The sequence below is a fragment of the Streptomyces sp. NPDC058697 genome (assembly GCF_042715345.1).
Lineage (GTDB): Bacteria > Actinomycetota > Actinomycetes > Streptomycetales > Streptomycetaceae > Streptomyces > Streptomyces liliifuscus.
Genome location: NZ_JBHXSU010000006.1, coordinates 86,200 through 143,468, shown reverse-complemented (window position 1 = coordinate 143,468; position 57,269 = coordinate 86,200). Strand labels below are relative to the sequence as shown.

The window sequence follows — 57,269 nt, the reverse complement described above, 5'->3', positions numbered from 1 at the left end:
GGGCTGGTTCGTGGACAGCCCCGGTGTGCTCGTCCTGCCGGACGGCAGCCCCGCCGACGAACGCGACCCCTCCGGCTACACCTCCCAGGCGACCTGGATGTACGCGATGCGGCACGGGACGGTCTCGGCCGTTGTCGAGGCCCCCTTCTGGAGCGTGGCCGGCGTGAGCGATCCGAGCCCCGTCACCCGCCCGGAGCGGGAGATCTCCCGGGCCGCCGAGATCCTGCTCAGCCGCGCCAAACAGCTGGAGAAGGTGCTCGGCGCGCTCGCCGACAAGCCGCCCGCTGACGAGCGCCGGCTGCCGTTCCACACCGCCGCGCGCGAACTCATGGACATCGGCCCCGGCGTGGTGGACACCTGGAACACCCACGACGCCCAGGGCCTGGGCGACGCCGAACTCGCCACCACCGTCGGCAACTCCGTCTCCCTCGGCATAGCCGCCCGCCGCATACCCCTGCGCGCGGCCGCGATGATGCGCAGCGCCCTCGACGAACCGCCCGAGGCCCTCGACACCCTCGTACGCGACTGGAGCCAGGAGCTGGAGACCACCTTCGTCGCCCGCTGGGTGCCGGTGCACCGGCAGACCGCCCTGCACATCCGCACGATGCTGCACCTGACCCGGCAACTGGTGAGCGCATGAACCCGGCAGCTGGAGAGCGCATGAAAAGGGCGCCCGGCACAGCACACGCCGGGCGCCCCCAATCACGTATCCACGTACCGCCTACCGCGTGGTCGCCGCCGCGTCCGCCGCCTGGGCCCTGAGCGCGCGCTCGATGCCCGCGCGGGACTCCGAGATCAGCCTGCGCAGTGCCGGGCCGGGCTCGGCGGAGGCCAGCCACTCGTCCGTCTTGCGGAGCGTCTCCTCCGAGACCTGGACGGACGGGTAGAGCCCGACCACGATCTGCTGGGCCATCTCGTGCGAGCGCGAGTCCCAGACGTCCTTGACCGCCGCGAAGTACTTGTCCGTGTACGGGGCGAGCAGCTCGCGCTGGCCGGTCTGGACGAAGCCGCCGATCACGGCCTCCTGCACGGCGTTCGGCAGCTTGTCGGACTCGACGACCGACGCCCAGGCCTCCGACTTCGCCTCCTCCGTCGGACGGGCGGCACGGGCGGACGTCGCGTGGCGCTCACCGGCGGCCGTCCTGTCACGCTCGTACTCGCCCGCGATCTCCGCCTCGTCGAACCGGCCCACCGCAGCGAGCTGCTGTACGAACGCCCAGCGCAGCTCGGTGTCGACGGCCAGCCCCTCGATGGTCTCGCGGCCGTCGAGCAGACCCTCCAAGAGGTCCAGCTGCTCCGGCGTACGGGCCGTCGCCGCGAAGGCGCGCGCCCAGGCCAGCTGGTGGTCGCCGCCGGCGGGGGCGGACTTCAGGTGGGCCAGCGTGGCGTCCGTCCAGCGGGTCAGCAGTGCCTCGCGCGCGGTCGGGTCGGCGTACAGCTCGACCGCCAGCTTCACCTGCCGGTGCAGCGACTGCACGACGCCGATGTCCGACTCCTTGCCGATGCCGGACAGCACGAGGGACAGGTAGTCGCGGGTCGCCAGCTCGGCGTCGCGCGTCATGTCCCAGGCCGAGGCCCAGCACAGGGCGCGCGGAAGGGACGACTCGAAGTCACCGAGGTGCTCGGTGACGAAGGCCAGGGACTGCTCGTCGAGACGGACCTTCGCGTACGAGAGGTCGTCGTCGTTGAGGAGGATCACCGCCGGGCGGCGCCTGCCCACCAGCTCGGGCACGGCGGTCAGTTCGCCGTCGACGTCCAGCTCGATACGGCCGTTCTCGTCGTCCCGCAGCAGCTTGCCGCTGTCGTCGTCGAGGTCGTAGAGGCCGACGGCGATCCGGTGCGGACGCAGCGTCGACTCGCCCTTGGCGCCGGCGGGCAGGGCGGGGGCCTCCTGGCGGATGGCGAAGGCGGTGATGACGCCGTTCGCGTCCGTCTCGATCTCCGGGCGCAGGATGTTGATGCCGGCCGTCTCCAGCCACGCCTTCGACCAGGTCTTCAGGTCCCGCCCCGAGGTCTCCTCCAGGGCGCCGAGGAGGTCGGACAGGCGCGTGTTGCCGAACGCGTGCCGCTTGAAGTAGGCCTGCACGCCCTGGAAGAACTCGTCCTCACCGACATAGGCGACGAGCTGCTTGAGTACGCTCGCGCCCTTGGCGTACGTGATGCCGTCGAAGTTGACCAGTACGTCGTCGAGGTCGTTGATCTCGGCCATGATCGGGTGCGTGGACGGCAGTTGGTCCTGCCGGTACGCCCAGGTCTTCATGGAGTTGGCGAACGTGGTCCAGGAGTGCGGCCAGCGCGACTGGGGGGCGTACGCCTGGCACGCGGCCTCGGCGTAGGTGGCGAACGACTCGTTCAGCCACAGGTCGTTCCACCACTCCATGGTGACCAGGTCGCCGAACCACATGTGCGCCAGCTCGTGCAGGATCGTGGCGGCCCGCACCTCGTACGCGGCGTCCGTGACCTTCGAGCGGAACACGTACTGGTCGCGGATCGTGACGGCGCCCGCGTTCTCCATCGCGCCCGCGTTGAACTCCGGCACGAACAGCTGGTCGTACTTCTTGAACGGGTACGCGTAGTCGAACTTCTCCTGGAACCACTCGAAGCCCTGCCGCGTCACCTCGAAGATCGCGTCAGAGTCGAGGAACTCGGCGAGCGAGGGCCGGCAGTAGATCCCGAGCGGAACCGACTGCCCGTCCTTCTCGTACACACTGTGCACCGAGTGGTACGGGCCCAGGATGAGCGCCGTGATGTACGTGGAGATACGGGGCGTCGGCTCGAAGACCCAGATGTCGTCCTTGGGCTCCGGCGTCGGCGAGTTGGAGATGACGGTCCAGCCGGTGGGCGCCTTCACGGTGAACTGGAAGGTGGCCTTCAGGTCCGGCTGCTCGAAGCTCGCGAAGACCCGGCGGGCGTCCGGCACCTCGAACTGCGTGTAGAGATAGGCCTGCTGGTCGACCGGGTCGACGAACCGGTGCAGGCCCTCACCGGTGTTGGTGTACGCGCAGTCGGCGACGACCCGCAGGATGTTGCGGCCCGCCAGGATCCCGGACAGCGCGATCCGCGAGTCCTTGAAGACCTCGGCCGGGTCGAGGGAGTCGCCGTTGAGGGTGACTTCGTGGACGGCCGGGGCCACCAGGTCGATGAACGACTCGGCGCCGGTCTCGGCCGAGTCGAAGCGCACGGTGGTCACGGACCGGTAGGTGCCTCCCTCGCCCTGCGCGCCGGAGAGGTCGAGATCGATCTCGTACGAGTCAACGGTGAGCAGCTTCGCCCGCTGCTGCGCCTCTTCGCGGGTCAGGTTTGTGCCAGGCACGCGGTCATCTCCTCGTTATGTGTGGGTTGCGCCATCCTTCCACGGCTGATGCGGGGAACGCGATGTCCGTTTCCCGCCGGTGGAAGGCGTGTGGGGGCGGGAGTCTGGAACGCATGACGACATATACCGCGCGGCCGATCACACCGGGTGTGCTGAAGGAACTCCGTGACGTCGACGACGCCGGGAGGGCCTGTGTTCCGTTCGTGGAGGGGGAGGGCGGGAGTCCGCTGCGGTGCTGTCTGCGGCGGAGCGGGAGTGGGGAGCGGATTGCTCTTGTCTCTTACGCTCCGTTGCGGCGGTGGGCTGCGGGTGCGGGCGTCGAGCCGGGGGCGTACGACGAGCAGGGGCCCGTGTTCGTCCACGCCGAGGAGTGTGCGGGGCCGGAGGAGGGTGGGGGTGGGCGGTACCCGTTCGCCAGCCCCGGGGCGCTGCGTGTCGTGCGCCGGTACTCCGCCGAGGGGCGCATCCTCGGTGGGCGTCTCCTCGACCTTCCGTCGACGCCCACCGAATCGCTGGACGCGGCCTTCTCGGAGGCCTTCACCGATCCCGGGGTGGCCCTGGTGCACGTCCGTGCGGTGGAGTACGGCTGCTTCCTCTACGAGGTCCGGCGGCCGTAGGGCTTTTACTCGCCCCCGCCGCCCCTACCCATTCCCGTCCCTGACTCAGGGGCTCCGCCCCCGAACCCCCAAAAGACTGCGCAGTTCCCCGCGCCCCTTAAAGGGGCGCGGGGAACTGCGCGATCAGCCACGACGAATCCGCAGACGAAGCCCTTCAGCCCGTCCGGCGCTTGAGGACGAGGTCGTTCAGGACTTGAGGTCCGCTGCCACGAGCTCTGCGATCTGGACCGCGTTCAACGCGGCCCCCTTGCGGAGGTTGTCGTTGGAGACGAAGAGGGCCAGGCCGTGGTCGACGGTCTCGTCCGTGCGGATGCGGCCGACGAAGGAGGGGTCCTGCCCGGCGGCCTGGAGGGGGGTCGGGATGTCGGAGAGGGCGACACCCGGGGCGCCCGCGAGGAGCTCCGTCGCGCGCTCAGGCGACAGCGGACGCGCGAAGCGGGCGTTGACCTGGAGCGAGTGGCCCGAGAACACCGGGACGCGGACACACGTGCCGGAGACCTTGAGCGCCGGGATCTCCAGGATCTTGCGGGACTCGTTGCGGAGCTTCTGCTCCTCGTCCGTCTCGTTCAGACCGTCGTCGACGATCGAGCCGGCGAGCGGAAGGACGTTGAAGGCGATGGGGCGCTTGTAGACACCGGGCTCCGGGAAGTCGACCGCCGAACCGTCGTGGGTCAGCTTGTCCGCGTCCGCCCCGACCTTCTGCACCTGACCGTGCAGCTCCGCCACGCCCGCGAGCCCCGACCCGGACACGGCCTGGTACGTCGCGACGACCAGCGCTTCGAGGCCCGCCTCCTCGTGGAGCGGCTTGAGCACCGGCATCGCGGCCATCGTCGTGCAGTTCGGGTTGGCGATGATGCCCTTGGGGCGGTCGGTGATCGCGTGCGGGTTCACCTCGGAGACCACGAGGGGGACCTCCGGGTCCCTGCGCCACGCCGACGAGTTGTCGATCACGACGGCGCCCTGGGAGGCGACCTTCTCGGCGAGGGCCCTGGAGGTGGCACCGCCCGCGGAGAACAGGACGATGTCCAGGCCGCTGTAGTCGGCGGTGGAGGCGTCCTCCACGGTCACGGCCGAGCCCTTGTAGTCGATCGTCGAACCGGCCGACCGCGCCGAGGCGAACAGCCGCAGCGTCTCCATCGGGAAGTCCCGCTCAGCGAGGATCTTGAGCATGACCGTGCCGACCTGACCGGTGGCTCCGACGATTCCTACCTTCACGGCGACTCCTTTTGCCTGTGCATTACTGGCCAGTGTTTCCATCATGCGTCTCACCCCGGCCCGCCTGTCCAATCCTTTGACCTCGAAGACCGAGTACTGGGACGGACCCGGCCGGGGCCCGAGCCCAGTACCCGGCCCGGTTTCCGTACCGATGTGACATTCCACTCCCGGTTCTGAAGATCCCGGTTCTGAAGATCCCGGTTCTGAGGATTCCCGGTTCTGAAGATTCCCCGAATCCGGCCGAACGTTTCCCGCCCCACCGGCGTCATAGAGAAAACGCGGCGAGGGGAGGGTGGCTGTGCTGCGCAGAAAAGCCCGCCGCGTCCAGGGGGGCGGGGAGAGCGCCGGGGGGACGCTCGACGACCCCCTGGACGCGGCCCAGGAGCGTCGGGTGCGTGCTGTGCTCGCGCTCGGCGGGGTGCCGCAGGCGGACCTGCCGGACGGGGTACAGCAGGTCCGGCTGCGGCTCCTGGAACGGGCGGCGAGCGGGGCCGAGGCACCCCGTGACGTGTCGGCGTGGGCGGCGGTCGTCGCCTCGAACCTGGCGATGGACTGGCATCGCGCCAGGCGCCGCCAGGAGCGGATCGGCGAGCGCCTGGCCTCGCTGAGGACGCCGGACCATGCCGCGGGGGAGTCGGGCGAGGACACGAAGGTGATGTCGCTCGCCGTCGCCCAGGGACTGGACGAACTGCCGGACGCCCAACGGCAGATCCTCGTGCTGCGCTTCTACGCCGACCTGCCCGTCCGTGGCATCGCCGAGGAGCTCGGCATCCCGGAGGGCACGGTCAAGAGCAGGCTGCACACGGCGGTCCGCGCGCTGCGCGCCCGCCTGCACGAGGACGAGGTGGTGTGACGTGGCCGAGTACGAGGGAATGGACGCGCTGCTGGCCGCGCTCACGGACGAACCCCTCCCCGAGGGCGCCCGGGACGATGCCCAGTTCCTGGCCGAGCACCGGTCCGCGCTCGCGGACATCGCCCTGCTCAGAGAACAGCTGCGGATGATGGGCGACACGCTGGCCGCGGAGACACCGGCGCATACGGAGGCAGCGAGTACGCGGACACCGGTGGCGGAAGCCGGGCGGCCCGAGGCCGACCCCTCCCCGGCGCCCGTACCGCTCACGAAAGCCAAGCCGCTCAGGGAACCGAAGCCGCTCACGAACCCGAAGCCGCTGAGGGAACCGAAGCCGTTCAGGCCGCCGAAAACGGCCGGGCCGTCCCGGTCGCCCTGGTACCGGCGGTACGCGGGCGTGGCCCTCGGCACCCTCGTGGTGGGCGCGGGCACGGCGATGCTCGGCGGGATGGTGTGGCTCGGTGTGCAGGGGGGCAGCGACGACACCGGTTCGGCCGACTCGTCGGCCGCGAAGCAGGAGGACAGCGGGGGTGACTCGTCGCTGTACTCGCCCGAGATGCACCTCGCGTGCTCCAAGGTCCTCGTCGAGGGGACCGTACAGAGCATCACGCCGACCGACGACGGGAACGTACGCGTCGTGCTGAAGGCGAAGCGTTACTACCGGCCCGAGCAGTCCGTGGCGGACCATCCGACGATCACCGTCACGCTGCTCGACAGTGCCAGGGCGGACCTGAAGGTCGGCACGTACACCCTGATCCGGGTGCCGGTGTTCGCGCAGGACCGGCAGGACTGGGAGACCGGCTCGGGCGTCGCCGACGCCCGCAAGGACATCCTGGAGGCGCTGCCGAAGGCGCGGGGGATGGAGTGCGCGGGCCCCGGGGGGTAGGGCCGGCGGACGACGAGAAGGGCGGGCGCCCGGTGTGACCGGACGCCCGCCCTTCTCGTACGGAGAACAAGCCGTTCAGAGAGCAAGGCCCTCAGAGCGCTGCGAACGCTACGGCGTGACCTTCTCGATCAGCACGCTGCCGGTACCGGCGACCGTGCCCCGGGCGTTCACGAGCTGCGCGCGCCCGAAGAACGTCCGGCCCTCCGGCGGCGCCGCGTTCGCGACGACCTTCGCCTCGACCGAGGCGGTGGCCCCGGTGCCGAGCTTCACGGGCGTCGAGTCGACCTGGACCTCGCCGAGCGAAGGCGCGAAGTACACGTCGAGGTAGTCGTACGCCGTGGAGCCCGCCGGGATCGCGTAGCCGACGACCTCGATGGTGTACGTGCCGGCGGCCGGCGACGGGACGGAGACGGACTCCTCGGAGTCGCCGTCCGCGGACTGGCCCACCTGGTTGCCCTGCGCGTCGTAGACGGTCAGGTCGAGGTCCGCCGCGGCGTCCGAGACGTTGCCGATGGTGACGTCGAGCGAACCGGCGCCCGCGGGCACGTCCACCGTGGTGGTGTCCGTGGCGCCGTCGGCGATGGTTGGCCGCGCGTTCTTGGAGGAGCCGAGCGGGCCGCCCTTCAGCGAACCGTCGACCGGGACGAGCTTGTTCGTCACCTTCCAGGAGACCGGGGCCGGCGTGCCGACCTTGGCCTCGGGGACGGTCACGACCGCCGGGTCGAAGTCGGCGCCGAGCACCTCGACGTTCAGCTTGTACGGGTTGTCGAGCACCGGCGACGTACGGCGCGACTCGACCTCGATCTCCCAGACGCCGGGCTGCGGGTCGGCGTACGAACGCACGTCGGGCTTGCAGCCGTTGCCGTCGAGGTAGTTGTTGTAGCAGAACGGCGTCGAGGTGTTGTCGACCGGAACGCCGTACGGGTGGATGGCGATGAACCGGGTCTGGCTCTTGTCCTTCAGCCCGCCGATCGCGACCTCAAGGGCCTTGGCACCCTCGGGGACGGTCACGAAGTACGACTTGCTGGAGTTGCGCTGGACCGTGCCGGACGCCGAGTAGGTGTACTTCAGCGGGGCGGAGGCCACGACCGTGGTGAGGACCTGCTTGTCGATGCCCTCGGTCCTCGGGTCGTCGACCTCCAGGATCGCGCTGCTGAGACCGGAGTTCTCCGGCTTGGCCGAGACCTTCACGGTCACCGGCTGGTTCAGCGGCAGGGACACCTCGTCGCTGCCGACGATCTTGAACGTGTCGTCCCGGTTGTTCTCCAGGTGCAGCTCGTGCCGGACGGCACGGTCGGCGCCCGTCGTACGGGTGATGGTGACGTCGTACGTCTTCTTCTGGCCGACCTTGAGGCCGCCCTCGCGGTCGTAGAGGCCCGTGCCGAAGCCCGGGGTCTTGAGCGCGAAGTCGATCGCGGTGTCGACCGGGGCCTTCACCGTGTACTCGTGGGCGGTGGCGCCGTCACGGATCGAGTCCCAGGCGTCGGGGATGTTGACGAGGCCCGCGCCCTCCGCGTACGCCTGCGTGCCGCTGATGTGGTCCGCGGTCGAGGTGAGCGCGGTGCGCAGCTTGGCGGGCGTCAGGTCGATGTTCTTCTGCTTCGCGGCGCTCAGCAGCAGCGCGGACGCGCCCGCGGCCTGCGGGGACGCCATCGAGGTGCCCTGGAGCATCGAGTAGCCGGCCGGCAGGGAGTAGCCCGCCTCGGCGACCGGGCCGCCGGGCAGCCAGGTCTGCGTGGTGTTGATGGAGGCGCCGGGCGCGGTCAGCGTCGGCGTGAAGCCGCCGTCCTCACGCGGGCCGCGCGAGGAGAAGGGCAGCATCGCGTACTTCTTCTCGACGGCCGAGCCGTAGTTGGACGCCCAGGTCTCCTTGGAGATGGATGCGCCGACCGAGATGACCTTGTCGGCCAGGCCGGGGTCGCCGATCGTGTTGGCGCCGGGGCCCGAGTTGCCGGCCGAGATGACCAGCTCGACGCCGTAGGTGTCGATCAGGCGGGTGTAGAGCTCGGCGCGCGCGTTGTTGCCGTCGTTCAGCGCCGGAAGGCCGCCGATGGACATGTTGACGATGTCGACGCCACGGTTGGCGACGAGGTCGATCATGCCCTCGGTGAGCGCGACGTTGGTGCAGCTGGGGCCGAAGAGGCAGGCGCGGGAGGAGACGACCTTCGCACCGGGCGCGGCACCGTTCATCTTGCCGCCGAACAGCCCGTTCGCGGCGGTGATACCGGCGACGTGCGTGCCGTGCTCGCTCGATATCAGGCCGATGTTGACGAAGTCGCGCTTCTGGCCGACCCAGTCGCCGCCCAGCGGGTCCATCGGGACGTCCTTGCGGATCTCCACGACGAACGGCTGGCGCTCGACCACGTCGGTGGCCGGGTTGTCGGTACCGAAGTAGCCGATCTGGTACCCGTCCTTGTACGGCTTCATCGGCGCGTCGTCGGTGAAGTCGCTGTTGCCGTTGGAGTCGACACGGACCGTGCCGGCCGCCGCGTCGTACAGCACGCCCCAGGTGTCGGTGGTGTCGCCGTCGCGGTTCACGTCACCGGCCGCGTCGCCGCCGGCGGTCGCGGACTCGCGGAAGAGATTCACCTGGTAGCTGCCCGCGGGCGCGGTCCAGGTCTTGCCGCTGAAGGTGAACGTCGGCCCGGACACCGAGGTCAGCATCGCGCGCCAGGACGCGTCGCCGTCGATGATCGGGTCGGTGGACGTCACCCAGTCGACGATCTTGCGCTCGCCGGTGGTGGTCTTCTGCAGCGCGGGGTGCGCCAGGTCCACACCGGAGTCGAGGACACCGATGGTGATGCCCCGGCCGTCCGCCTTCGGGTTCTTCTTCACGAAGTCGACGGCACCCGTCTCGAAGGACGGGTTGTACGGGTTCTCGGCGGGGGTGTTCTTGCCGGGTGCCGGGTAGGCGCCGGCCGTCGGGGCCTTCTCGGCGCCCTTGGCGGTGTCGGCGGACGGCGTCGGGTCGTCCAGCGCGATCTCCTGGCGCAGGTCGATGCCGTGCACGGAGGAGAGCTTGGCGGCCGCCTTGATGGCCGCGTCGGCCCTGGCGGTCGGGACGGTGGCGCGGACGTAGCCGAGCTTGTCGTAGGTACGGCCCACGGAGCCGCCCTTCACCGCGTCCAGCTGGCCCGCTACCTGCTCGGTCTGCCCCGGCGCGGTGGCGACCATCATCGTGACGTTCTTGTCGCCGCCGGCCTCGGCCTCGGCGAGGAGGTCGGCGTCGTCCGAACCGAGCTTGCCGCTCGCGGACTTGACCGACGTGTCGACGGGAGTGCCCGGGTCGTCCGCGGAGAAGGCCATGGGTATCGGCCCCGCCGCGGAGAGTGCGGCCACGAGCCCGGCGGCCACGGCTATGCGCGCCGCACGTCTCGCGCCGGTGATCGGAGCTCGCTGAGGGTTGGGGGTCATCAGCATCCTTGTAGGTAAAGGAAAGTCCGTTGACGATCGGAACGATCGCCCCAGTCCGGTATGTGAACCCGGATGACCGCTCAGCTTTACCCAAGTGATGGATGTTTGGGGAGGGTTGACCGTGGCGTGAAGTGTGCATGGCGTACTTCCGCCATACGCCACCGCGGGCATAGCGGCGTATGGCCGGACATTCCCGGAGGGCTCAGCCCTCTCGCGTGCGCGCGTAGTGGCGGGACGCCTTCGCGCGGTTGCCACAGGCGGCCATCGAGCACCAGCGGCGGGTGCCGTTCCGTGAGGTGTCGAAGAAGTGCAGGACGCACGCCTCGTGGGCGCAGTGCCGGATGCGGTCGGGGGCGGTGTCCAGCAGTTCCAGGTAGTCGCGGGCCGCGAGCCAGGCCGGCCCCCAGGACGGGTCGCGGAACTCGGCCGCCTCGCCCGGCCCCTGTGCGGTCAGGGTCGCCCGGATCCGCCCGTGCGCGAGCACGGCGTCGACGCGGCCCGCGCCCTCCGCCAGGGATCCGTCCACCGCGGCCCGCAGGGCGTCCCGTGCCGTCAGCGCATGGCGCAGGGTCGCCTCGTCGGCCGTGAAGTCCAGCGCGTTGGCGGCCAGCCACACCGCGAGACCCTCGGTGTCCGTCAGCAGGTCCTGGACCGCGCCCTCGTGCATCCACCGCGTGTTGAGCAGGTCGAGCGAGAGCGGCTCCCCGATGAGCGGACGTGGATCCCGGGCGGTGACGGACATCTTGCGGCTCCCTGCTTCCCCGGCCGGCGCGCACGGACCGGCCCCTGCTAACCGGTCAAGGGTATGGGACCGGTTGACGTCCCCCGACTCTAACTCTTAAAGTCACAGACAACGGTTAGCCCGTCCAGGGCTCGACGCAAGGGGAGCGCCATGCCGACGACGACCGCACCGCGCATCGGCCACACCGGCCTGAATGTCACGGATCTCGACCGCTCGCTCGCCTTCTACCGGGACGTCCTCGGCTTCACGGTGATCGTCGAGGGCAAGGAGGAGGACCGGCGGTACGCGTTCCTCGGCGAGGACGGCCGCCCCGTGCTCACGCTGTGGCAGCAGGCCCGCCACGGCTATACGGCGACCGGCGCGGGGCTGCACCATCTGGCCCTGGAGGTCGACACGGTCGAGCAGGTCAGGGCGTACGAGACGGCGCTGCGCGCCCATGGCGTGGAGTTCGCCCACGAGGGCGTCGTCGCCCATCGCGAGGGCGCCGCGTCCGGGGGCATCTTCTTCCACGACCCGGACGGCACCCGCCTGGAGATCTCCACGGCCCACGGCGTCGAGGGGGCGCCGGCCCCGTCGGGCGAGGCTCCGACCTGCGGATTCTTCTAGCCCGAACCGGTGGAGCCCGAACCGATGGAGTCCGAACCGATGGAGGAGGACACCGTGACCTACCACTCCGGCTCGCGTGCCGTGCAGGACCGGGTCGGCGTGCGTGACCTCGCCGACCATGTAGGACGGTCGATCGGGCAGGGGCTGCGACCGGTGGCCGCCGCTTTCCTGGAGCTCCAGCCGATGCTCGTGCTGGGCGCCGCCGACCCGGACACCGGCCGGGTGTGGGCCTCCCCGGTCACCGGCGGGCCCGGATTTGTACGGGCCACCGGACCGCGGCAGATCTCCGTCGCGCACGGCCCGCGCGCGGGCGACCCGCTCACCTCGGCGCTCGCCGTCGCCGGGACGCCGGTCGGCACCATCGCGCTCGACCCCCGCACCCGCCGCCGCATGCGGCTCAACGGCCGCTCCCGGCCCACGCCCCGCGGCCTGGCGGTCGAGGCCGACCAGGTCTTCTCCAACTGCCCCAAGTACCTCCAGAAACGCGAGTCGTACGAGACGGTCGAGCGCACCCCCGGCGAGCCGCTGCGCGGCGGCGAACTCGGCGCGGCCCAGCGGGAGTTCGTCCACTCCGCCGACACCTTCTTCCTCGCCACCGTCCACGGTGGTGGCGCGGACGCCGGCCATCGCGGCGGCAACCCCGGTTTCGTGCACGTCACTTCACCGACCGAGCTGAGCTGGCGCGACTACCCCGGCAACGCCATGTTCCTCACCCTCGGCAACCTCGTCGTCGACCCGCGCGCCGGACTCCTCTTCCTCGACTGGGAGACGGGCGCCGCCCTCCAGCTCTCCGGCACGGCTCGCACGGAGTTCGCCCCCGACGGCACCCGCACCGTCCGCTTCACCGTCGAGGCCGTCGTGGACACGCCCGCGGCGAGCCCGCTGTGCTGGTCGCCGCCCGAATACTCACCGGCGAACCCGTCCCAGCCGTATTAACGTCTGCGCATGCACAAGGAGTTGAGGGTGGCGGCCTACGCCGTATGCGTGCGCGACGATCGGATACTCCTCGCGCGCCTGGTGGAGAAGAACGGCACCAGGCCCTGGACGCTGCCCGGCGGCGGCATGGACCACGGCGAGGACCCGTACGACACCGTGATCCGGGAGGCCCAGGAGGAGACCGGTTACACGGTCGAGCCCCTCGCGCTGCTGGGCGTCGACTCCATCCGGCGCACCTATGCGCGCCGCCTCGGCCCCGCCGCCGACTTCCAGGGCCTGCGGATCGTCTACGAGGCCGGCATCACCGGCGGCGAACTGCGCCACGAGACCGACGGCTCCACCGACCTGGCGGCCTGGCATCCTCTGGACGAGGTGTCCGCCCTGGACCGGGTGGGGCTAGTCGACGTGGGCCTCAAGCTGTGGCGGGACCGCCCGGCGGTAGGGCGCGCCTCGTAAGGGGCGCGCCTTAGGGGCGCGGGGAACTGCGCGCCCAGCCCAAGCGGACCCGCAGCTTCATGACGCCCCCCCGCGGGTGTGCCGAGTGCGCACCTACCCAGCCAGGTGAACTTGGAGTGACCGCCTCCCCTCGGTTCGGACAGGGCTCGGTGGACGCGGAGGGTAACCAAGATCCACGTACGGTGATCGGCGCTGCCCGTTGCTGTCGAGTTAACGCGCAGGTCACCCCCGGTGCCAACGATCCAGTATGAGCGGGCTGTTCGCGTCAGCGAACCGCCCGCGACCACTGCTGACGCGTTCGGACCCGGGGAGATCGCGCCATGTCGCGCATACGCTCTGTCGCCACCGCCACTGTTCGTGACCGCCGCGCCTTCCTGGCCGCAACCGGGGCGGTGTCCCTCTCCGCGGGCATCGGCCTGGCTCTGCGGCCCGGTTCCGGCGAGGCCGCCGCGCACACCGCCTCGACCGAGGGGAAGCCCCTCGCGGTCTCCCGCCCCGCGCCGGCCGCGCCGCTGGCCCCGTACACCCGTGGCACCACCCTCTCGACGGTCGCGGTTCCGCGCGGCGGCTCCGGATACCGGCGGCTCGGCGACGGGCCCGCCTGGTCGCGTGTCGTCCGCGGCGATCTGGCCGCACCCAAGGCCGGCCGGGGCGAACGGCGCACCGCGCTCGCCGCGTTCGTGCAGTTCACCGACCTGCACCTGGTCGACGTACAGCACCCGCTGCGGTACGAGTACCTGCGCTCCCAGACCGCCAGCGCCTGGCGGCCCCAGGAGGCCCTGTCCGTGCCCGGCGCGGTCTCGCTCGTCGAGCGGGTCAACGCGCTGCGCGGCGCCCCCGTCACCGGCTCCCCGCTGCACTTCGTGATGACGACCGGCGACAACACCGACAACAACGCCAAGACGGAGCTGGACTGGTACCTGAAGGTGATGAGCGGCGGCCGGATCACCCCCAACTCCGGTGACCCGAACCGCTACGAGGGCGTCCAGAACAGCGACCTCAAGCTGTACTGGCAGCCCGACGCGGCCCTGCGCGACGCCGACAAGCAGCTCGGCTTCCCGCGCATCGACGGTTTCCTCGCCGCCGCGATCCGCGAACTGCGCAGCCCCGGCCTCAACCTGCCCTGGTACTCCACGGTCGGCAACCACGACTCCCTGCCCGGCGGCTGCTACGCGCCCGGCGACTCCTTCTTCGCCGACTTCGCGGTCGGCGGCAAGAAGCTGATGACCCTCGACGAGTCGCAGGGCGTCACCATCTGGAACAACGTCAGGAAGGGCGGCGACCCCAAGGGCGCGGCCTTCAAGGCGATGCTCAAGTCCCAGGCGCGGAAGATGCGTTCGGTCACCCCGGACGAGGGCCGCGCCCCCTTCACCCCCGCCGAGTACCTCCAGGCGCACCTTGACCCCGCGCACACCGGAGCGGGCCCCATCGGGCACGGCTACTCGCAGGCGAACCTCGCCGCGAAGACGCAGTACTACACCTTCCGCATCGCCGACGGCCTGATCGGTGTCAGCCTCGACAGCACCGACCCGGGCGGCCACTACGAGGGCTCGCTCGGCACCGCCCAGCTGCGGTGGCTGGAGCGCACGCTGAAGGCGGCCGAGAAGAACAAGGAGCACGCCATCGTCTTCAGCCACCACACCAGCAAGTCGATGCGCAACCTCCGTGAGGACCCGGCCCACCCGGGCGAGAAGCGGCACGGCGGCGACGAGGTGCTCGCCCTCCTCGGCAAGTACCGCTCGGTGCTGGCCTGGGTGAACGGCCACAGCCACAAGAACAAGATCACCCCGCACTCCGCCCCGGACGGCCGCTCCTTCTGGGAGGTCTCCACCGCCTCCCACATCGACTTCCCGCAGCTCGCCCGGGTGATCGAGATCGTCGACAACCACGACGGCACGGTCTCCCTGTTCACCACCCTCATCGAGTCCGGCGCCCCGCACGCCACGGACTTCGCCGACCTCACCCAGACGGGCCTCGCCGCCCTCTACCGAGAGCTCTCCTTCAACGCCCCGGGCTCCCGCACGGACCTGAGCGGCGAGGCAGGAGACCGCAACACAGAGCTGGTACTGAGGAAGGGCTGAGCACCTTCACTTTTTTTTGGGGGGCGCCCCTTTTCTTTAGGGGCGCGGGGAACTGCGCGACAAGCCACGACGCACCCGCAGCTTCAAGACGACACAACTCCCCCCGCGCCACTCACGAGTTGTTCAGGTAAGCCAACACCGCAAGCACCCGCCGATGCCCACTGTCACTCGGCGGCAACCCCAACTTCAAAAACACATTCCCAATGTGCTTACTGACAGACCGCTCGGTCACCACAAGCACCTTGGCAATAGTCGTGTTGTCATGCCCTTCAGCCATCAGCTGAAGAACCTCCCGCTCACGAGGAGTGAGCGAATCGAGCGGCGAGTCCCGCCGCCGCACCAGCAGCTCCGACACCACCTCGGGGTCCAACGCGGTCCCCCCGGACGCGACCCGCTCCAGCGCGTCCAGGAACTCGTCGACCCGCCCCACCCGGTCCTTGAGCAGATAGCCGACCCCGCTCGCCCCACCCCCGAGCAACTCCGCGGCGTACGACTCCTCGACGTACTGCGAGAGCACGAGCACCGGCAGCCCGGGGATCTCCTTGCGGGCCGCGAGCGCCGCGCGCAGCCCCTCGTCGCGGAAGCCGGGCGGCATCCGGACGTCGAGCACGGCGACATCGGGGCGGTGTTCGAGCAGCGCGGGCAGCACCTCGGGCCCGCTGCCCGCGACGGCCACCACCTCGTGCCCGGAGGAGGTGAGCAGCAGGACGAGTCCCTCCCGCAACAGGGCGTTGTCCTCGGCGATCACCACACGCACGGCAGCTCCACTTCGATCACGGTCGGGCCCCCGACGGGGCTGGTCAGCCGAAGGGTCCCGTCGAGCGCGGCGACGCGCCGCTGCATCCCGAGCAGCCCGGACCCGCCGGCCTCGTCGGCACCGCCCCGGCCCTCGTCGCGCACGGTCACCCGCAACCCCCTGCCGGTACGGACGAGGCCGACCTCGGCCCGCTCCGCACCGCTGTGCTTCGCGGCGTTCGTCAGCGACTCGGCGACGACGAAGTACGCGGCGGCCTCGACCGCCGCCGGGGCCCGCGCCCCGTCCCGCTCGCTGTCGGCGTCCTCCAGGCCGTCCACGGTCACGGCCACGTCCAGGCCGCTGCTCGCGGCCAGCGCCCGGACCGCGCCGGCCAGACCGCGGTCGGTGAGGATCGGCGGGTGGATGCCCCGTACGACGTGCCGCAGTTCGGTCAGGGCCTCCTCGGCCTGGTCCTGGGCGTCGTCGAGGAGCCTGCGCGCGGCCTCGGGATCACGGTCGTACGCCCGCTTGGCCAGCCCGATCCGCATCGACAGGGAGACCAGCCGGGCCTGTGTGCCGTCGTGCAGGTCCCGCTCGATGCGCCGCAGCTCGGCGCCGTGCGCGGCGATCGCGCCGGCCCGGGTCTCGGTCAGCTCCTCGACCCGCACGGCGAGCTGTGCCTTGGGGGAGGGCTTGAGCAGGGCGGTCGACCACTTGGCGTCGAGGTCCGCGAGCCGCCCGATCAGCGGCAGCACGAGGGCCTCGCGGCGCAGCAGCCCGCACCACACACCGTCGACGAGCAGGCCCAGCGGCCACAGCGGGATCGCCAGATACGGCAGGCAGCCGTACGCGTAGTAGGCGACCATCCAGCGCAGATCGGTGAACGTACCCGGATCACGGACGACCGTACGCACCCGCTCGCGCACCGTGCCCCCGACGGGCTGGTAGGCCTCGGGGATCTCCTGGCCCGTCCACGCGGTCACCATGCGCCGCTTGGCCCCGGCGATCCGGCGCACCAGCAGCACCGTCTCGGGCAGCAGCCCGATGGCGACCACGCTGACCGCGCCGATGGCCCCGATCAGCAGGACCGTGACGAAGAGGTACGAGCCGAAGGACAGCACGGCGGCGGGCGCGAGCTGGCGTGTGGCCCGCGCGGCCTCCCGGACTGTCTTCCGCATGGCGATCAGAGTAGGCGAACCGGCACACGTGCGGACGCGCGCCCGCCTTCCTTTGATCAGCGGACACCTTCCCTTGACCTGCGGCCGCCTCCTGGCGACGCACCGCCGGCGTGGTGTAGCCCGCTACACCTCCGGTTCGGGAGGGCACTCCCTCGTGGCGGCGGGCGGATCCCGGGATCGTTGATCTCAGTTGATCCCAGCTGATCCCAGTCGATCGTGGGAGCGCCCAGCTCCCCACCGGAAGGAAACTCCCCATGAAGGCGCTGCTCTCCTCGAAGCCGGTCCTGTGGTTCCTGTTCCTGTTCAACCTCGTCGTCGCCGCGGCCGCGCCCTTCGTCGTGGACGGCTCACAGGGCGTGATGACCGCCGTCGGTATGGGCGTGGTCTCCCTCGGGGCGGGCCTGAGCCTCCTCAAGGGCCGCGGGGCGGGGCAGGGGCAGGGGCAGGGGCAGGGCCAGCGGGCCTGAGCCCGGCGAGAAGGGCCGGAACTCGCCCAACCGACCCGGACGAAGGCAACCCGCCGCATCCGTCATCGTGTCCCTCCCGTCGGTTCACCCATGACGGAAGGGACATGACATGTCATCCCGCACCCTGCGCCTCGGGCTGACGGGCGCGGCCGCGCTCGTCGCGGCCTCGCTCACGGCTCCGACCGCCCTGGCCTCCTCCCCGGCCCCGCCCAGAGACCACGCCGCGACCCAGCGGGCGATGGACGCCGCCGTGCAGGACGGCGTCCCCGGTGTGGCCGGGCAGGCCAAGGACAAGTACGGCACCTGGAAGGCCACTTCGGGCGTCGGCAACCTCAGGACGAAGCAGCCGCGCTCCGCCCACGACCGCTACCGCGTCGGCAGCATCACCAAGACGTTCGTGTCGACGGTGCTGCTCCAACTGGAGGCGGAGGGACGGCTCTCGCTCGACGACAAGGTGGAGAAGTGGCTGCCGGGCGTGGTCCACGGCAACGGCCACGACGGCGGCCGGATCACGCTCCGGCAGCTCCTCAACCACACCAGCGGCATCTTCGACTACACCGCGGACGAGGACTTCGGCCGGACCTACTTCCTGAAGGACGGCTTCTTCGAGCACCGCTACGACACGCTGTCGCCCGAGGAACTCGTCGGGATCGCGACGGCCCACAAGCCGGACTTCGAACCGGGCACCTCGTGGAACTACTCCAACACCAACTACGTACTGGCCGGGATGGTGATCGAGAGGGCCACGGGCCACGCGTACGGGGACGAGGTCAGGCAGCGCATCATCGGGCCGCTCGGCCTGCGTGCCACCACGGTCCCCGGCACGAACCCGCACCTGCCCCGGCCCAGCAGCCGGGCATACGGCAAGCTCGCCGAATCCGCCACCGGCCCGACCTACGACGTCACGGAGCTCAACCCCTCCCTCGCCTCCGCGGCGGGAGAGATGATCTCCGACTCCGGCGACCTCAACCGCTTCTACTCGGCGCTGCTGAGGGGCAGGCTGCTGCCGAAGAAGCAGCTCACCGAGATGAAGACCACCGTCAAGCCCGACGGGTTCCCGAACGCCGGCTACGGCCTCGGCCTCATGGAACGCAAGCTGAGCTGCGGTGTCGTCGTCTGGGGCCACGGCGGCGGCATCCACGGCTCGAACTCGGAGGCCGTCACCACGGCGGACGGCCGGCACTCCCTCGCCTTCAACTTCAACGGCGACTGGTCGGGGGACAGCGACGCGGTGATCGAGGCGGAGTTCTGCGCCAAGTAGCCGCCCGGAGGACGGCGGGCCGGGTGAGCGTGCGCAGGCCACACGCTCCCGGCCCGATCCCGTCCACTCCCGGCCCGATCCCGTCCACTCCCGGTCCGATCCCGTCCACTCCTGGTCCAGACCGGCCCGGACGATCCGGTGCGATCCGGCAGGCGGCCAACTATCCTGCTGCGCACGTGGATTGAGAGCTCGGGGGAAGCGTGGCAGCGAAGTCATCCGCGCAATGGGTGCCGCCTGCGCGCCCTGCGCAACCGGCGTCATCCTTGCCGACCGGGCCGGGCCATCGCGACGCGGTCCTCGTCCTGCCCGGCATCATGGGCAGCGAGCTGGTGGAGACCGCGACCGGCCGCGTCCTGTGGGGCGGCTCGGACCTCCGCTGGTACGGCAGCGCCTGGGTGTCCGGCGGCTCGCTCTCGGCCCTCCATGTGACGGACGAGGAACGTGCGGGCGTCACCGGCCGCGTCCACGCGACCCGGCTGCTCCGCTTCCCCGCCTTCGCGCCCGTACTGCGGGGCTTCGAGCCGTACACCAAGCTCCTGGCGGGCACCCGGCACATGGCGGCCCACCGCGACGCGGTAAGGGGGTTCGCGTACGACTGGCGCCTGTCGACCGAGCACGCGGCCGCCCGGCTGGCGGAGACGGCGGACGACCATCTGCGGGCCTGGCGTGCCCATCCGCACGGCAGCCGGGACGCCCGGCTCACCCTCGTGGCCCACTCCATGGGCGGTCTGGTCGCCCGCTTCTTCATGACCGCGCTGGGCGGCGCCCGTGACGTCCGCACCCTGATCACCCTGGGCACCCCCTTCCACGGCTCGGTCCAGGCCGCGGGCCTGCTCGGTTCGGGCAGCGGCACCCCGCTGCCGCTGCCCCGCCGCCGGCTGCGTGCCCTGGCCCGCACCCTGCCCGGCCTGTACGAGCTGCTGCCCGGCTACCGCTGTGTGGAGGAACCCGGCGGCACCTTCCGCCGTTTCACCCCGGCCGACGCCGAATCCCTGGGCGGGGACGGGGAGTTGGCCAAGCAGTCGCTCGACCGCAGGGAGAAGCTGAACGGGTCGGACGCCGGCACCCTCCCTCAACTGCGGGCGGTGGTCGGCGTCGGCCAGCGCACCCCGCAGAGCCTGACCCTCGCGGACGGCACGGCGGAACTGCACGAGTACGTCCCGGACGGCGACACCCGGCTCGACCGCCGCGGCGACGGAACGGTGTGCCGGGAGGCGGCGACACCGGCGGGGCCGCACCCCTTCTACCTCCCCCAGAGCCACGGTGCCCTCGCCCGCAGCGAGGAGGCCGTCGCGTTCACGGGCTCGGTCCTGACCGAACGCCCGCTGGGCCCGCCCCTCGGCGCGACGGAACTGGGCCTGTACGTACCGGACGTGGCCACGGCACGCGAACCGTGCCCGGTCGAGGTCGACCTGGTGGACAACCCGATCGCCGTCGAACTCCAGGTCTTCGACGTCTCCGAGAACCTGGAGATCGACCGCCCGCGCCTGTCCCGCCGCGACGGCCTCCTGCGCGCGGACGTACGGCTTCCATGGCCGGGCCTGTACCGCGTCGAGGCGAAGTGCGGAGGTTACTCGGCGGTGAGCCAACTCGTCCTGGCGGTGGCCGGTGACTGAGCCCGCCCGGTAATTCGATGTCCCGGCAGCCCCCGCAGCGGGATCATGAAGGCCCGGGCGCCACCGCCCGCCCGCGCCCCCGACGACCGAGGAGCCGCTCGACATGCCAGTGCCCGCCGACCCCACGGTGCTCCGTCCGATGCCCGAGCAGCCGCGGGTGGTGCTGCTCAGGCCGTTGGTGAAGTCCCCGCTGATCGAGGTCGGGGAGTACTCCTACTACGACGACCCGGACGACCCGACCGCGTTCGAGACACGCAACGTCCTCTATCACTACGGGCCGGAGAAGCTGGTCATCGGGAAGTTCTGCGCCCTGGGCACGGGGGTGCGGTTCATCATGAACGGCGCCAACCACCGCATGGACGGCCCCTCGACCTTCCCGTTCCCCACCATGGGCGGTTCCTGGGCCGAGCACTTCGACCTGCTCACCGGCCTGCCGAACAGGGGTGACACGGTTGTCGGCAACGATGTCTGGTTCGGCCACAGCACGACCGTGATGCCGGGGGTACGGATCGGACACGGCGCGATCATCGGCACGGGCGCCGTGGTCACCACGGACGTGCCCGACTACGGCATCGTCGGCGGCAACCCGGCCCGGCTCATCCGCACCCGCTTCAGCGACGACGAGATCGACCGGCTCCTCGCGGTGGCCTGGTGGGACTGGCCCGCGGAGCACATCACCGGGCACGTACGGACGATCATGTCGGGCAACATCGCCGAGCTGGAGGCCGCGGCCCCGGAACGTGCGTGAAGGGGCGGGCCCCCCGGTCTCCCGGGCGCCCCGCCCGTTCACTCCCCTCCGGGATGCCCCCGGTCCGTCACTACCGGGGCAGCACCACTACATACGCGGCCGGGTCGCGGTCCGCTGAAGCCATCAGGGCCGTACGTACGACCGTTGCCTGCTGTTCCACCGAATCCCGCAGCTTCTTCGGGGTGATGTGGACGACCGTGATGCCGAGCCGCTCCAGGTGCTCGCGCTTGCGGGCGTACTCGGACCACATGGCGTCCTCGTCCTGACGAGGGGCGCGCGTGTCGAGTTCGAGGGCGACTGCATGGTCGGGCCAGTACGCGTCGAGGCCGCCGAGGTGCGGGCCGCCGGGCAGGCGGAGGTCCACGTTCCAGACCGGGTCCGGCAGACCGTGCTCCTGGACCATGCGGTAGAGGCGGTCCTCCGCGATGGCCCGCCCCTCGGCGAGCAGCGAGTCGACGGCGTCCACGACATGCGGGCGGCTCAGCAGCCGCGCCTGCGTCAACTCCTTGACCACGGCGGCCGGTTCGCAGTGCCCGCCGCGTACGGCCTCGGTGAGCAGCCGGCGTACGACACCCGCGTCCGCGAGGTCGGCGACCGCGTCGGCCAGGGCGCGCGGGACCGGGGCCACCGGGATCCCGGTGATCTGCTCGGGCTCCGGCATGCCCGGCGTACGGACGATACGGACGCAGCCCGTCGAACGCAGCCGGCGCAGACGCGGGACGAGAACGTCGATGCGGTCCAGCGAGAGCAGCGGGGGCGCCGAGGAGAAGCGGTGCAGGGCCAGCGCCGCCAGGCCGGTGATCATCGCGTCGGTGTACCGCTGCGGGGCGTGCGGCTCACCGGCGCCGGGCTGGGCGGGGACCGCCGGTTCGGCGGCGGGGGAGCGGGCCGCGTACAGAAGCACCGCGTGCAGCCGCTCCTCGCTGGTCGCCGGGCCCGGGCGGAGCAGGTACACACCCGGCAGAAGCTGCTGCCAGGTGCCGCCCGGCCTGCACTGCGCGTTGATGTCGGCGGGGCTCACCCCCTGCGAACGCAACTGGGCGGTGGTCAGGACACGGAGCTGAACATCGGACAGATGGCGGAGGGGCCGGGGGGAGAGCGGGGTGTTGTGGTTCATGACCCGAGGATTTCCCGCCCCCGATCCCCCTCCTAACCGCTGTTACACGCCCGTCGACAAAACCGGACAAGCTCGCCCTAAAGTGCAAGCGTTCGACTGCCGAAACCCCCTGGTCCGTACGGGGGTCACGGCACCGATTACCCGCATTCCGTAACTGTTATGGACGGAACGAAAGTCAACAGCGTGAGCCACCAGCCCCTTTAGGGGCGCGGGGAACTGCGCGACCAGCCCCCACCCACCCGCACCCGACAACGAACCCCCGGCCCCCTCATTCGCCGACGGCACCCGCACTGTCACACGCCTGCCCCCGCAACGCCCGCCCCAGATCATCCCGAGCCTCCAGAACCAGCCTCCGAAGCGCCGGCGCAGCCTCCCCCCGCGCGGCAAGCCACGCATCAGCCGCCGACAACGTCTCCCGGGAATCCTGCAGCGAGGGGAACAGCCCCCTCACCACATCCATCCCGATCTGGATCGACCGCTCGTCCCACACCCGCTCGATCACCTCGAAGTACTTCGACGCGTACGGAGCGGTCAGCTCCCGGTGCGACGACTGGGCGAAGCCCGCAATCGTCGCCTCGACCAGCGCGTTGGACAGCGAGTCCGACTCGACGACGGCCGCCCACGCCTGCGCCTTGACCGCCGCGGACGGCCGCGCGGCCAGACACCGCACCTGATGCCGCTTGCCCGAAGCCGTGTCGTCCCGCGCCAGCTCGGCCGCGACGACACCCTCGTCCGCGACCCCGTGCGCGGCGAGCGGCTCCAGGAACGCCCAGCGCAGCTCCTGGTCCACCTCAAGACCGTCGATCTTCGCCGTGCCCTCCAACAGCCCCTGGAGCAGCTGGAGATCGGCCTCGCCGGACGCGACGGCGGCGAAGAACCGCGCCCACGTCAGCTGGTGCTGGCTGCCGGGCTCGGTCAGCCGCAGCTCCCGCAGCGCGCCCTCGGCGAGCAGCCGTCCGCCCTCGCCGCGCCACCCGGGCGCCGCGTAGTGGGTGAGCGCGGAGTTCGCCCACGCGTGCAGCATCTGCAGCACACCGATGTCGCTCTCGCGGCCCGCGAAGCGCAGGACCAGGTCGATGAAGTCCCGGGCGGGCATGAGCGCGTCGCGCGTCAGGTTCCACAGCGCCGACCAGCACAGCGCGCGGGCCAACGGGTCGGTGATGTCGCCCAGACCGTCCCGCAGGGCCGCCAACGAGCCCTCGTCGAACCGGATCTTGCAGTACGTCAGGTCGTCGTCGTTCACGAGCACCAGGTCGGGAGCCTCCGTGCCCACCAGTTCCCCGACGACCGTACGCGGACCTTCGACGTCGACCTCGGCGCGCGCGTACCGCTCCACCGTGCCGTCGGGCGAGCGTCGGTACAGTCCCACCGCCACCCGGTGCGGCCGCAGTTCGGGATGCGACTCGGCGGCCTCCTGGAGGATCGCCAGCTCGGTGACGCGCCCCTCCGCGCTCAGAATCACCTGCGGAGTAAGGGAGTTGACCCCGGCGGTCTGCAGCCAGGACCGCGACCAGGTGGCCATGTCGCGCCCGCTGGTCTCCTCCAGGACCGACAGCAGATCACCGAGCCGCGTGTTCCCGTACGCGTGCCGCTTGAAGTAGCGGCGGGCGCCCTCCAGGAACGCGTCCCGCCCGACGTACGCCACCAACTGCTTCAGAACGGAGGCGCCCTTGGCGTACGTGATCCCGTCGAAGTTGAGCTTGGCGTCCTCCAGGTCACGGATGTCGGCCGTGATCGGGTGCGTGGAGGGCAGCTGGTCGGCGCGGTACGCCCAGGACTTGCGGTTGTTGGCGAAGGTGATCCACCCGTTCGTGAAGCGGGTCGCCTCGACCATCGAGAACGTGCCCATGAAGTCCGCGAAGGACTCCTTCAGCCACAGGTCGTCCCACCACACCATGGTCACCAGGTCGCCGAACCACATGTGGGCCATCTCGTGCAGGATCACGTTCGCCCGGCGCTCGTACGACGCCTGGGTCACCCTGCCGCGGAAGATGAACTCCTCGCGGAAGGTGACGAGTCCCGGGTTCTCCATTGCGCCGAGGTTGTACTCCGGCACGAACGCCTGGTCGTACTTCCCGAAGGGGTACGGGTAGTCGAAGTGGTCGTGGAAGAAGTCCAGCCCCTGCTTGGTGACGAGGAAGACGTCGTCGGAGTCGAAGTGCCGGGCCAGGCCCTTGCGGCACATCGCGCCGAGCGGGATCTCCAGCCGCGTACCGTCGTCGAGGACGCGCTCGTAGGAGTCCGTCACGTAGTGGTACGGGCCCGCGACGAACGCCGTGATGTACGTCGAGATGGGCTTGGTCTCGGCGAACTTCCAGACCCCGTCGGCCGGTTCACCGACGCCGTTGCTCCACACGACCCAGCCCTCGGGGGCCCGCACCTCGAACCGGAAGGGCGCCTTGAGGTCCGGCTGCTCGAAGTTCGCGAAGACACGGCGGGAGTCGGCCGGCTCGTACTGCGTGTAGAGGTAGACCTCGCCGTCCTCCGGGTCGACGAAGCGGTGCATGCCCTCGCCGGTGCGGCTGTAGGCGCACTGGGCGTCGACCACGAGCTCGTTGTCCTCGGCCAGGTCCTCCAGGAGGATGCGCGACCCGTCGAAGACCGCGCCCGGGTCGAGGTCCCTGCCGTTCAGCGAGAGGGCCGTGACGCTCGGGGCGATCAGGTCCGCGAAGGTCGTGGCACCGGGCTCGGCGCTGCGGAAGCGGATCGTCGTCACCGACCGGAAGGTGCGCGGCCCGGCGTCCGTGCCGCCCACCGCGGAGCGCAGGTCCAGGGACACCTCGTACCCCTCGACGGACAGCAGTGCGGCCCGCTCGCGGGCCTCGTCGCGGGACAGATTCTCACCGGGCACGGGCGGCACTCCCTCGTGGCGTCATGGATACGCGTCGGGTACGCGTCTGGGTACGCGTGAACAGCACCGATCCTGCCATGTGCCCCTGACCCCGGACACCCGGGAATGGCACAGGTGACCGGTTGTGTTGGGGCTGAAGGACGCACCGATGACCCCCTGATACCCGCACCGGGATCCGTACCGAGGAGAAGCATGTCCGAGCAGACCGCCGGCAAGACCCCCGTCGACTTCTGGTTCGACCCGCTCTGCCCCTGGGCGTGGATGACCTCGCGGTGGGTCCTGGAGGTGGAGAAGGTCCGGGACATCGAGGTCCGCTGGCACCTGATGAGCCTCGCCGTACTGAACGAGGACAAGCTCGACGACCTGCCCGAGCACTACCGCGAGTTCCTCGGCACGAAGGCGTGGGGCCCGGTCCGCGTCGTCATAGCGGCCCAGGAGGAGCACGGCCCCGAGGTGCTCGCTGATCTCTACACCGCGCTCGGCACCCGTTTCCACAACCAGGACGAGGGTCCCGGCAAGGAGGTCGTCGCCGCCGCGCTGAAGGACGTCGGCCTGCCCGAGTCCCTCCTGGAGCACTGGGACGAGACCCCGTACGAGCCCCAGCTGCGCGCCTCCCACAAGGAGGGCATAGACAAGGTCGGCCAGGAGGTCGGCACCCCCGTGATCGCGGTCCCCGGCTCCGACGGCGAGCAGATCGCCTTCTTCGGCCCCGTCGTCACCCCGGCCCCCAAGGGCGACGACGCCGGCAAGCTGTGGGACGGCACGCTGATGGTCGCCTCGATACCGGGCTTCTATGAGATCAAGCGCACCCGGACCAAGGGCCCGGACTTCAGCAACCTCTGACCCGACCGGTACCGGGGGAGCCGGCAGCGGCGGGCTCGGTCGGCTCAGCTCGGTTCGGGCAGGCGCAGGGGCTCCCTGAACGGCTTCTCGGTGAAGTAGGTCCGCAGGTTGCGGCACTGCTTGCCCTCGTCGTCCAGGGGCGCCAGGCACACCATGAACCCGTCCACGTTCTTCTCGCCCGTGTGCTTCTTGAGCCAGGCCGCTTCCGGGATCTCCAGGAAGCGGTGCTCCTCCTCAAGACTCTTGCAGGTGAAACAGCTTCGCTTGCGCATCCCGCAACCATCACCCGGAGCCTCCCGTACCGGAAGACCCCCGCGAGTCACGTCCTCGCGGGGGTCTTCCGTCTTTCCGCCTGCCGCGCGAAGGTTGAGAAGACGATCACGAGGCAGGACGCTTCGGGCCGCCCTCGGGGGGCGGGTGGGGCTGGTTCAGGGGGCGAGCAGCAACACGTCCGCGCGGGACTTGGCGGCCTCGTACCGACGGGCCACGTCCTGCCAGTTGACGACCTGCCACATGGCGTCGATGAAGTCGACCTTCTGGTTCTTGTACTGGAGGTAGAAGGCGTGCTCCCAGGCGTCGAAGACCAGGATCGGGGTCGAGCCCTGGCCGACGTTGCCCTGGTGGTCGTAGATCTGCTCGACGATCAGGCGGCCGCTGAGGGGCTCGTACGCGAGTACGCCCCAGCCCGAACCCTGGGTCGTCGCGGAGGCCTTCGTCAGCTGGGTCCTGAACGCGCCGAAGGAGCCGAACGACTCGGTGATCGCGTCGGCGAGCTCGCCCACACCGTCCGAGGCGAGGGGCTCACCGCCGCCCTCGCCCGTCATGTTGTGCCAGTAGATGCTGTGCAGGATGTGCCCGGAGAGGTGGAAGGCGAGGTTCTTCTCCAGCCCGTTGACCGACCCCCACGACTCCTTGTCCCGCGCCTCGGCGAGCTGGTCCAGGGTGTCGTTCGCGCCCTTCACGTACGCCGCGTGGTGCTTGTCGTGGTGCAGCTCGATGATCTCGGGGCTGATCACGGGGGCGAGCGCGGAGTAGTCGTACGGCAGTTCGGGAAGTGTGTAGACGGCCATGCCAGGTCCTCTCCGACCTCTTGTTGCAAAGTACTTGCAAGTGCACGCTAGCAGCAAGAGGGGCCTCTCGTGAGGGCCCCTCTTGTTGTTGCGCGGTCTTGCAGGTGCGGGTGCGTTGTGGCTGGTCGCGCAGTTCCCCGCGCCCCTACAGGGCGCGGTCCGCCCGTGCCTTCTGCCACGTGTAGCCCGCCGTCGCCAGCGCCAGCGTCATCGCGCCCGTCGAGTACAGCTGGACCCGGGTGTCCGGTTCGCGGGCCATCAGGACGAGGATCGCCGGCATGGCCGCGAGGGCCACCCAGGTCAGTGCCGGGAAGGCCCACATCCGTACGGCCAGTTTCTCCGGGGCCTCGCGTTCCAGGACGCGGCGCAGGCGGAGCTGGGAGACCGCGATGAAGATCCAGACGACCAGGATCACCGCGCCGATCATGTTCAGGAGCCAGGGGAAGACGTCGTCGGGACGCCAGTAGCTCAGCAGGACGCAGACGAAGCCGAAGACGGAGGAGGCGAGGACCGCGGTCCGCGGGACGCCTCCCGACACGCGGCCGAGGGCCTTCGGTCCCTGGCCCCGTCGCACCAGCGAGTACGCGATGCGCGAGGAGCCGTAGATGTTGGCGTTCATCGCCGAGAGCAGGGCGACCAGGACGACCACGTTCATCAGCTGGCCCGCGCCCGGGATGCCCAGATGGTCGAGGGCGGCGACGTACGGGCCCTTCTCGACGACCGCCTTCGAGTCCCACGGGACGAGCGTGACGATGACCGCCATCGAGCCGATGTAGAAGAGCGCGATGCGCCACATCGCGGTGCGTACGGCGCTCGCGACACCCTTCACCGGGTCCTGCGACTCGGCCGCCGCGATGGTGACGGTCTCCAGGCCGCCGTACGCGAAGACGGAGGCGAGCAGACCGATGACGAGCCCCTCGCTGCCGTTCGGCAGGAAGCCTCCCTCGCCGGTGAGGTTGGTGAGGCCGGGGGAGTCCGTGCCCGGCAGGACCCCGGCGATCGCCAGGACCCCGAGCACCAGGAACAGCGTGATCGCGCCCACCTTCAGCGCGGCGAACCAGAACTCGAACTCGCCGAAGTTCTTCACGGCGGCCAGGTTCGCCACGCAGAAGACGACCATGAAGAGGGCCACCCAGGCCCACTCCGGCGTGCCCGGCAGCCAGCCCGTCACGATCTTCGCGGCGCCGATGCCCTCCAGACCGACGGCCGTGCAGAGCAGCACCCAGAAAGACCAGCCGGCGGTGAACCCGGCCCACGGCCCGATCGCCCGCTCGGCGTGTGCCGAGAAGGAACCCGACGACGGATACGCGGCCGACATCTCGCCGAGCATCCGCATCACCAGCATGACGAGCAGACCGGAGACGGCGTACGCGACGACGATCGACGGTCCGGCGGCGGCGATGCCGGCGCCGGAGCCGACGAACAGGCCCGCGCCGATCACCCCGCCGAGGGCGATCATCGACAGATGGCGCTGCTTGAGGCCGTGCGAGAGCGAGACGTCCGCGCCGGGAGTACCGGGAGTACCGGGAGTACCAGGGGTGCCGGGCGCGGGGTCGTGGGTGGTACGGGACATGGGTGCGGGTGGTCCCTTGCGTGCGAGGGCAAAAACGCCCACAGTCTGGGCAGCCCCTCCGCCCGCGCGGAGAGGCCGCCCACTATGTGGACGGCCTCGACACGGAGTGCGAGATTCCGATTACGCGACCGTCGCGTACGTGGCGACCGACGTGTAGTGCGAGGCGTCCCCCGCGATCGAGTAGCTCTCCTTGCCCTCGATGCCGACCGGCACGTCACCGGCGACCGTCACCCGGTTCAGGCGGCGGGGCAGGCCGTCGTAGTTGTCGATGGCGTAGTGCTGGGTGATGCGGTTGTCGAAGAGGACGAGCTGGTTCGGCGACCAGCGGTGGCGCAGGACGTTCTCGGGTCGGGTTACGTAGGCCTGGAGCAGGTCGAGGACCTTGCGGGACTCGCTCACCGACAGGCCGACGATCCGCTGCGCGAAGCCGCCGATGAACAGCCCGCGCTCACCGGTCAGCGGGTGGACGCGGACGACGGGGTGGGCGGTGCGGTACTTGATGGACGTGAACCGGGCGCGCTGGGCGGCCTGTTCCTCGTCCACCTCCTCCTCGGGCACCGCATAGTCGTAGTCGTTGGTGTGCTCGGCCCACAGGGTGTCGGCGAGCTGCCGCAGGGGTTCGGGCAGGTTGCGGTAGGCGGCGGCAGAGCTGGCGATCAGCGTCTCGCCCCCGTACGGCGGGATCGTGATGCTGCGCAGGGTGCTGGCCTGCGGCGGGTTGAGGACGAACGTGACGTCGGTGTGCCAGTTGTTGGCGGCACGGCCACGCTCGCTGTCGACGGGCAGCACGTTCGGGGCGCCCTCGACGGCGGGCACGGTCGGGTGGGCGGTGGTGAGGTCGCCGAAGTGCCGGGCGAAGGCCTGCTGGCCCTCGTCGTCCAGGTTCACGTCGTCGAAGACCAGGGCCTTGTGGACGTTGAGGGCCTCACGCAGTGCGGTGACGGTCTCCTGGTCGAGCGGCTCGGAGATGTCGACGCCGGATATCCGGGCGCCGATCCTCGCGGTGACCTTGCGGATCTCGATGTCTGACATGGGGTTCCTTTCGCTTTCGGAGCGGGCTCGGAGTCGGGATCGGGCTCAGACCCGGGCGAGCGCGGGGGCGGTGACGTACTGGTTGGCGGGGCGCGGGAGGCCGTATCTCTCGCGCAGGGTCTGCCGGGGGCCGTACTCCTCGCGGAGCAGACCGCGGGCGCGCAGGAGCGGGACGACGTGGTCGACGAAGGCGTCGAGGCCGGACGGCAGGACCGCGGGCATGATGTTGAAGCCGTCGGCGGCGCCCTGCATGAACCACCTCTCGATGGCGTCGGCGACCTGCTCGGGCGTCCCGGCGAAGGTGAGGTGCCCGCGTCCGCCGCCCAGGCGCCCGATCAGCTGCCGCACGGTGAGGTGTTCGCGCCGGGCCAGCTCCACCACGAGCGTGTAGCGGCTCTTGGCGCCCTCGATGTCGCTCTCCGGAGGCAGGCCGGAGGGCAGCTCGGCGTCCAACTCCAGTGTTCCCGGCAGCAGTTGGAGCAGGGCTTCCAGGCGGCCCACGCCGTGCGCGTACACGATGTGGTCTTCCAGGACCTGCTCGGCCGCCAGCGCCTCGGTCTCCGTCGAACCGATGACGGGGACGATGCCGGGCAGCACCTTGATGTGGTCGGGATCCCGACCGGCCCCCGCCGTACGGGACTTGAGGTCGGCGTAGAAGGACTGCGCGTCCTCGATGGTCTGCTGGGCGGTGAACACCGCCTCCGCATACCGGGCCGCGAACCCCTTGCCGTCCTCGGAGGAGCCCGCCTGCACCAGCAGCGGGTAACCCTGCGGGGTGCGCGGCACGTTGAGGGCGCCCTCGACGCTGAAGTAGCGGCCCTTGTGCCGGGCGGGATGGATCCTCGTGTCGTCGCCCCAGACGCCGGCCGCCTTGTCGGCGACGATCGCGTCGTCCTCCCAGCTGTCCCAGAGCTTCAGGGCCACGTCGAGGAACTCGGCGGCACGGGCGTACCGCTCGGCGTGCGCGGGCTCCGCGTCGAGACCGAAGTTGCGGGCGGCCTCCGCGCCCGCCGTGGTGACGATGTTCCAGCCCGCCCGGCCCCCGCTGATGATGTCGAGCGAGGCGAACTTGCGGGCCAGGTTGTAGGGCGAGTTGTAGGAGGTGGAGGCGGTGGCGATCAGACCGATGTGCTCGGTGGCCGTCGCCAGCGCGGTGAGCAGGGTGAGCGGTTCCAGGGCGCCGGCCGGCCGCTGGGCGAGGTTGCCCCACAACTGCGGTCCGTCGGCGAGGAAGAGCGAGTCGAAGGTCCCGCGTTCGGCGATCCGCGCCAGGTGGACGTAGTGGGCCAGCTCCACGTGGGCGTACGGGTCGCTCTCCGGGAGCCGCCACGACGCCTCGTGGTGGCCGGTGTTCATGAGGAAGGCGTTGAGGTGCAGTCTGCGCTCGGTCACTGGGGGTCCTCCGCGTGCTCGTGGTGCTGGGGGCGGTCGTCGGTCCCGTCGGACCCGTGGTTGTCGTGGTGTTCCGTGACGCCGAGGGCGGTGAGGAGCCGTTCGCGGTACTCGCCGAGCAGCGGGTCGCGGTACGAGCGGGGGTGCGGGCGGTCGATGGTCAGGTCGAGGCCGATGCGGCCCTCGTCGAGCACGAGCACCCGGTCGGCCAGCACGATCGCCTCGTCCACGTCGTGGGTGACGAGCAGGACGGAGGGCCGGTGGCGTTCCCACAGTTCGCGCAGCAGGGTGTGCATACGGATCCGGGTGAGCGCGTCCAGGGCGCCGAACGGCTCGTCCGCCAGCAGGAGTTCGGGCTCCCGGACCAGGGAGCGGGCCAGCGCAGCACGCTGGGCCTCACCGCCGGACAGCTCGTTGGGCCAGGCCCGTTCGCGGCCCGCGAGGCCCACCTCGGCGAGGGCGGCGCGGCCTCTCTGCCCGGCCTCCCTGCCGTCGAGACCGAGCAGGACGTTGTCGAGGACGCGCTGCCAGGGCAGCAGCCGGGAGTCCTGGAAGACCACGGACACCCTTGACGGGGCCGTGAGTTGACCGCTCCCCGCCACCTCGTGGTCGAGCCCGGCGACCGCGCGCAGCAGGGTGCTCTTGCCGGAGCCGCTGTGCCCGAGCAGGGCGGTGAACTGGCCGGCCGGGAGATCGAGGTCGATGCCGTCGAGGACCGTACGCCCGTCGAACGACCTTGTCAGACCCCGGAGTTGGACGGCGGGACGGGTCAGCTGCTCAGCGTGCGGCGCCATGACAGCACCCTCCGTTCGATCAGACGGACCGCGCTGTCGGAGATCAGGCCGAAGATCCCGTAGACGACCAGGCCGACGAGGATGACGTCCGTCTGGCCGTAGTTCTGGGCCTGGAACATCATGTAGCCGAGTCCGCTGGTGGCGTTGATCTGCTCCAGCACGACCAGGCCCAGCCAGGAGCCGGTCACCCCGAGCCGCAGCCCGACGAAGAAGCCGGGCAGCGCACCCGGGATGACGATCCGCCGGATGAAGGCGTACCTCGACAGGCCCTGGACCTCGGCGAGTTCGACGAACCGGCTGTCGATGCCGGAGAGCGCGGCGTGCGTGTTCAGGTAGATCGGGATGTAGACGACGATCGCGATGATGGCGATCTTGAAGGTCTCGCCGATGCCCAGCCAGAGGATGAACAGCGGGATCAGACCGAGCGTCGGTATCGCCCGGTTGAGCTGCACCGATCCGTCGATCAGCGCCTCGCCGGTCCGGCTGAGCCCGGAGGCCAGCGCGAGCGCGATGCCCGCGGTCAGGCCGATCGCGAAGCCGGAGCCGGCGCGTTGCAGCGAGGTCAGGATGTCGGTGGGCAGCGTCCCGTCGGTCCACAGCTGGACGCCGGTCTCCAGCACTGTCCAGGGCGCAGGAATGGCACCCGGGTCGAGCTGCCCGGCGGCGGAGGCGGCGGCCCACAGGGCGAGCAGCAGGGCCGGACCGAGGAAGCGGGTGGCGGGCAGCCGCTTGCCGGGGGAGAGCCGACGACGCCTGCGGACCTGTGAGTTCTCCACGGTGGCCGCGAGGGGCACGGCTGTGGTCGTGCTCGCGGTGGTGGTCGTGGTCACGGCGCTCACCTCCGGTACTCCGCCGGTACGGACTTCGCCGCGATGCCCTCGAAGCGCCGGTCGAAGAGCGAGTCGACCTTGAACCCCTTCACGAAGCCGCCCTCGGCCAGCAGGTCGGCGGTCTCCTGCTCCCACTTCACGGCCTCGTCCCAACTCGGCGGGAACAGCGGCTTGTTGGCGAGCTCGGTGATCGACCGCGCCTGCGCGAGCGTGAGGTTCTGCGTCTTCACGTAGAACTCCTCGTTCCAGGCGTCGGGGTGCTCGTACGCCCACACCGCGCCCTTCGCCCAGCGCGGGATGTACGCGGCGACGGCGGCGGCCTTCGCGGGGTCGGCGAGCACGGAGGTGGGCGCCCACAGCAGGTTCAGCAGGTCCACGACGTCCGTGGTGATGACATGGGCGCCCTTGGACCCGTACTGCTTGAGGTACGCGGGTGACTGGGCGTTGGCGAGCGGGGCGATGTCCACCTGGCCCGCCTGGAGCGCGGTGAGGAACTGGTTGCTGGTCAGCGGCACCAGATCGACGTCGTCGTAGGCCAGCCCGGCCTGCTTCAACGCCCGCAGCAGGACGACCCCCTGCGCCTGTCCCTGTGAGAAGGCAAGCTTCTTGCCCTTGAAGCCCTGGACGTCCTGGATGTCGCTGCCGGGCTTCGTGGCGAAGAGGTAGTTGGGCTTACGGGTGACATTGATGGCGACGATCTTCGCGTCGAAGCCCTGGTAGTGCGCCTGGATGGGCGGGATGCCGGCGTTGTTGCCGACGTCCAGGGACTTGGCGCGGAAGGCGTTGATGACATCGGGCCCGGCGCCCAGGTTCGGCCAGTCGGCCACCTCGAAGGGCAGGTCGGACAGGCCCGCGAGCTTGAACTGCAGCTGCTGGACGCCCTGGTAGGAGGCGATCTTCAGGCTCGTACCGGACGGGACCTTGTCCGCCAGCGGGGCGGACGTGGACCCCTTGACCCCGGTGTCGGCGGCGCTGCTGCCCGCGCAGCCGCTGAGCCCGGCCGCGGCGGCGGCCCCGAGCAGGGACGAGAGGAAGAGACGTCGGTCGACACCGGAGGCGGACGGAGGTGGCATGGGAGGACTCCCTGAATTCATCGGGGCAGGCAGATAAGCGGCATTCCTTGCGATTCCGGGCAGGGCGAAGCCGGGAACGGGGAAGGTGCGCGGGGGCAGGCACACGTGACGGCGCACGCGGAGGGCGTGGCGTTGGTGTGATGCGGTGCGGTGCGGTGTGGCGATGGTGGCCAAAGGACGCTGACGGATCGGCGAGGACCGCGGACGGATCGGCGGGTAACGCGGATCGATCGTCGTCAGTGCGTCAACGCGTCAGCAACAGAAGGTGCGACAGCTCATGAACACGATGCTCCTGGCCTGGTGAGGGCCTGTCAACATTCGGATTTTCTGAATTAAATCGTCCCCGGTGAGGCGGCCGAGGACCTGATGGACGGCGTGTTCGGCGGCGCACTCGACGGCGCGCTCAGCGGGTCCCGGTAGAGCACGTCCAGGGCCACCGAACCCCCGGCCACGGCGAGTACGGAGTCCGGGAAGCTGGTCGGCACGACGGCCGCCGCCCGGTCGGGACCGACTTCCTCGCGCAGGGCGGCCAGGCAGTCCTCCCGGTGGACGGCACCCATCTCCGTGACGACGACCGTGTCCGGGTTGAGCACGTCGAGCAGGAGCCCCGCCGCACGGCCGACCATGCGGGCGCGGTGCAGCAGCAGGCGTACGGCGACGGGGTCGCCGGCTGCCGCGGCGGCGAGGATGTGCATGGGGTCGGAGGTCCGGATGACCCCGGCCTCGCGCGCCCTCCCGCACAGGGTCCGTTCGCTCAACTCGGCCTGCAGGCAGCCGGTCCGGCCGCAGTCGCAGAGTTCCGTACCGCCCGCGAGCGGCAGATGGGCGATGGCCCCGGCCTGGGAGCGGGGCCCGTGGTGGACCTCGTCATGGGTGGCGAAGGCGGCGTCCACGACGTTCCCGACGAAGAGGTGCAGCACACTGCGGCCGGCGCCGGCGGTCCGCCCGAAGAGCCGCTCCCCGTTGACCAGGGCCCGTGCGTGCCCGTCCACGTGCACGGGCAGGCCGGTGAGCGCGTGGATCACCTCACGCGCGCGGACGTCCCGCCAGCCGAGGAGTGGGTGCTCGACGATGGTCCCGGAGTCCCGGTCCACCCAGCCGCCGGTGGCCAGACCGACGCCGAGGGGGACGCGGTCGGGGGCGGCCGCGAGCAGGGCGCGCAGCCCGGTGGCGGCGTTGGCGAGGACGTGGGAGGGGGCCGAGGCCGGTTGGTCGCTGTCCTCGTGGTTCAGGCGGCGTTCGGCGACGACACGTCCGCGCAGGTCGAGGAGGGCGACGGTCGTGTACGGCACCGCCACGTGCACGCCGCCGACCACGAACCGGGAGTCGTCCAGGTCGACCGGTACGTGCGGGCGGCCGACCCCGTTCGACCGCCGGAGCGTGGCGGCCTCCTGGATCAGGCCGAGTGCGGTGAGGCGGTTGCAGTGGTCGGTGACCGAAGCCGGGGAGAGTCCGGTCAGCCGGGCGATGGTGCTGCGGGCGACGGGGCCGTGCGCCAGCACCGACCGCAGGATGGCGCTGGCACTGGTACGGCGGCGGTCGCTGTCGACGGCTCGGCGGGCGGGGGAGGGGCGAGGAGCAAGATCGGGAGTGGGAGTGGGAGCGAGGGAGGAGCTGGGCATGGAGAGAGGCATGGAGGACTTCCTCGGGACTGGTCCGACACTGCGCCGACGTCTGCTGGCTTGTCTCGTCTCGGCGAGCCGGATGGATCCCCTCCGCGCCCGCCTCAGCGGTGGCGACAGGTGGCCGTGCCCTGGCGTCGCAGGTCGACATAGCGACGCGACGCGAAGTTCCTGGCTTGGGCGACCATGGGGTGAAGGGTAGGCGGTGGGTGGCCTGTCCGACCAGGGGGCTTTTTCTTCGCCCCCGCCGCCCCTACCCATTCCCGTCACTACTCGGGGGCCAGCCCCCGAACCCCCGCTCCTCAAACGCCGGAGGGGCTGGATTTTCGCGGCGGGGCCGGCACTTTCAGCCCGTCCGGCGTTTGAGGACGAGCGCGTTCAGCGCGATACGGGGGTTCGGGGGCGGAGCCCCTGAGTAAGTGACGGGAATGGGTAGGGGCGGCGGGGGCGAAGACTCCTTTGGCGGGACCCTACAGATGGCGTCAGGTTCAGACCCCGTAGGGAACCCCACCCCACCTCAGTGACCAGCATCACGCCCCCACGGGTGTACACCACACTCTTTGTAAGAGATCCACCACACACCGGATCCCCCCTTTGTCGACCGCGGCCGATGTCGGCCCCAACCCCCTGGGATAGCGTCACCGTGTCCCGAACTGCCCACACCCGCCGGAGCCCCCATGACCACCGCCGTCGCCCCCACCCGCCCGGGCCAGGTAATAGCCGACCTGCTCCCCGCCTCCCGCGTAAGGGACGCCGCACTCGTGGCAGGCGGCGCCGCGCTCACGGGCCTGGCGGCCCAGATAGCGGTCCCGGTCCCGGGCTCCCCGGTCCCGGTGACGGGCCAGACCTTCGCGGCCCTCCTCGTCGGCACCGCACTCGGCACCGGCCGAGGCCTCGCCTCCCTCGCGATCTACGCGCTGCTCGGCCTCGCAGGCGTCCCGTGGTTCGCCGAGGGCACCGCCGGCGCCACCGTGTCCTTCGGCTACATCCTCGGCATGCTGCTCGCGGCCACCGTCGTGGGCGCCCTCGCCCGCCGCGGCGCCGACCGCTCGGTCGTACGCATGGCGGGCACGATGCTCCTGGGCGAGGCGATCATCTACGCGATCGGCGTCCCGTACCTGGCGTTCGCCGCCGACATGACGATGACCCAGGCCATCGCGGCCGGCCTCACCCCGTTCCTCCTCGGCGACGCGCTCAAGGCCGCCCTCGCGATGGGCGTACTGCCCACCGCCTGGAAGTTCGTCAAGCGCGAGAGCTGACGGACACGTCGTAGTTCCTGCGAAAGAGGTTCGCCGGGTCGTACACCGACTACAGCCCGGCGAGCCTCAGTTGCGTTCCGGAGTCGTACAGCCCCTCCGCCGTACGCCCGCCCGCCCCGTACGCGAAGTTCAACGCCCCGCTCGATCGTCCACGGCTCCACCGCGCCGAGCGCCCGGTGCAACCGCTCCCGCACACGCCGGCGCCTCCGCGGTGGGACCGCGGAGGCGCCGTACGCGTACCTGTCGTGCCGTGGGGAGTGGGGCCTACGACCCGCTCCGCTGCGGCCGCCGCTGTGTCCACCACAGGCCCGCCGCGCCCGCGGAGATCAGCGCCGCGCCGACCGCGCCGAGCGGCAGGATCCGGTCGGCCGGACCGGTCTTGGGCAGTTCCTTGCCACCGGACTTGTCACCGCCGGCCTTGTCGCTGCCCGGGGTGACCGGGCTGTTGTCGGTGCCGAGCAGAAGGGGTGTGGCCGGTGCGTTCGGCGACGGGTTGTTCGCGCCGAACGGGACCGGGCCCTGCTGCCAGAACGTCTTCGCGCCGTCGGCGTCCTGGACGGGCAGGCAGATCTTGCCCTCCTTCTTCAGATCGAAGGTCGCGTCCACGGCGTACGACTTCGACTTGCCGGCCGCGAGATTGTCGATGGCACATGCGAAACCACTGTTCGAACCTTCGGGGAGGTCTTTCTCGGCGATTTCCGCACAGCCCTCGACACCCTTGACCGAGAGGCCATCAAAACCGACCACAAGCAGTCGGATTTCGCCGCTGTCCTTCGTCCCCCCGTTCTTTACCGTGGCGGTAATCGCCGTTTCCTGTGAGCTGTTGTCGACCTCGATCTTCTCGGGCAACAGGGTCGTCAGTTCGACACCTGCGGGCGCCTTGTCAATCGCCTTTCCGCCCTTGCCGCTCATCGGCCCTTCGTCGTCCGCGCCGGCGGAGAAGGAAAAGATCATCACTGCCGAGAAAGATGCAGTGAGCAGCGATCCAGTGGTGATCGTCATGCGACGAGAACTCATGTTCGTCCCCCTTGTATCCCCCTGACTGCGCCTGAATTCGCAGTCTTTGAAGTGGTACCACAAGATTTCTCCCCACTATGCTGGTGCGGCACGAAGTTGTGACCATTGTGCTTCTTTGCGGTTCTTCTGTGGCGGGTGTTGAAGGGGGGAATGGGGGTGCCGGAAATAACGAGGGGCGGTATTCCGGGATTGCTGGTGACGGGCCGTTACCGGCTGGCCGAGAGCATTGGTCAGGGGGGAATGGGACGGGTGTGGCGGGCCGTCGACGAAATCCTCGACCGACAGGTCGCCGTCAAGGAAATGCGCATCGACGGCATGGACCAGGAGGACGCCAGGACCCGTCGCGAACGGACCCTGCGCGAGGCCAGGGCCACGGCCCGGATCGACCACCCCAACGTCGTGCGCGTGTACGACGTGGTGGACCAGGGCGAACGGCTCTGGATCGTGATGGAACTGGTCGACGGCCGCTCCCTGGACAGGGTCCTGGCGGAGGACGGGCCGCTGAGCGCGCGCGGTACGGCACGGATCGGGCTCGGACTGGTCGCCGCACTCGGCCAGGTGCACGCGGGGGGCGTGCTGCACCGGGACATCAAGCCGGCCAACGTACTGGTCGAGCGGCGCGCGGGCCGGGTCGTCCTCACCGACTTCGGCATCGCCGCGATCCAGGACGCCGAGGCGCTGACGATGGCGGGGATGCTGGTCGGCTCGCCCGACTACATGGCACCCGAGCGGGTCTCCGGCCGGCCCCAGGGCCCGCCGTCCGACCTCTGGTCCCTCGGCGCCACCCTCTGCGCGGCCCTCGGCGGCCGCTCCCCCTTCTCCCGCGCCACCACCCTCGCCACCCTGCACGCCGTGCTCTACGAGGAGCCGGAGATCCCGTCCGCGGCCGGGGAACTGACGGAGGTGCTGTCGGCCCTGCTCCTGAAGGACCCGTCGGTACGGCCGGGCCTGGAGGAACTGGAGGCGATCCTCGGGCCGGTGGCCGACGGGAGCACGGGGGCGTCCGCGCCACCGGGTGCGACGGCGGGGCTGGGCACGGCGGTCGGTCCGGGGGAGGGCGAGAGGACGGCTCCGGGAGCGGCGACGGAGCCCGGCGAAGGAGAGGGAGAAGGAGGAGGTCGAGAGGGAGAGGGCGAAGGAGGAGGGGGCGAAGGCGGAGGAGAAGGAGCGGGAACGGGAACGGGTTCTGAATCCGGTCCGGCGTCGGGGCCCGCTCCAGGCCCCGGGTCCGAGCCCAGGTCCGAGTGGGAGTCCGGCTCCGGCTCCGGCCTCAGCTCCGGCTCCGGGGCACGATCCGGTTCCGTACCGGCGGCTGCCCGTACGGCCGAATCCGCACCCGGTGCCGCCGGTCAAGCGCCACCGGAGCCCCACGCGGCGGCCCCGGTACCACCGACCGGGCCTCCACCGCTGACCGAGCTTCCTCCGCCGACCGAGCACCCGACCCCTCCGCTGTTCCGGATCCCGGTCCTGGAGCCGCCGCCTGTCACTCCGCCGACGGGCGAGGGCACTCCCAGGCTGACCGAGCCGGTGGAGGACGCGGTACCGGTACGGCGTACACCGACGCTGTGGAGCGCACCCGAGTCCGAAGAGGCGGCCGGCCCCGCCCCTGTCGCCGGCCCGAACTCACCCCAGACCCCGACCCGGACCCCGACCTCGACTCCGCAGGAACCGGCCGCCCCCGAACCGCTCCCCACAGAGCCCACAAAGCCCGCAGCGCCCCCCGGCCCCACACCCCCCGACCCCGAGAACGCGTCCTCCGAAGCGCCGCCCGGGGGCACTCCCGAGATTCCCTCCGCCGGAGTGGCTCCCGGATCCGGATACGCCCTCCACGCGTCCGGCATCCGGCCGGCGGGGCCGGAACCGGCGGCCAACGGGAACAACTCACTGCCTACAAGGCCCAGGTCCGCCCCCATGCCACCGGGCGAACCGCTCGGTCCCCCCGTGCCGGCCGACCCGCGCCGGAGCCGGACCTGGAGCCGGAACCGCAAGGGAGCCGTGGCCGCCGCGGGTGTGGTCGTCGCCGGTGTCGTCGCCGCACTGGTGATCCCGGCGCTCGGTGGATCCCCGGACGACAAGGACGAGGCCTCGCCCCCCTCTTCTTCCGCGTCCTCCTCCGCGGGCACCGGCGGCACCCCGTCCACCGCGCCCCCCACCGTCGCGGGCACCGCACGGCCGCCCACCCTCCCGGAGGGCTCCCGTACGGAGGCCGGCATGTACGCGTGGGTCCCGCCCGAGGGCTGGGAACGGGTGGTGCAGAGCGGCGCCGAGGTCCACTACACCTCCCCGGACCGCAAACAGGAGGTCCTCGCCAACGCGGCCCCGGCCCGGGGCGACCTGATGGACCAGTGGACGGAGACGGAGAAGGACACCAGCAAGGGCCTCGACTACCAGCGGATCCGGCTGGAGGAGACCACGTTCCGCGACGCGCCCGCGGTCGTCTGGGAGTACACGGTCACGGCCAAGGGACTGCCCTGGCACGCCCGGCTGCTCGGCTTCAACGCGGACGGCAAGTACTACGAGATCACCACCTGGTACCGCCCGGACATCGAGGACCAGGCACTCCCGGTCTACGAGACGGTCAAGGACAGCTTCACCCCCCTGTGACCCCTGTGACCCCTGTGATCCCTGTGCGCCACGAGCCGGAGACCCGACGGCGCACCGGCACGCACACAGACACGACGACGCCTCCGTGGAAAGTCCCACGGAGGCGTCGTACAGAAGGCAGGTCCGAGCCGTCAGACCGTGGTGGAGTCCTGCTCCTTCTGGAGCTCGGCCCGGGCCTTCCCGCGCCGCACCTTCTCCAGTACCAGCGCGATGCCGACGACGACGGCCGCGACGAGAAGCGACAGCAGTACCGTCTTGCGGCCGTCGTGCTCGGTGTCGGTGAGCATGTAGCCGAGGACGAAGACGATCAGCGCGATCGTCGCGTACGTCAGATACGGGTACAGCCACATCCGCACGACCAGCTTCTCCGGCGTCTCGCGCTCGATGATCTTCCGCATCCGCAGCTGCGAGAGGCAGATGACGAGCCAGACGAACAGCGCGACCGCGCCGGAGGAGTTGACCAGGAAGAGGAAGACCGAGTCGGGGAACTCGTAGTTGAAGAACACCGCGACGAAGCCGAAGACGACCGAGGCGATGATCGCCGGCATCGGCACACCACGGCTGGTCGTACGGGCGAAGGCCTTGGGTGCGTCACCGCGCTGACCCAGCGAGAAGGCCATGCGGGAGGCCGTGTAGAGGCCGGAGTTGAGACAGGACAGTACGGACGTCAGCACGATGAACTTCATGATCTCGCCGGCGTTCGGGATGCCGAGCGAGTTCAGGGCGGCGACGTACGAGCCGTCCTTCTGGATGGCGTCCGAGTCCCAGGGCAGCAGCGTGACCACGACGAAGATCGAGCCGAGGTAGAAGACGCCGATCCGCCAGATGATGCTGTTGGTGGACTTTGTCACCGCGCGCTGCGGGTTCTCCGACTCGCCCGCCGCGAGGGTGGCGATCTCGCTGCCCATGAAGGAGAAGACGACGAGCAGGATGCCGGTGAGGATCGCGCCGGGCCCGTTGGGCAGGAATCCGCCGTGGTCGGTGAGGTTCCCGAGCCCTGCCGTGTCGCTGTCGACACCCGGCAGTACGCCGAAGACCGCGAGCCCGCCGATGACGATGAACGCGCCGATCGCGACGACCTTGATCCCGGCGAACCAGAACTCGAACTCGCCGTACGAGCCGACGGAGACCAGGTTCGTCGCGGTCAGGACGACCATGACGATGAGCGCCCAGCCCCACTGCGGTACGGCGGGGATCCAGCTTTCCAGGATCACGGCACCCGCGGTCGCCTCGATGGCGAGCACGACGACCCAGAAGAACCAGTACAGCCAGCCGATCGAGAACCCGGCCCACCGGCCGAGCGCCCGGTCCGCGTGCGCGGAGAACGAACCCGAGGTCGGGTTCGCGGCGGACATCTCGCCGAGCATCCGCATCACGAGGACGACCATCGTGCCGACGAGGGCGTACGACAGAAGGATGCCGGGGCCCGCGGTGGCGATACCGGAGCTGGAGCCGACGAACAGGCCGGCGCCGATGACTCCGCCGATGGCGATCATCGAGAGGTGACGGTTCTTGAGCCCGGCCTGGAGACCGGCGTCGGGCCCTCCGGGTTCTCCGGGTCCGTCGGGGCCGTTTCCGGCCTTCGTCAGAGTCGGCTGCGAGGTCATAGGACGGTGTTCCTTTGCGCCGGGGACTGTGGGGGAGGGGACTGATGTGGGGGACTGCGAGCCACCGCGGATCCTGCGGATACTGCGGATTTCCTACGGGGAGTCCGTACGAGCGGTGTACGGGTGATGCACACGAGGTGCACAAGCCGGTCCAGTGAATCCCAGGCGAATGGATTCGTGAACCTTTGAATCCAGATCGTTACTTGAGGTTTCCTTGAGGTTCTGTAGTGTTGCTCACACTTTTCCGTCATGCGGCTCAGCGCATTTCGTGCGCCTGCCCCGACGGGGCCGATCGGAAACAGGCGTGTCACACTCGGACCATGCGCGTGTATCTCGGCTCCGACCATGCCGGTTTCGAACTCAAGAACCACCTCGTCGAGTGGCTCAGGGCGGCCGGGCACGAGCCCGTCGACTGCGGGCCCCTCATCTATGACGCCCAGGACGACTACCCGCCGTTCTGCCTCCGCGCCGCGGAGCGCACGGCGGCCGACCCCGGCTCGCTGGGCATCGTGATCGGCGGCTCGGGGAACGGGGAGCAGATCGCGGCGAACAAGGTCGAGGGGGTGCGGGCCGCTCTCGCGTGGAGCGAGCAGACGGCGGCGCTCGGGCGTGAGCACAACGACGCCAACGTGGTGGCTGTCGGCGCCCGCATGCACACCGAGGAGGAGGCGACCAAGTTCGTCGAGATCTTCCTCAACACCCCGTTCTCCGGCGACGAGCGCCACATCCGCCGCATCGACATGCTCTCGACGTACGAGACGACGGGCGACCTCCCGGAGATCCCGCCCCACCACCCGCAGGGCTAGAAAAGGCTGAGGACTGCGCAGTTCCCCGCGCCCCTGGGTCTTTTAGGGGCGCGGGGAACTGCGCGACAAGCCACAACGAACCCGCACGCACGTACGTACGGTCTGGGCGTACCGCAACCCAACCAGGAGGCGCCGTGCCCGAAGGGCACACCATTCATCGGCTGGCCGAGGACTACATCGGCGGCTTCGGTGGGCGCAGGGCACGCGTCACCAGCCCCCAGGGCAAGTTCACGGACGCCGCAGCCCTCCTGGACGGCACGGAATTCACCACGGCGGAAGCCCACGGCAAACACCTCTTCCTCCGCTTCGAGTCCGAGGACTGGATCCACATCCACCTCGGCCTCTTCGGCAAAGTGAACTTCGGCACCACCCCCGCACCCCCGCCCACGGACACGGTCCGCCTGAGACTCGCGAACGACACCACGTACGTGGACCTCCGCGGCCCCACCACCTGCACGCTGATCACGGACACGGAGAAGCAGGCGATACACGCCCGCCTGGGCCCGGACCCGCTGCGCGAGGACGCGGAACCGGCCCGCGCGTACACCCGCGTCGCCCGCAGCCGTACGACGATCGCCGCCCTTCTCATGGACCAGAAGATCATCGCGGGCGTGGGCAACGTCTACCGCGCCGAGGTCCTCTTCCGGCACGGCATCGACCCGTACCGGCCGGGCAAGGACGTCACGGCGGCCGAGTGGGACGCGGTCTGGGCGGACCTGGTCGCGCTGATGCGCGAGGGCGTCCGCAACAACCGCATCGACACCGTCCGCCCGGAGCACGAACCGGAGGCGATGGGCCGCCCGCCGCGCAAGGACGACCACGGCGGCGAGGTCTACGTGTACCGCAGGGCCAACCTGCCCTGCCTCATCTGTGGCGGCGAGATCCGCACCGCCGATCTCGCCGCCCGCAACCTCTTCTGGTGCCCGGCCTGCCAGAAGACCTGAAAGTCATCCGGCCTGACGGCAGGCGGGCCGGATGCAGCTCAGAAGCCGTGCGGCAGCCAGGGCGCCACGACGGAGGAGAAGCCGAGCGAGGCCTCCGCGAGGGCGCCCTGGCGCAGCTCCCGCACCCGACCCGCCGCGGCGAGCGAGGCGAGGGACACGCCACCGAGATAGGCCGACCCCAACTCCCGTACGGACAGGGTGAGATCGGGCGCGTCGGCCGTCCGCGCGCAGGACGCTCCCTTCGCGTCACCCGTGAGCCGCCAACGCCCCTCGTTCCAGGGGCAGAAGGCGTCCTCGACCTCGAACACGACGTCCACCGGCGCCTGGTACGTCCGTGCCTCCAGCGCCGCGCCGACATCGACGAGCCGCACGTACAACGAGTCCCGGAGCGACAGGCCGCACCGCCGGACGTCGGAGACCAGGTGCTGCCAGGCGTCGTCGACGGGACGGCTGTGCGTCTTCACCGTCGACGTCAGGTCGATGCCGAAGAGGTGCTGCCACAGCGCGGCGTACGCGGCCGGGTCGAGCGCCTCCAGGTCGCGCAGCTCGATGGTGCCGGCCGGGCCGGCCGAGTCCCACTCCGGCTTGTTGAAGTACCGGGTGTAGCCGACCACTTCGCCGTCCCGCTCCGCGAGCACGCACTGCAGCGGCGACGTCCCCTTGCGGTCACTCTCCGGGTCGAGCAGCGGCAGCCGCTCCCAGCCGGGCCTGCGCTCCAGCATCCCGGGCCGGACGGCCACATGACGCGCGTACACGGCCTCGCAGGCGTCGCGTACGCCCGGTGCGTCCGGCGCCACGAGCCGCAGCCGTACGTCGTCCGTGCCCTCCGGCACCGACAGCCGCACCCGGGACGTGTCGATCTCGGCGCGCAGTTGGTGTGTCGCCACGCCGTAGCCGAACCGGCCGTAGATGACGGGTTCGGACGCCGTGAGCACGGCCAGCGACTCGCCCCAGGACCGTACGTCGTCCAGCTGGCGCCGCATCATCGACCGCAGCACACCGCGCCTGCGGTGCGTCGAGGCGACGCTCACCATCGTGACGCCGGCCGCCTGCACGGCGGCGCCGCCCGGGACGGTGACCCGGAACGTGAACGCCCCGGCCGTGCCCACGCAGTCGTCGCCGTCCCAGGCGCCGACGAAACGGTCGTGCTCCGTGAGGTCGCTCCACAGCGACCTCTCCTCGGGGGATTCCGTGACCCCGCCGAACGCGAGCTCCAGGTTCCCGTACCACTTGTCCCAGTCGTCCGGGCGCAGCACGCGCAGTTCTGTCGTCATGTCCTCATGCCTACCAGGGCAATCCGGGATGAGCGACTGTATTTCTCCCCGCCCGGCGATGTCGGGTCCGCATCCGGCCGTACGCTCTGCGAGGGCCGGAATTCCCTGTGACTTCCGTCCCCGGACGGGGGACAAGTGGGACCTCCCGTGCCAAGCACCTGGTCCGATGGATAGGGTCCCGAACTAATGGCAGCAGGACGAGAGCGGCGCGCAGAAGCCGATACGTTCACGGCCCGGTTGAAGAAGCAGGTTCACCGGGTCCGCACCGGCCTGCGCAGATCCGCTGTCGACTACTTCCGCGGCGACGGCTCCGACTGGGTCGCGCTCGCCGGTCTGCTGCTGACCATTCCCGTGATCGCCTGCCTCACACTCATGAACTCGGTCTGGTGCTCGCCGGCGCTGCTGGTCCTGCCGATCGTCGCGGGCGGGCTGCTGCTGCGGCCGTCGAGCCTGCTCGGGCTGTACGCCGCGGCCGCCACCGCGCTGATCGTGGAGTCCGTGAAACTCGGGCCGTACACGGAGGGGCCTTCCCGGGTGACGCCCGGAATCGTGCTGGTCGTGGCGGCGTGCGGGTTCTTCGGACTCCTCATCGCCCAGTTCCGCAGCCGGGTGGGTGTGCCGTGGCGGCGGGGCGGGACCATGCTGTTCGACCTGCGTGAGCGGATCCGGGTACAGAGCAAGTTGCCGAAGCTGCCGATGGGTTGGCATCGGGAGATGGCCCTGCGGCCGGCCGGTGGGCAGTCGTTCTCCGGCGACTTCGTCGTCGCGGCCCGTACGAACGGGGGCCGCACGCTTGAGGTTGTCCTGACGGACGTCTCCGGCAAGGGGATGGACGCGGGGTCGCGTGCGCTGCTGTTGTCGGGGGCGTTCGGGGGGCTGCTGGGGTCCTTGCCGCCTCATGCGTTCCTGCCCGCGGCGAACGGGTACCTGCTCCGGCAGGACTGGGACGAGGGTTTCGCCACGTCCATCCACCTGGTCCTGGACCTGGACTCGGGCGACTACGAGCTGTTCTCGGCCGGACATCCGCCGGGGCTTCAGCTCAGCGCGGGGAGTGGGCGCTGGGAGGAGAAGGCTGCGGAGGGGCCGTTGCTCGGGGTGTACGACGGGGCCCAGTTCGACCCCGTGAAGGGTTCGCTGCGGCCCGGGGACGTCCTGATGCTCTTCACGGACGGGCTGGTCGAGACGTCCGACCGGGACATCGTCGAGGGCATCGACCGCCTCACCGGCGAGGCCGACCGGTACGTGGCCGGGGGCTTCCACGGCGCCGCTTGGCACCTCATCGAGGCGGTGGCGAAGGACGTGAACGACGACCGGGCGCTGCTGCTGATCTGCCGCGAGGGGGCGACGACGGGGCCGGCGACGGTGTGATTCGCTGGGGTTCGCGTTTGTCTGCGGGTTCGTTGTGGCTTGTCGCGCAGTTCCCCGCGCCCCTGGGGTGGTTGGGGGTTGCGGCTCGTCGCCTGGGTGCGGGGCCGCGCCGGGATGTGCGTCCGCAGCGGCCGCCGTGAACCACAGCTGCAGCACGGTGACCGCAACCTGCTGTCCTCGTAAGCTGCGGCCACACATCCCGCCACGTCCCCTCCGGGAGGGGGACCATCCGGTCCCCGCAAGGGGCGCGGGGAACGGCGCGAGCAACCACGACGGACCGGCGCATGACGAACCGGCCTCGGCCACGGGCATTTAGGGGCGCGGGGAACTGCGCGACAAGCCACAGTGGGCCCGCACTTTTCAATCCGCCCAATCCCCCACCCACCCCCGGGGCGGAGCCCCAAGTTTCGGGAAGGGGTGGGGTTGGGGAAAGGGAAGCCCCAAAGACGAACCCGGTCGGCCTCAGCCGACCCGGGCCACATCCCGCTCAACCTCAACGTCGGCCCGCCCCCCGGGCAACACCCGAGCCAGCCACCCCGACCGCCCCGCAGCCAACGGCCCAAGAACAGCCAGCAGCAACACATACCCCGCGATGAACGGCGACAGCCGATCATCGAGCCCCGCCACCGCAGCCATCGTCGCAAGGATCAACGCAAACTCCCCCCGAGCAAGCAGAGTCGTGGAGATATTGGCAGCGGGCCCGGCCCCGAACCCGTACACACGAGCCGCCCCAAGCCCGGCGAGCACGTTCATGACGAGCGTCAGCGCCACCGCGGCCAGCACGGGCCAGAGCACGCTGGGCAGATCACCGGGATCGATGGACAGCCCGAACGCGAAGAAGAACATCGCACCGAAGGCGTCCCGCAACGGATGCACCAGCTTCCGTATCCGCTCCCCGGAGGACGTGCTGCCGAGCATCAGCCCGACCATGAACGCCCCGATCGCGTCGGCCACCCCGAACCACTCGGAGACCCCCGCCATGAACACGGCCGCCCCGAGGAAGGAGATGACCAGCAACTCGTCGTCCTTGGTGTCGAAGAGCCGCCCCACCACCCGCGTACCGAACCGCGCCGCGAGGGCGAGCAGCAGCAGGAAGGCGAAGGCCTTGCCGCCGTCGAGGACGGCCGCGCCGAGGGAGTTCGCGCCGGACAGGATCGGCTGGAGGGCCGCCAGGTAGAGGGCGAGGAAGATGTCCTCGACGACGATGATGCCGAGGATCGGCTTGGTCTCGGGGTTGCCGAGCCGCCCCGTGTCCACGAGCACCTTCGTCACGATCGCGGACGACGAGATGCCCAGCACCCCGGCGAGCACCAGCGCCTCGGAGGTGCCCCACCCGAGGGCGAATCCGAAGCCCAGGCCCGCGCCGACGTTCAGCGCCAGATACGTACCTCCGGCGAGAGCCATCCGGCGCCCGCCCGACTTGAGGTCGTCCATGTGGAACTCGAGGCCGAGGTAGAAGAGCAGCAGGACCAGGCCGAGTGCGGAGAGCATCTCCATGTCGTGCGGGTCCGAGACGAGCACGATGCCGGGCGTGTGGGGGCCGAGGAGTATTCCGGCCAGGATGAAGAGGGGAATCGTGGGGAGCCCGATACGGGCACCCGCGCGGGCGAGAACGGCGGCGGCCAGAAAGGCACCGCCCATGGCGATCAGAAGCTCTGCGTGTCCGATGGGCCCGTTCCTCCTTGGTCAGAGAGTTGGTCAAGGGATCGTCAAGGAATCGTCAGTAATTAGTTTACCAAACGATCTGGAGCGCTGGTCGGGACCGCCGGGTGAGGGGAGGTGACCCGGCCCTGGAGCTGCGCAAGGAGCGGTACGGGGACAGGGGCGGGGCCGTCGAACTGCGGGGCGTGCGGCGGCAGTACGGGCGCGGAGCCTCCGCCCTGCACGCCCTGCGCGGCACAGACCTCGCGCTCCCACGCGGCGGCACGGTCGGGCTCGGCGGCAAGTCCTGCTCGCCACGCTCGTCCCGATGATGAAGGGCCTGACGGACCAGGCGCCCTACATACCCCCGCCGGTGTACGGCTCGTTCGCGGCGGTCATTGTGATCCTCGGCCTGACGGCGGCGACCGTACCGGACCGGGCCGCGATACGGGGCACACTCGACGCATGACCGAGAACGAGCGCCGAGTGACCGAGAGACCGCTTCTGACCCTCACCGAGGTCGAGGCACTGGCCCGTAACGCGCACGCCGCCCAGACGGACAAGGCGGGCCGCCCGTACACCGAACACCTGCGGGCCGTGGCCGACGGGGTGCTGGACCGCGGCGGCGACGAGGAGCAGATCGCCGCCGCCTGGCTGCACGACTCCGTCGAGGACGAGGCGCTCTCCGAGGACTGGCTCCGCGAGGCCGCCCTGTCCCCGCGCACGAAGGACATCGTGCTGGCCCTCACCAAGCGGCAGGGCGAGTCCCCGGAGGCCTACGCCGACCGCATCCTGGCGACCCCGGGAGCCCTCCTGGTAAAGGAGTCCGACCTCGCCCACAACGCGAACCCGACCCGCCTGGCGGCCCTGGACGAGTTCACCCGGGCCCGCCTGACCCAGAAGTACACCAAGATGCGCAAACTTCTGGGCCTGGCGAAGGCCCCGTAAGGGGCGCGGGGAACTGCGCGACCAGCCACGGCCGGACCCGCAGGTTCAAACGACGGCATCCCCCACGCGGAGCGCTCGCGGGGCGCGCCCTAAGACTTGGCCCGCTCCCGGGCCAACTCCGCGGCGTCCCTCTTGAACGCCCAAGCCATCTTCGGTTCCATCGCGAAGCGAAACGCCCGCTGCACAGGCGGAGTACACAACACCGTGATGACCGCGGCAGCGGCAACCGTGAGGAAGATCTCGCCGAGCGGCTGGTTCAGCCACGCGTAGTCGTCGTACCAGCCCCAGAAGCGGGAGCCCTTGGCGAGGAAGCCGTGCAGCAGATAGCCGTACAGCGTGCCCGCGCCGAGCACGGTGAACCACATCTTGCGGCGCGGCACCCAGGCGAAGAAGCACGAGGTGAGCACCATCGAGCAGCCGAACATGGCGAGCGTCATCACGACACCGGCCCACCAGGGGGCGCCCAACTCCTGGGCGCTGTCACGGTGGTAGAACCACGCCGAGTTCATGCGCGGCCCCGCCCAGTAGGCGAAGGCGAGCGCGCCCAGGAGGACCGGAACGGACAGGATCCGCACCTCGCGGCGCCGCATGAGCTGGAAGTGCTCGGGCTTCATGAACAGGCCCACGACGAAGAACGGCAGGAACTGCAGGACGCGTTGGAGGTCCAGGTCGTCGCCGATGTCAGGGGAGACGGAGGCGAGCATCGCGATGGCGAGCGCGAGCGGCACGGGCCAGCGCACGACCTTCCACAGCGGGACCGTCATCCGCCACACGAACAGCGCGACCAGGAACCACGTGAGGTACCAGGGGTCGAGCAGGCTGATCGGGTGGCTCGGGTCGTCGTCCGCCCACTTCTTGAAGAGGGAGTACGCGACCTCGAAGAGGATGTACGGCACGGCGATGCCCGTGACCAGCCGCTGGAGCCGGTCGGTGCGCATGTCGAAACTGCGGGAGAAGTAGCCGGAGATGAGGATGAAGGCCGGCATGTGGAAGGTGTAGACGACCATGTAGAGCGCCTCGGCGGCGCGGCTGTGGTCGGTCAGCGGTTCCCAGGCGTGACCCATCGCGACGAACACGATCGCCAGGTACTTGGCGTTGTCGAAGAACGCGTCGCGCTGCTTGGCGGGCTTGGTGCCCGGCCCGGTGGTGGCGGCACCCGGTTGCGGGGATCCCGGGGTCCGTGGTGGTCGCGGGCTCGGTACACCCGGCGCCTGCGTCTGGGCCGACGGGAGCGGAGCCCTCTGATGGCCGTGCGGACGGAGCGAGTTCGTCACAGACCCTCCCACCAGGAGCTGGGGGAGACGATCCTGGACCTCGCTGCGCGTGCGGGGGACGTGGCAGCGTAGAACATCTGAGGCACCCTAGCGTTGTCTGTGTGATTTCGTAAAACCTCTGGGGCGAATCCTGCTTATCGCTGTACGTGTACCCGGTATTTGGCGAAGTCGTCATGCGGATGCCTGTGTCGATCGTCATACCGCAAGCGGGTGTTACGTCCTGATTCGTCACGACTAAATGGTGCATAACACTCGCGGGCGACTCTGGTGAAATGTCCGGCTGATTCGTCTTTGGTGACCCGTCTGCAGCCTCGTTGCTGTGCCTGTGACAACAATTCGAATTGGCTGCGAACAGGTTGTGCGGACGAGTGTGTGGACATGGAAACGATCTTCCTGAATTTCCCGTGAGAAGGATCGCTCGAATTGCCGTACGACGCTCGCCCGTTCGCGTCTGTGACCGAACGATGGCTCACCCGCCGCATACGCCGGGCTCGTTGGTGGCACGATGGTTCTGGCGGGGGTGCGCGGGGTTGCACCTCCGGGCCGGGAGAGCGGACCGACCGTAGGGTGTGATCAGTTGTGGCCATTTCGCTGTCAGTGGTGCTTCTGTTGGGGATCGTCCTGGTGGTGTTGATACGAGGGGGATCGATCAAGGGCGGGCCGGCGGTGGTCGCCGTGCTCTTCGGTTTCTTCCTCGCCTCCACAGGCATGGCGGACGACATCCAACGGTTCCTCAACTCGGTAGCGGAGACCATCAACTCGATCCAGTTCTGAGCTTCCGGGCGACTCGGGGACGCCCGGCGGACAAGGGCATCGGGGGAGCGGACGGGTTCCGGCGGCATGCCACGGCCCGACAGTCCGGCGGAGCCGCTCCGTCCACGCGGTGGATGCCCGAGCCCTCCGGTCGGCGTACGACTTCTCATTCGTTGACCCGTCGTCTTCTCAGTTGTCCTTCTTCTCAGCCGTTCTCCCGACCGAAGGAGCCTGAGGCAGTGAGCCCCGAGATCACCTGGCAACTGCGTGAGAGCTGGGAGAGCCCGATCGGAACCCTGCGATGGGACCGGCTCGGGCCACAGGACGGCCCGCCCGTGGTGCTGCTGCACGGCACCCCGTTCTCGTCCTACGTGTGGCACGAGATCGCCCCGGCGCTCGCCGCCGACGGCCACCGGGTCCACGTCTGGGACATGCCCGGCTACGGCAAGTCGCAGAAGAGCGACGGCCAGGACGTCTCCCTCAAGGCGCAGGGCGAGGTGTTCGCCGAGTTCCTGGGGGTCTGGGGGCTGTTGAACCCGTCGGTGATCGCGCACGACTTCGGCGGCTGCGTCGCACTGCGCGCGCATCTGCTGCACAAGGCCGAGTACCGGCGCCTCGCCCTGGTCGACCCCGTCGCGCTCGCCCCCTGGGGCTCACCCTTCTTCCGCCTGGTCGCCGAGCACGCGGCGGTCTTCGGGCAACTGCCCGCACCGCTGCACGAGGCCCTGGTCCGCGAGTACGTGGGCTCCGCGAGCCATCGGGGACTGCTGCCAGAGGTACTGGACGAACTGGTCGCCCCCTGGACGGACGCGGCGGGGCAGGCTGCGTTCTACCGCCAGATCGCCCAGGCCGACCAGCGCTACACGGACGAGATCCAACCCCTCTATCCCACGCTGAACCTGCCCGTCACCGTCTGCTGGGCCACCGAGGACACCTGGATCCCACCCGCCAAGGGCGAGGAACTCGCCTCCCTGATCCCGGGCGCCCGCCTCCGCCCGATCCCGGACGCCGGCCACCTGGTCCCCCTGGACGCCCCGGCCCGCCTCCTCGGCGAGCTGATCGCCTTCCTCCGCAACTGAATGGAACCGAACGGAACTGATCGGGACTGAACGGACCGGATCCGGGCCCGATCCCGCTCCGGAAACGCCTCAGGGCCAGGTCGGAGAGTGAATCTCCGACCTGGCCCTGAGCCGTGCAGAGCGGGCGACGGGAATCGAACCCGCGTAGCTAGTTTGGAAGACTAGGGCTCTACCATTGAGCTACGCCCGCACAGGACGCGCCGCAGGTCAGTGACGCGCGGCACGGAAGCATCGTAGCGGGTCGCACCCCCTCGCCGCACACCCCGTTCCGGAGGCCCCGAGTGCCCCGTGAAATGCGGGAGCCGCGCCGCCTGCGGGCATGTACCCTACGTCTCGCACCAGACGGGGTGTGGCGCAGCTTGGTAGCGCGTCCGCTTTGGGAGCGGAAGGCCGTGGGTTCAAATCCCGCCACCCCGACCACCGTGCCGGACCACCGGCAAGATCACCTTTTGGGGCGTGTACCGCCTGCGGCTAGTATGCAAACATCGCGCCCGTGTGTCTGCGTTGTTACGTCCCTCAAGGGCCGCGAATCCGCTGAGGCTCCGCCGCGTCCGGCAGAGGACAATCAGCAGAACCCAAAGATGTCAGCCCCCAAGGAGACCGAACCGTGAAGAGCGCCGTGGAGACCCTGAACCCGACCCGGGTTCGGCTCAGCATCGAGGTGCCCTTCGAGGAGCTCAAGGACAGCCTCGACGCGGCGTACAAGAAGATCAACCAGCAGGTCACGGTGAAGGGGTTCCGGAAGGGCAAGATTCCGGCGCGCGTCATCGACCAGCGGTTCGGCCGCGGTGCGGTTCTTGAGGAAGCGGTCAACGACGCGCTTCCGAAGTTCTACACCGACGCGGTCAACGAGGCCGAGCTGAACGTCCTCGGCCAGCCCGAGGTCGACATCACGGAGCTGAAGGACGGCGAGACGCTGAACTTCACCGCCGAGGTCGACGTCCGCCCGGCCATCGAGATCCCGGACTACTCCGGCATCGAGGTCGAGGTCGACGCCGTCGAGGTCAGCGAAGAGGACGTCGACAAGGCCGTCGAGGAGCTGCGTGAGCGCTTCGCGTCGACCGCCCCCGTCGAGCGTGCCGCCGAGGACGGTGACGTCGTCACCCTCGACCTGGAGGCCAAGGTCGACGGCGAGGTCCTGGAGGACGGCGTCGCGAGCGGCGTCTCCTACACCATCGGCTCCGGCGAGCTGCTGGACGGCATCGACGACGCCGTGAAGGGCGTGGAGGCCGGTGGCGAGGCCACCTTCGCCTCCGAGCTCAAGGGCGGCTCGGCAGCCGGCAAGGAGGCCGAGGTCACCGTCAAGGTCACCCAGGTCGCCAAGCGCGAACTGCCCGAGCTGGACGACGACTTCGCGCAGCTCGCGTCCGAGTTCGACACCCTTGAGGAGCTGCGCGGCGACAGCCGCAAGCGCCTCGAGAACATGAAGCAGTACGACCAGGCCACGCAGGCCCAGGAGCGTGTCCTGGAGAAGCTGCTCGAGCTCGTCGAGGTGCCCGTCCCCGAGAAGCTGCTCGAGGACGAGATCAACACCCGCAAGCACAACCTGGAGCACCACCAGCTCGGCCAGATGGGCATCGACCTCGAGAAGTACCTCGAGATCCAGGGCAAGACGGCCGAGGAGTTCGACACCGAGACCAAGGAAGCCGCGGTCAAGGGCATCAAGACGCAGTTCGTCCTGGACGAGCTCGTCAACAAGGAGAAGCTGAACGTCAACCAGGAGGAGCTCACCGAGCACCTCATGCGGCGGGCCGCCTCCTCCGGCATGTCCCCGGACCAGTTCGCCCAGGCGGTCGTCGAGGGCGGCCAGGTCCCGATGCTGGTCGGCGAGGTCGCCCGCGGCAAGGCCCTGGCCGTCGTGGTCGAGGCCGCCACGGTGAAGGACACGAACGGCGAGCTCGTCGACCTGGACGACGAGGACGAGGTCTCTGCCGAGGGCTCGACCGAGGAAGCGGCGGAGGAGGCCCCCGAGGCCCCCAAGGCCGACGCCTCCGAGTCCTCCGAGGAGAAGACCGAGGCGTAAGCCTGCGGCGCTTCAGCAGCTGTACGGCGGGCTCCGGGACTGCGTGTCCCGGAGCCCGCTGGGCTTTTCGCCTTTAGGGGCGCGGGGAACTGCGCGAGCAACCCAAGACAACCCGCACCCGCCGACGCACCATCCGTGGCAGACGCGGCTGCGGCCCCGCGGGGGCTGAGCGCGCAGTTCCCCGCGCCCCCAAAAGCCGGGGCGGGGCCTGCCAAGAACCCCTGCTCACCCAGCGGAGCGCATGCGCTCACAGCGAACAGTCACCTCTCCGGGATTCCCCGGAGGGACCCGCGCGTTAGGGTCCATGAGTACGAGGGCAGGGGAGTCCCCGGAGCCGTCCGACACGGCGCGCACACGGGGTCCCACGCCCCCAGCAGAAGACGTGAGACGGCCCGGCGCCGTCGTAAGACGAGCAGGTGGATACGTGACGAATCTGATGCCCACAGCCGCCGGCGACCCCATCGGTGGTGGCCTCGGCGACCAGGTCTACAACCGGCTGCTCGGCGAGCGGATCATCTTCCTCGGCCAGGCGGTCGACGATGACATCGCCAACAAGATCACGGCGCAGCTGCTGCTCCTTGCCTCCGACCCGGAGAAGGACATCTACCTCTACATCAACAGCCCCGGCGGCTCGATCACCGCCGGCATGGCGATCTACGACACCATGCAGTACATCAAGAACGACGTGGTGACGATCGCGATGGGCATGGCGGCCTCCATGGGCCAGTTCCTGCTGAGCGCGGGTACTCCGGGCAAGCGCTTCGCGCTGCCGAACGCGGAGATCCTGATCCACCAGCCCTCGGCAGGCCTCGCCGGTTCCGCGTCGGACATCAAGATCCACGCCGAGCGGCTGCTGCACACCAAGAAGCGGATGGCGGAGCTGACCTCCTTCCACACCGGCCAGACCGTGGAGCAGATCACCCGCGACTCGGACCGGGACCGCTGGTTCGACCCGATCGAGGCCAAGGCGTACGGCCTCATCGACGACATCATGCCCACCGCTGCCGGAATGCCTGGCGGCGGCGGCACCGGAGCGGCGTAGGTCGGCACACAGCCGACCCCGGTGCCGGCGTAGACCGGCACCAAGCCCCTCCGAGCCCCCAGCCGACCGCCTCAGCCCTTATCAGGCTTTCCAGGAGACACAGTGAACGACTTCCCCGGCAGCGGCCTCTACGCCCGCACAGAGGCCGAATACACCGGCCCTCGCGCGGAGTCCCGCTACGTCATCCCGCGCTTCGTCGAGCGCACCTCGCAGGGCGTCCGTGAGTACGACCCGTACGCGAAGCTCTTCGAGGAGCGCGTGATCTTCCTCGGCGTGCAGATCGACGACGCCTCCGCCAACGACGTCATGGCGCAGCTGCTGTGCCTGGAGTCGATGGACCCCGACCGGGACATCTCGGTCTACATCAACAGCCCCGGCGGCTCCTTCACGGCACTCACTGCGATTTACGACACGATGCAGTTCGTGAAGCCGGACGTCCAGACGGTCTGCATGGGCCAGGCGGCCTCGGCCGCCGCGATCCTGCTCGCCGCCGGTACGCCGGGCAAGCGCATGGCACTTCCCAACGCCCGTGTGCTGATCCACCAGCCGTACAGCGAGACCGGCCGAGGCCAGGTCTCGGACCTCGAAATCGCGGCCAACGAGATCCTGCGCATGCGTGCCCAGCTGGAAGACATGCTGGCCAAGCACTCGACGACGCCGATCGAGAAGATCCGCGAGGACATCGAGCGCGACAAGATCCTCACGGCCGAGGACGCCCTCGCGTACGGCCTGATCGACCAGATCATCTCGACCCGGAAAATGAACAACGCCTCGGTCGCGTGACGCAGCGCTGTATCGTCTGCCGCTCCTTGACGCGGTTCACGACAAAGTGAACCGCGCCAAGGGGGGCCCGAACGGGGGGCTCGGCAAGGTACCGTCGGACATAAGGCAGCACCAGGAGCCGCTGGACCTAGGCGTCTCCCAGGCGAAGGGGAAGCACACCGTGGCACGCATCGGTGACGGCGGCGATCTGCTCAAGTGCTCGTTCTGTGGCAAGAGCCAGAAGCAGGTCAAGAAGCTCATCGCAGGCCCTGGTGTGTACATCTGCGACGAGTGCATCGACCTCTGCAACGAGATCATCGAGGAAGAGCTCGCGGAAACGAGCGAGGTCCGCTGGGAGGAACTCCCCAAACCTCGCGAGATCTACGAGTTCCTCGAGGGGTACGTCGTAGGCCAGGAGTCCGCCAAGAAGGCCCTCTCGGTCGCGGTCTACAACCACTACAAGCGGGTCCAGGCCGGTGAGAACAGCACGGGTCAGAACCGCGAGGACGCCATCGAGTTGGCGAAGTCCAACATCCTGCTCCTCGGCCCGACGGGCTCGGGCAAGACGCTCCTCGCCCAGACCCTGGCCCGCATGCTGAACGTCCCGTTCGCCATCGCCGACGCGACGGCGCTGACGGAGGCCGGCTATGTCGGCGAGGACGTCGAGAACATCCTGCTGAAGCTCATCCAGGCCGCGGACTACGACGTCAAGAAGGCCGAGACGGGCATCATCTACATCGACGAGATCGACAAGGTGGCTCGTAAGAGCGAAAACCCGTCGATCACGCGGGACGTGTCCGGCGAGGGCGTGCAGCAGGCCCTCCTCAAGATCCTCGAAGGCACGACGGCCTCGGTCCCGCCCCAGGGCGGACGCAAGCACCCGCACCAGGAGTTCATCCAGATCGACACGACGAACGTCCTGTTCATCGTGGGCGGCGCCTTCGCGGGCCTGGAGAAGCTGATCGAGTCCCGGGCCGGCGCGAAGGGCATCGGCTTCGGCGCGACGATCCGCTCGAAGCGCGAGATGGAGTCCAAGGACCAGTTCGAGGCCGTCATGCCCGAGGACCTCGTCAAGTTCGGCATGATCCCGGAGTTCATCGGCCGTCTGCCCGTCATCACTTCGGTGCACAACCTCGACCGCGAGGCGCTCCTCCAGATCCTCGTCGAGCCGCGCAACGCGCTGGTGAAGCAGTACCAGCGCCTCTTCGAACTCGACGGCGTGGAGCTGGACTTCGAGCGCGAGGCCATGGAGGCCATCGCCGACCAGGCCATCCTCCGCCAGACCGGCGCCCGAGGCCTGCGCGCCATCATGGAGGAAGTCCTCCAGTCCGTGATGTACGAGGTCCCGTCCCGCAAGGACGTCGCCCGAGTGGTCATCACGGCAGAAGCCGTCCGCTCGAACGTGAACCCGACGCTGATCCCCCGGGACGCGCGGGGGCGGGGGCCGGGGGAGCAGAAGACGGCGTAGGTACACGTGCGTACGAAGGGGCGCGGGGCGGGCGCGGGGGGGGGGGGCCGGGGCGGGGGGTGGAAGGTATAATGAAAGATG

The 57,269-nt window shown here is 70.0% G+C and carries 49 protein-coding genes and 2 tRNA genes (1 of these 51 running past the window's edge); 28 read left to right on the top strand and 23 right to left on the bottom strand.

The features are described from left to right. Positions 1-640 carry the end of a M14 family zinc carboxypeptidase gene (locus ACFWXQ_RS16640; RefSeq protein WP_383947763.1) on the top strand. The gene continues 653 nt to the left of window position 1, outside the view, so 640 of the gene's 1,293 nt are visible here — the last part of the coding sequence; its start codon lies beyond the left edge, outside the window; its stop codon occupies positions 638-640. 81 nt (positions 641-721) lie between these two features. On the opposite strand, the gene pepN (ACFWXQ_RS16635) is transcribed toward ACFWXQ_RS16640, so the two are convergent. After that, positions 722-3,313 (bottom strand): aminopeptidase N, encoded by a 2,592-nt coding sequence (pepN, locus tag ACFWXQ_RS16635; protein ID WP_383947765.1) that lies wholly within the window; start codon positions 3,311-3,313, stop codon positions 722-724. A 113-nt stretch (positions 3,314-3,426) separates the two neighbouring features. Between pepN (ACFWXQ_RS16635) and ACFWXQ_RS16630 the strand changes: the two genes are divergently transcribed. Beyond that, complete coding sequence (locus ACFWXQ_RS16630; RefSeq protein ID WP_383947768.1) at positions 3,427-3,930, top strand: DUF1203 domain-containing protein; 504 nt, start codon at positions 3,427-3,429, stop codon at positions 3,928-3,930. Positions 3,931-4,116: 186 nt separating this feature from the next. Here the strand turns inward: ACFWXQ_RS16630 and ACFWXQ_RS16625 are convergent, their stop codons facing one another. Beyond that, complete coding sequence (locus tag ACFWXQ_RS16625; protein WP_383957215.1) at positions 4,117-5,145, bottom strand: aspartate-semialdehyde dehydrogenase; 1,029 nt, start codon at positions 5,143-5,145, stop codon at positions 4,117-4,119. Between the two features lie 298 nt (positions 5,146-5,443). Here ACFWXQ_RS16625 and ACFWXQ_RS16620 point away from each other — a divergent pair, with 298 nt between their 5' ends. Both ACFWXQ_RS16620 and ACFWXQ_RS16615 read left to right on the top strand, forming a co-directional pair. Further along, a complete protein-coding gene (locus ACFWXQ_RS16620; protein ID WP_383957212.1) occupies positions 5,444-5,998 on the top strand; it encodes an RNA polymerase sigma factor in 555 nt (184 codons plus the stop codon). Position 5,999: 1 nt separating this feature from the next. Then, entirely contained in the window at positions 6,000-6,881 is an 882-nt protein-coding gene (locus ACFWXQ_RS16615) for a hypothetical protein (RefSeq protein ID WP_386268409.1), read from the top strand. 108 nt (positions 6,882-6,989) lie between these two features. Here the strand turns inward: ACFWXQ_RS16615 and ACFWXQ_RS16610 are convergent, their stop codons facing one another. Next, positions 6,990-10,295, bottom strand: coding sequence for a S8 family serine peptidase (locus tag ACFWXQ_RS16610; RefSeq protein WP_383946923.1), 3,306 nt, complete (start codon positions 10,293-10,295; stop codon positions 6,990-6,992). A gap of 202 nt (positions 10,296-10,497) precedes the next feature. Next, positions 10,498-11,037 (bottom strand): CGNR zinc finger domain-containing protein, encoded by a 540-nt coding sequence (locus ACFWXQ_RS16605; protein WP_383946926.1) that lies wholly within the window; start codon positions 11,035-11,037, stop codon positions 10,498-10,500. Positions 11,038-11,187: 150 nt separating this feature from the next. Between ACFWXQ_RS16605 and ACFWXQ_RS16600 the strand changes: the two genes are divergently transcribed. From ACFWXQ_RS16600 to ACFWXQ_RS16585, 4 genes are all read left to right on the top strand, one after another. After that, the gene (locus ACFWXQ_RS16600; RefSeq protein ID WP_383946929.1) at positions 11,188-11,643 is read left to right on the top strand and encodes a VOC family protein; all 456 of its coding nucleotides are present in this window, start codon (positions 11,188-11,190) and stop codon (positions 11,641-11,643) included. 39 nt (positions 11,644-11,682) lie between these two features. Then, a complete protein-coding gene (locus tag ACFWXQ_RS16595; protein ID WP_383946982.1) occupies positions 11,683-12,579 on the top strand; it encodes a pyridoxamine 5'-phosphate oxidase family protein in 897 nt (298 codons plus the stop codon). Between the two features lie 9 nt (positions 12,580-12,588). Continuing rightward, positions 12,589-13,035 (top strand): NUDIX hydrolase, encoded by a 447-nt coding sequence (locus ACFWXQ_RS16590; RefSeq protein ID WP_383946932.1) that lies wholly within the window; start codon positions 12,589-12,591, stop codon positions 13,033-13,035. A gap of 320 nt (positions 13,036-13,355) precedes the next feature. Beyond that, entirely contained in the window at positions 13,356-15,116 is a 1,761-nt protein-coding gene (locus ACFWXQ_RS16585) for a TIGR03767 family metallophosphoesterase (RefSeq protein ID WP_383946935.1), read from the top strand. Positions 15,117-15,228: 112 nt separating this feature from the next. Here ACFWXQ_RS16585 and ACFWXQ_RS16580 read toward each other — a convergent pair whose 3' ends face one another. Both ACFWXQ_RS16580 and ACFWXQ_RS16575 read right to left on the bottom strand, forming a co-directional pair. Further along, on the bottom strand, positions 15,229-15,873 hold the full coding sequence (locus ACFWXQ_RS16580; RefSeq protein WP_383946939.1) for a response regulator: 645 nt from the start codon (positions 15,871-15,873) through the stop codon (positions 15,229-15,231). Beyond that, positions 15,861-17,030 carry a histidine kinase gene (locus tag ACFWXQ_RS16575; protein ID WP_383946942.1) on the bottom strand — a complete coding sequence of 390 codons (1,170 nt, stop codon included), beginning with the start codon at positions 17,028-17,030 and terminating at the stop codon, positions 15,861-15,863. The genes ACFWXQ_RS16580 and ACFWXQ_RS16575 overlap by 13 nt, the downstream gene beginning before the upstream one ends. Positions 17,031-17,284: 254 nt before the next feature. On the opposite strand from ACFWXQ_RS16575, the gene ACFWXQ_RS16570 reads away from it, so the two are divergent. From ACFWXQ_RS16570 to ACFWXQ_RS16555, 4 genes are all read left to right on the top strand, one after another. Beyond that, entirely contained in the window at positions 17,285-17,497 is a 213-nt protein-coding gene (locus tag ACFWXQ_RS16570) for a hypothetical protein (RefSeq protein WP_383946945.1), read from the top strand. Positions 17,498-17,606: 109 nt separating this feature from the next. Continuing rightward, positions 17,607-18,758, top strand: a complete 1,152-nt coding sequence (locus ACFWXQ_RS16565) for a serine hydrolase domain-containing protein (protein ID WP_383946947.1) — start codon at positions 17,607-17,609, stop codon at positions 18,756-18,758. Positions 18,759-19,021: 263 nt separating this feature from the next. After that, positions 19,022-20,374: an esterase/lipase family protein gene (locus ACFWXQ_RS16560; protein WP_383946950.1), complete on the top strand. Its 1,353-nt coding sequence runs from the start codon at positions 19,022-19,024 to the stop codon at positions 20,372-20,374. 103 nt (positions 20,375-20,477) lie between these two features. Beyond that, positions 20,478-21,122 (top strand): CatB-related O-acetyltransferase, encoded by a 645-nt coding sequence (locus ACFWXQ_RS16555; protein WP_383946952.1) that lies wholly within the window; start codon positions 20,478-20,480, stop codon positions 21,120-21,122. Positions 21,123-21,192: 70 nt separating this feature from the next. Here ACFWXQ_RS16555 and ACFWXQ_RS16550 read toward each other — a convergent pair whose 3' ends face one another. Then, positions 21,193-22,239 (bottom strand): hypothetical protein, encoded by a 1,047-nt coding sequence (locus tag ACFWXQ_RS16550; RefSeq protein WP_383946954.1) that lies wholly within the window; start codon positions 22,237-22,239, stop codon positions 21,193-21,195. 268 nt (positions 22,240-22,507) lie between these two features. Further along, positions 22,508-25,090, bottom strand: coding sequence for an aminopeptidase N (pepN, locus tag ACFWXQ_RS16545; RefSeq protein ID WP_383946956.1), 2,583 nt, complete (start codon positions 25,088-25,090; stop codon positions 22,508-22,510). A gap of 192 nt (positions 25,091-25,282) precedes the next feature. Here pepN (ACFWXQ_RS16545) and ACFWXQ_RS16540 point away from each other — a divergent pair, with 192 nt between their 5' ends. Continuing rightward, positions 25,283-25,933, top strand: a complete 651-nt coding sequence (locus ACFWXQ_RS16540; protein WP_383946958.1) for a DsbA family protein — start codon at positions 25,283-25,285, stop codon at positions 25,931-25,933. 44 nt (positions 25,934-25,977) lie between these two features. On the opposite strand, the gene ACFWXQ_RS16535 is transcribed toward ACFWXQ_RS16540, so the two are convergent. The 9 genes from ACFWXQ_RS16535 to ACFWXQ_RS16495 form a co-directional block, all read right to left on the bottom strand. Then, positions 25,978-26,205, bottom strand: a complete 228-nt coding sequence (locus tag ACFWXQ_RS16535; RefSeq protein WP_383946961.1) for a hypothetical protein — start codon at positions 26,203-26,205, stop codon at positions 25,978-25,980. 156 nt (positions 26,206-26,361) lie between these two features. After that, positions 26,362-27,003 carry a superoxide dismutase gene (locus ACFWXQ_RS16530; protein ID WP_383946964.1) on the bottom strand — a complete coding sequence of 214 codons (642 nt, stop codon included), beginning with the start codon at positions 27,001-27,003 and terminating at the stop codon, positions 26,362-26,364. Between the two features lie 145 nt (positions 27,004-27,148). Then, positions 27,149-28,576 (bottom strand): amino acid permease, encoded by a 1,428-nt coding sequence (locus tag ACFWXQ_RS16525; protein ID WP_383946965.1) that lies wholly within the window; start codon positions 28,574-28,576, stop codon positions 27,149-27,151. 120 nt (positions 28,577-28,696) lie between these two features. After that, positions 28,697-29,608: a TauD/TfdA dioxygenase family protein gene (locus tag ACFWXQ_RS16520; RefSeq protein ID WP_383946967.1), complete on the bottom strand. Its 912-nt coding sequence runs from the start codon at positions 29,606-29,608 to the stop codon at positions 28,697-28,699. 45 nt (positions 29,609-29,653) lie between these two features. Further along, positions 29,654-31,000 (bottom strand): LLM class flavin-dependent oxidoreductase, encoded by a 1,347-nt coding sequence (locus tag ACFWXQ_RS16515; RefSeq protein WP_383946970.1) that lies wholly within the window; start codon positions 30,998-31,000, stop codon positions 29,654-29,656. After that, positions 30,997-31,794: an ABC transporter ATP-binding protein gene (locus ACFWXQ_RS16510; protein ID WP_383946973.1), complete on the bottom strand. Its 798-nt coding sequence runs from the start codon at positions 31,792-31,794 to the stop codon at positions 30,997-30,999. Before ACFWXQ_RS16510 ends, ACFWXQ_RS16515 begins: the two co-directional genes overlap by 4 nt. Continuing rightward, complete coding sequence (locus ACFWXQ_RS16505) at positions 31,770-32,633, bottom strand: ABC transporter permease (protein ID WP_383946976.1); 864 nt, start codon at positions 32,631-32,633, stop codon at positions 31,770-31,772. Before ACFWXQ_RS16505 ends, ACFWXQ_RS16510 begins: the two co-directional genes overlap by 25 nt. Beyond that, positions 32,630-33,697: an ABC transporter substrate-binding protein gene (locus ACFWXQ_RS16500; RefSeq protein ID WP_383946979.1), complete on the bottom strand. Its 1,068-nt coding sequence runs from the start codon at positions 33,695-33,697 to the stop codon at positions 32,630-32,632. Before ACFWXQ_RS16500 ends, ACFWXQ_RS16505 begins: the two co-directional genes overlap by 4 nt. Before the next feature lie 332 nt (positions 33,698-34,029). After that, positions 34,030-35,319 carry an ROK family protein gene (locus ACFWXQ_RS16495; RefSeq protein ID WP_383946985.1) on the bottom strand — a complete coding sequence of 430 codons (1,290 nt, stop codon included), beginning with the start codon at positions 35,317-35,319 and terminating at the stop codon, positions 34,030-34,032. 677 nt (positions 35,320-35,996) lie between these two features. Between ACFWXQ_RS16495 and ACFWXQ_RS16490 the strand changes: the two genes are divergently transcribed. Beyond that, a complete protein-coding gene (locus tag ACFWXQ_RS16490) occupies positions 35,997-36,578 on the top strand; it encodes a biotin transporter BioY (protein WP_383955669.1) in 582 nt (193 codons plus the stop codon). 264 nt (positions 36,579-36,842) lie between these two features. On the opposite strand, the gene ACFWXQ_RS16485 is transcribed toward ACFWXQ_RS16490, so the two are convergent. Beyond that, complete coding sequence (locus tag ACFWXQ_RS16485; RefSeq protein ID WP_383955672.1) at positions 36,843-37,595, bottom strand: hypothetical protein; 753 nt, start codon at positions 37,593-37,595, stop codon at positions 36,843-36,845. Positions 37,596-37,835: 240 nt separating this feature from the next. Here ACFWXQ_RS16485 and ACFWXQ_RS16480 point away from each other — a divergent pair, with 240 nt between their 5' ends. Beyond that, positions 37,836-40,199: a protein kinase gene (locus tag ACFWXQ_RS16480; protein WP_386268401.1), complete on the top strand. Its 2,364-nt coding sequence runs from the start codon at positions 37,836-37,838 to the stop codon at positions 40,197-40,199. A 131-nt stretch (positions 40,200-40,330) separates the two neighbouring features. On the opposite strand, the gene ACFWXQ_RS16475 is transcribed toward ACFWXQ_RS16480, so the two are convergent. Beyond that, a complete protein-coding gene (locus tag ACFWXQ_RS16475; protein ID WP_383955678.1) occupies positions 40,331-41,806 on the bottom strand; it encodes an amino acid permease in 1,476 nt (491 codons plus the stop codon). A gap of 320 nt (positions 41,807-42,126) precedes the next feature. On the opposite strand from ACFWXQ_RS16475, the gene ACFWXQ_RS16470 reads away from it, so the two are divergent. Next, positions 42,127-42,612 (top strand): ribose-5-phosphate isomerase, encoded by a 486-nt coding sequence (locus tag ACFWXQ_RS16470; protein WP_383955681.1) that lies wholly within the window; start codon positions 42,127-42,129, stop codon positions 42,610-42,612. A 134-nt stretch (positions 42,613-42,746) separates the two neighbouring features. Next, complete coding sequence (locus tag ACFWXQ_RS16465) at positions 42,747-43,556, top strand: Fpg/Nei family DNA glycosylase (RefSeq protein ID WP_383952935.1); 810 nt, start codon at positions 42,747-42,749, stop codon at positions 43,554-43,556. 38 nt (positions 43,557-43,594) lie between these two features. On the opposite strand, the gene ACFWXQ_RS16460 is transcribed toward ACFWXQ_RS16465, so the two are convergent. Next, the gene (locus ACFWXQ_RS16460) at positions 43,595-44,830 is read right to left on the bottom strand and encodes a GNAT family N-acetyltransferase (protein ID WP_383952937.1); all 1,236 of its coding nucleotides are present in this window, start codon (positions 44,828-44,830) and stop codon (positions 43,595-43,597) included. A 186-nt stretch (positions 44,831-45,016) separates the two neighbouring features. Here ACFWXQ_RS16460 and ACFWXQ_RS16455 point away from each other — a divergent pair, with 186 nt between their 5' ends. Further along, positions 45,017-46,198 carry a PP2C family protein-serine/threonine phosphatase gene (locus ACFWXQ_RS16455; RefSeq protein ID WP_189837844.1) on the top strand — a complete coding sequence of 394 codons (1,182 nt, stop codon included), beginning with the start codon at positions 45,017-45,019 and terminating at the stop codon, positions 46,196-46,198. 462 nt (positions 46,199-46,660) lie between these two features. Here ACFWXQ_RS16455 and ACFWXQ_RS16450 read toward each other — a convergent pair whose 3' ends face one another. Then, on the bottom strand, positions 46,661-47,839 hold the full coding sequence (locus tag ACFWXQ_RS16450) for a cation:proton antiporter (RefSeq protein ID WP_383952939.1): 1,179 nt from the start codon (positions 47,837-47,839) through the stop codon (positions 46,661-46,663). A gap of 128 nt (positions 47,840-47,967) precedes the next feature. Between ACFWXQ_RS16450 and ACFWXQ_RS16445 the strand changes: the two genes are divergently transcribed. From ACFWXQ_RS16445 to ACFWXQ_RS16435, 3 genes are read left to right on the top strand one after another with little or no spacing between them, the layout of a single operon-like run. Beyond that, on the top strand, positions 47,968-48,171 hold the full coding sequence (locus ACFWXQ_RS16445; protein WP_383952941.1) for a hypothetical protein: 204 nt from the start codon (positions 47,968-47,970) through the stop codon (positions 48,169-48,171). Continuing rightward, the gene (locus tag ACFWXQ_RS16440; RefSeq protein WP_383952943.1) at positions 48,168-48,308 is read left to right on the top strand and encodes a hypothetical protein; all 141 of its coding nucleotides are present in this window, start codon (positions 48,168-48,170) and stop codon (positions 48,306-48,308) included. Before ACFWXQ_RS16445 ends, ACFWXQ_RS16440 begins: the two co-directional genes overlap by 4 nt. Continuing rightward, a complete protein-coding gene (locus ACFWXQ_RS16435; protein WP_383952945.1) occupies positions 48,305-48,787 on the top strand; it encodes an HD domain-containing protein in 483 nt (160 codons plus the stop codon). The genes ACFWXQ_RS16440 and ACFWXQ_RS16435 overlap by 4 nt, the downstream gene beginning before the upstream one ends. Positions 48,788-48,876: 89 nt before the next feature. Here ACFWXQ_RS16435 and ACFWXQ_RS16430 read toward each other — a convergent pair whose 3' ends face one another. Continuing rightward, entirely contained in the window at positions 48,877-50,061 is a 1,185-nt protein-coding gene (locus ACFWXQ_RS16430; RefSeq protein WP_383952947.1) for an acyltransferase family protein, read from the bottom strand. Between the two features lie 579 nt (positions 50,062-50,640). Between ACFWXQ_RS16430 and ACFWXQ_RS16425 the strand changes: the two genes are divergently transcribed. Continuing rightward, positions 50,641-50,835 (top strand): hypothetical protein, encoded by a 195-nt coding sequence (locus ACFWXQ_RS16425; RefSeq protein WP_055611884.1) that lies wholly within the window; start codon positions 50,641-50,643, stop codon positions 50,833-50,835. Between the two features lie 218 nt (positions 50,836-51,053). Then, positions 51,054-51,893: an alpha/beta fold hydrolase gene (locus tag ACFWXQ_RS16420; protein WP_383952949.1), complete on the top strand. Its 840-nt coding sequence runs from the start codon at positions 51,054-51,056 to the stop codon at positions 51,891-51,893. Between the two features lie 119 nt (positions 51,894-52,012). Here the strand turns inward: ACFWXQ_RS16420 and ACFWXQ_RS16415 are convergent. Continuing rightward, a tRNA-Gly gene (locus tag ACFWXQ_RS16415) sits at positions 52,013-52,083 on the bottom strand. Between the two features lie 153 nt (positions 52,084-52,236). Here ACFWXQ_RS16415 and ACFWXQ_RS16410 point away from each other — a divergent pair. The 5 genes from ACFWXQ_RS16410 to clpX all read left to right on the top strand — a co-directional run bounded on the left by ACFWXQ_RS16410 (position 52,237) and on the right by clpX (position 57,188). After that, positions 52,237-52,313: transfer RNA gene (locus ACFWXQ_RS16410), tRNA-Pro, on the top strand. Positions 52,314-52,500: 187 nt separating this feature from the next. Next, positions 52,501-53,916: a trigger factor gene (gene tig, locus ACFWXQ_RS16405; RefSeq protein ID WP_383952951.1), complete on the top strand. Its 1,416-nt coding sequence runs from the start codon at positions 52,501-52,503 to the stop codon at positions 53,914-53,916. Positions 53,917-54,352: 436 nt separating this feature from the next. After that, positions 54,353-54,958: an ATP-dependent Clp protease proteolytic subunit gene (locus ACFWXQ_RS16400; protein WP_186001018.1), complete on the top strand. Its 606-nt coding sequence runs from the start codon at positions 54,353-54,355 to the stop codon at positions 54,956-54,958. Between the two features lie 102 nt (positions 54,959-55,060). Next, positions 55,061-55,741 (top strand): ATP-dependent Clp protease proteolytic subunit, encoded by a 681-nt coding sequence (locus ACFWXQ_RS16395; RefSeq protein ID WP_200398175.1) that lies wholly within the window; start codon positions 55,061-55,063, stop codon positions 55,739-55,741. Positions 55,742-55,901: 160 nt separating this feature from the next. Beyond that, on the top strand, positions 55,902-57,188 hold the full coding sequence (gene clpX / locus ACFWXQ_RS16390) for an ATP-dependent Clp protease ATP-binding subunit ClpX (RefSeq protein ID WP_055611895.1): 1,287 nt from the start codon (positions 55,902-55,904) through the stop codon (positions 57,186-57,188). The last annotated feature ends 81 nt before the right edge of the window (positions 57,189-57,269 follow it).

Excerpts from the sequence above, each read along its gene's own strand:
- ACFWXQ_RS16630 (WP_383947768.1), top strand. The coding sequence starts at position 3,427 with ATGACGACATATACCGCGCGGCCGATCACACCGGGTGTGCTGAAGGAA.
- ACFWXQ_RS16530 (WP_383946964.1), bottom strand. The coding sequence starts at position 27,003 with ATGGCCGTCTACACACTTCCCGAACTGCCGTACGACTACTCCGCGCTC.
- ACFWXQ_RS16440 (WP_383952943.1), top strand. The coding sequence starts at position 48,168 with ATGATGAAGGGCCTGACGGACCAGGCGCCCTACATACCCCCGCCGGTG.
- ACFWXQ_RS16510 (WP_383946973.1), bottom strand. The coding sequence starts at position 31,794 with ATGGCGCCGCACGCTGAGCAGCTGACCCGTCCCGCCGTCCAACTCCGG.
- ACFWXQ_RS16435 (WP_383952945.1), top strand. The coding sequence starts at position 48,305 with ATGACCGAGAACGAGCGCCGAGTGACCGAGAGACCGCTTCTGACCCTC.
- ACFWXQ_RS16450 (WP_383952939.1), bottom strand. The coding sequence starts at position 47,839 with ATGGGCGGTGCCTTTCTGGCCGCCGCCGTTCTCGCCCGCGCGGGTGCC.
- ACFWXQ_RS16455 (WP_189837844.1), top strand. The coding sequence starts at position 45,017 with ATGGCAGCAGGACGAGAGCGGCGCGCAGAAGCCGATACGTTCACGGCC.
- ACFWXQ_RS16500 (WP_383946979.1), bottom strand. The coding sequence starts at position 33,697 with ATGCCACCTCCGTCCGCCTCCGGTGTCGACCGACGTCTCTTCCTCTCG.
- ACFWXQ_RS16475 (WP_383955678.1), bottom strand. The coding sequence starts at position 41,806 with ATGACCTCGCAGCCGACTCTGACGAAGGCCGGAAACGGCCCCGACGGA.
- ACFWXQ_RS16520 (WP_383946967.1), bottom strand. The coding sequence starts at position 29,608 with ATGTCAGACATCGAGATCCGCAAGGTCACCGCGAGGATCGGCGCCCGG.
- ACFWXQ_RS16610 (WP_383946923.1), bottom strand. The coding sequence starts at position 10,295 with ATGACCCCCAACCCTCAGCGAGCTCCGATCACCGGCGCGAGACGTGCG.
- ACFWXQ_RS16575 (WP_383946942.1), bottom strand. The coding sequence starts at position 17,030 with ATGCGGAAGACAGTCCGGGAGGCCGCGCGGGCCACACGCCAGCTCGCG.
- ACFWXQ_RS16480 (WP_386268401.1), top strand. The coding sequence starts at position 37,836 with ATGGGACGGGTGTGGCGGGCCGTCGACGAAATCCTCGACCGACAGGTC.
- ACFWXQ_RS16485 (WP_383955672.1), bottom strand. The coding sequence starts at position 37,595 with ATGAGTTCTCGTCGCATGACGATCACCACTGGATCGCTGCTCACTGCA.
- ACFWXQ_RS16535 (WP_383946961.1), bottom strand. The coding sequence starts at position 26,205 with ATGCGCAAGCGAAGCTGTTTCACCTGCAAGAGTCTTGAGGAGGAGCAC.
- ACFWXQ_RS16555 (WP_383946952.1), top strand. The coding sequence starts at position 20,478 with ATGCCAGTGCCCGCCGACCCCACGGTGCTCCGTCCGATGCCCGAGCAG.
- ACFWXQ_RS16540 (WP_383946958.1), top strand. The coding sequence starts at position 25,283 with ATGTCCGAGCAGACCGCCGGCAAGACCCCCGTCGACTTCTGGTTCGAC.
- ACFWXQ_RS16550 (WP_383946954.1), bottom strand. The coding sequence starts at position 22,239 with ATGAACCACAACACCCCGCTCTCCCCCCGGCCCCTCCGCCATCTGTCC.
- ACFWXQ_RS16525 (WP_383946965.1), bottom strand. The coding sequence starts at position 28,576 with ATGTCCCGTACCACCCACGACCCCGCGCCCGGCACCCCTGGTACTCCC.
- ACFWXQ_RS16495 (WP_383946985.1), bottom strand. The coding sequence starts at position 35,319 with ATGCCCAGCTCCTCCCTCGCTCCCACTCCCACTCCCGATCTTGCTCCT.
- ACFWXQ_RS16600 (WP_383946929.1), top strand. The coding sequence starts at position 11,188 with ATGCCGACGACGACCGCACCGCGCATCGGCCACACCGGCCTGAATGTC.
- ACFWXQ_RS16460 (WP_383952937.1), bottom strand. The coding sequence starts at position 44,830 with ATGACGACAGAACTGCGCGTGCTGCGCCCGGACGACTGGGACAAGTGG.
- ACFWXQ_RS16470 (WP_383955681.1), top strand. The coding sequence starts at position 42,127 with ATGCGCGTGTATCTCGGCTCCGACCATGCCGGTTTCGAACTCAAGAAC.
- ACFWXQ_RS16605 (WP_383946926.1), bottom strand. The coding sequence starts at position 11,037 with ATGTCCGTCACCGCCCGGGATCCACGTCCGCTCATCGGGGAGCCGCTC.
- ACFWXQ_RS16570 (WP_383946945.1), top strand. The coding sequence starts at position 17,285 with ATGAAGGCGCTGCTCTCCTCGAAGCCGGTCCTGTGGTTCCTGTTCCTG.
- ACFWXQ_RS16585 (WP_383946935.1), top strand. The coding sequence starts at position 13,356 with ATGTCGCGCATACGCTCTGTCGCCACCGCCACTGTTCGTGACCGCCGC.
- ACFWXQ_RS16565 (WP_383946947.1), top strand. The coding sequence starts at position 17,607 with ATGTCATCCCGCACCCTGCGCCTCGGGCTGACGGGCGCGGCCGCGCTC.
- ACFWXQ_RS16595 (WP_383946982.1), top strand. The coding sequence starts at position 11,683 with ATGGAGGAGGACACCGTGACCTACCACTCCGGCTCGCGTGCCGTGCAG.
- ACFWXQ_RS16490 (WP_383955669.1), top strand. The coding sequence starts at position 35,997 with ATGACCACCGCCGTCGCCCCCACCCGCCCGGGCCAGGTAATAGCCGAC.
- ACFWXQ_RS16400 (WP_186001018.1), top strand. The coding sequence starts at position 54,353 with ATGCCCACAGCCGCCGGCGACCCCATCGGTGGTGGCCTCGGCGACCAG.
- ACFWXQ_RS16590 (WP_383946932.1), top strand. The coding sequence starts at position 12,589 with ATGCACAAGGAGTTGAGGGTGGCGGCCTACGCCGTATGCGTGCGCGAC.